Source organism: Clostridioides sp. ZZV14-6150 (genome assembly GCF_020657875.1).
Lineage (GTDB): Bacteria > Bacillota > Clostridia > Peptostreptococcales > Peptostreptococcaceae > Clostridioides.
Map to the genome: position 1 here is coordinate 1 of NZ_JAGWDA010000016.1, position 57,671 is coordinate 57,671.

Consider the following 57,671-nt stretch of genomic DNA (forward strand, 5'->3'; position numbering starts at 1 on the left):
TCTAGCGCTGATGGTACTTGGTGGGAAACTGCCTGGGAGAGTAGGACGTAGCCACGTAATTTTTTTTATTTTTTGTTAAAAAAAACAAAAAAATTATGTATTTCTTTTTTCATTTTGGGAAAACTAAACACAGGAATTATGGATTAACATAAAAATTTAATTCTTAAGGAGTGATATAAATGAAAAAAGTTGCTTTAGTTTTAGCTATAATCGGTGCACTTAACTGGGGAGCAATTGGTATCCTAGGAACAGATTTAATAGGTAGCATTTTCGGTGGAACATATGAAATGATAAGTAGAATAATATACTTTGTTGTGGGTCTAGCTGGATTGTATTTAATACCAAGTTTAATGTCTGATGACAGGGAATAATTTAATTTTTACTTTTTTATATTAGACACCTCATTCTAAATATTTAGAATGAGGTGTTTTATTTTATAAAAAGATTAATTTGTATCTTTTTTAATGGTAAAATAGATAGGAATCAAAGTTTTCAAATAAGTAGTAATAATAGGGAAAAAGGAGTAATCTATGTTTATAATTAATGAACTAAGTGAGATTGTAAATAAAGAAGTAATATCTTTTCATATGCCTGGACATAAAAAAGGAAAAATATATGAGAAATTAGGATATGTAAATGTATTAGAAAATTTGTATAAAATGGATACGACTGAAATAATAGGGACAGATAATCTACATTCCCCAGAAGGAATTATAAAAGCCTCTCAAGAAAATACTGCAAAGGTATTTAAAAGTGATTATACATATTATTTAGTAAATGGAAGCAGTTGTGGAATACAATCTGCAATAATGTCAGTATGTAATCCTAAGAGTAAAATAATTGTAAATAGAGACTGTCACCAATCTGTTATAAATGGATGTATTTTGGGTGATGTAGATATAAAATATATTCCTTGCGAAATAAGCAAAGATACCAATATTTTAAAAGGTGTGAATGTAATAAATGTAATTGATATAATAGATAAAAACTTAGATGCAAAAGCAATATTGCTTACATATCCTACATACTATGGAATGACATATGATTTAGAATATATCTGTAATTATGCACATAGCAAAAATATGGTAGTAATAGTAGATGAAGCACATGGTGCACATTTAGGACTTAGTGAGAAACTTCCTAAAACAGCTCTTGAGCAAGGTGCAGATGTAGTTATACAAAGTACTCATAAAACACTTCCATCTTTTACTCAATCATCAATGATACATGTAAAGGAAGATAGAGTTGACTTAAATAAAATTTCAAACATGTTAAGAATTACTGAGTCTTCAAGTCCTTCCTATTTATTATTATCTTCACTGGAATTAGCAGTAGATATATATGAAAATAAAGGGAAAAAATTAATGGAAGAGCTTTTAAATAATATCTACATTTTCAAAAATAATGTTAATGAAAATTTTGAAATATATAGTACAAATGATAAAACAAAAATATTTATATCTGCTAAAAATATAGGATTAACAGGATATGAATTAGAAAATATCTTAAGAAAAAAATATAATATACAGGTAGAGTTATCTAATTATTATGGTGTTCTATTAATCTGTACAATAGGAAATAGTACTCAAGATTTCATTAGTTTAGAAACGGCATTAAATGATATTGTAGTAAAAGAATTTAAATCTACAAAACTAGATAATATAAAATATCCTGTTGATATTCCACAGAAAATATTAACACCTAGAGAAGCATTTTATAAAACTAAAAAAAGTGTTAAAATATATGACAGCATAGGTAAAATATGTGGTGAATCTATAGTACCATATCCACCAGGGATAAATATAATATCTCCTGGCGAAATAATAAGTAAAGAAATAATAGATTATTTAAAGTTTTGTAGTTCTAAAGGTATGGTTATAAGTGGACTTAAAGATATAACTTTAAATTTTATAGAAATAATAGATTTAGAACATATATAAAAAGTAGGATTACTATAAAGAATCTATAGAATATTTATATATAAATTCATTTAAGTAATATACTAAAATAGGTAAAATGTTTAGATGGAGGATATTAAAATGAGAGGTAAGTTAATAATTATAGAGAGTGGTTCAGATGCGAGTGGAAAGGCAACTCAAACAAAAAAATTATATGAAAGACTAAAAAAAGAAGGCTATATGATTAAGAAGGTAGAATATCCAAATTATGAGTCTCAATCATCTGCTTTGGTAAAAATGTATTTGAGAGGGGATTTCGGTAAAAATGCTTCAGATGTAGACCCATATATAGCATCAACTTTTTTTACAGCAGATAGATATGCATCATTTAAAACCGATTGGGAGGAATTTTATAATAAAGGTGGAATAATTATCGCTGATAGATATACAACCTCTAATATGGTGCACCAAGCTTCTAAAATGGACATTGGTGATAGAGAGAAATATCTTAACTGGTTGGCTGATTATGAATTTAATTTATTTAAAATACCTCAACCTGATTGTGTTGTATTTTTAGATGTTCCTATTGAGTTTAGTGAAAAACTTATGGAGAATAGAAAAAACAAAATTACAGGAGAAAAAGAGAAAGATATTCATGAAAGTGATATAGAGTATTTAGAGAAATCTTATAATAATGCTCTATATATAGCTGATAAGTATGATTGGAAGAAAATAAATTGTGTTTCAGATAATAAATTAAGAAGTATTGAAAGTATACATAATGAAGTTTATGAAATAGTTCTTGATTCAATAAAATCTATGGAGAGATAAATATGTATTTTGAAAATATTATAGGACAAGATTTTGCAAAAAAGTATTTAATAAATTCTATAAATAAAAATAAACTTAATAATGCGTATATGTTTGAAGGAATAGATGGAATAGGAAAAAAGAAATTTGCTGATGAGCTATCAAAATTGTTACTTGACTATGTAAATCTAGAAAATAGTCCAGACTATGTACTTATAAATCCAGATGGAAATAGTATAAAAATAGCTCAAATTAGAAACTTACAATCAGATATAGTAGTACGACCTCATAAGGACTATAAAATATATATAATAAATAATGCTGAAAAGATGACTGTAGAAGCTCAAAATGCCCTTTTAAAGACATTAGAGGAGCCTCCAAGTTATGCTATAATAATTTTAGTCACAAATAATAAAGAATCACTATTAGAAACGATAAAATCTAGATGTGACATAATAAAGTTTTCGCCTATACCAATAGCAGATTTAAAAACCTATTTAATAAATAAAGGCATAGAAGAAGAAAGGGCTCAAATATTGGCTACTTTTTCAAGAGGGAGTATTGAAAATGCTTTAGATTTATCTCAGTCGGCTGAGTTTTCAGTAATGAGGGACGATATACAACAATATATCCAAATAATGCTAGATAAAAATATAGTAGAGATTCTAAATATACCAAATAACATGGAGAAATATAGAAATCAGATTATAAGTTTATTGGATATTATGATAAACTATTTTAGAGACATTATCTTATTAAAAGAGAATGTAAATAGAGATATGTTAATAAATATAGATAAACTAGTTTTTATCCAAAATATGAGTGGAAAAATTAGTTATTCTCAATTATCCAAAATTATTGATATAATAGAAGGTACAAAGACTAAAATTAAAAGTAATTGTAATTTCAATATAAGCATACAAGTTATGTCTTTAAATATATACGAGGTGATTAAATGATAAAAATAGTAGGAATTAGGTTTAAAAGTGCGGGGAAAATATATTATTTTGACCCTGTTGATTTTAATATAGAGCAAGATATGGATGTAGTTGTAGAAACTGCAAGAGGTTTAGAGTATGGTAAAGTAGTGGTTGGGCCAAAAGAAATGGACGAGAGCGAATTAGTTTCTCCTTTAAAGCCAATTATAAGAATAGCTACAGAAGAAGATAAGAAAATATATTTAGAAAATAAGGAAAAAGCAAAAGAGACTTTTGAATTATGCCAACAAAAGATAAAAGAACATGAGTTAACAATGTTTTTAATAGATTGCGAATATACATTTGATAGAAATAAATTGATTTTTTACTTTACAGCAGAAGGTAGAATAGATTTTAGAGAATTAGTAAAAGATTTAGCGGCTATATTTAAGACTAGAATAGAACTTAGACAAATCGGTGTTAGAGATGAGGCAAAGTCTATAGGAGGTCTAGGACCTTGTGGTAGAAAGCTTTGCTGTTCTTCTTGGTTAGGTGATTTTCAACCAGTTTCAATAAAAATGGCAAAAGACCAAAGCTTATCTTTAAATCCAACAAAGATATCTGGTATATGTGGAAGACTATTCTGTTGCTTAAAATATGAACATGATGTATATAGTGAAGCAATAGAAAAAATGCCTGTTGTAGGTGCATTAGTGCAATCAGATGATGGAAAAGGAAAAGTTGTAGAGGTGAATCCTCTGTTAGAACAAATCAAAGTGGAGTTCCAAGATAAAACAGTAAAAATATATACGAGAGAAGATATAAAAATACTTAAAGAGCCTAAAAAATGTGAGGGCTGTGGAGGTAAATGCAAGGGTAATGATGGATTAGATGAAGCTACACTAAAGGAGTTAAAGAAATTAGAAGATTAAATTTAAGGTAGGACTTCTCCTACCTTTTTTAAAGCAATTAATGCTTAGAGCTACTAATATTTGAGGAGAGTTATATATGGATATACAATTAAAAGATTCAGAGAGAATCGACGATTTACAATTAAAAGGTCTTAAAATTATACAAGATACTAATGGGTTTTGTTTTGGTATAGACGCTGTTTTATTAGCTAATTTTGCAAAAGTAAAAAAAGATGCTAAAGTTGTTGATTTAGGCACTGGTACAGGAATTATACCAGTTCTAATTGCAGGCAAAAGTGAAGCTAAAAAAATTATTGGTGTAGAAATACAAGATGATGTATATGAAATGGCAACTCGTTCTATAAAATTAAACAATTTGGAAGAAAGAGTTGAGATTATAAATGGAGATATAAAGTCAATAGACAAGGTTTTGGAAGTTAATGGCTATCATGTAGTTACATCAAATCCTCCATATATGCATATTGATGGTATAAAAAATCCAAATGATAAAAAAGCAATATCAAGACATGAAGTAAAGTGTAATCTAGAGGATGTAATAAAGACTGCATCCAGATTAGTTATGCCTAGAGGTAAATTTTTCATGATACATAGACCAACAAGATTGGTTGATATAATAACTTTAGGGAGAAAATACAGATTAGAACCAAAAGTTATTCAGTTTGTTCATCCAAGACCTAAAAAAGCGCCTAATTTAGTTTTGGTTCAATTTGTAAAAGATGGCAGACCAGAGCTTAAGATATTAGACCCACTATATGTCTATGGAGAAGATGGTAATTATACAGAAGAATTAAAATCAATATATAATAATGAAGATATAGGAGAGTTATAGATGAGTGGAAAATTGTACATATGTCCAACACCAATAGGAAATCTAGAGGATATAACGTATAGGACTTTAAGAATATTAAAAGAAGTAGATTTAATTGCAGCAGAAGATACAAGACACAGTATAAAGCTTTTAAATCATTTTGAAATCTCAAAACCTTTGACTAGTTATCATGAGCACAATAAAGATTCAAAAGGCGATTATTTAATCAATAAATTAATTGATGGAGAAAACATAGCTTTGATAAGTGATGCAGGTATGCCTGGTATATCTGACCCAGGAGAAGAAATAATAAGACAGGCTATACAAAATAATATAGGAATAGAAGTGTTACCAGGAGCAACAGCATTTGTAACAGCTTTGGTTGGTTCTGGTATGGATACACATAAATTTGTTTTTGAAGGTTTTTTGGATAGGGATAAAAAAGTTAGAAGAGAGCAACTAGAAGAAATAAAAGAGGAGAGCAGAACTATAATTTTTTATGAATCACCACATAGATTGAAGGATACACTAAAAGATATGCTTAAAGTTCTTGGAAATAGAAAAATTTCTGTAAATAGAGAGCTCACAAAAAAATATCAAGAGATAATAAGAGAAGATATAGAAACTGTCATAAAAATATTTGAGGAAAAGGAAGTAAGAGGAGAGTTTGTATTAATAGTAGAAGGTTTTTATGGTGAAAAATCAGAAAAAAGAGATTATGATGGTCTTACAGATAGAGAATATGTTTTAAAGTTAATTGAAAGTGGTATGAACAAAAAAGATGCAATAAAAATAGTTTGTAAAGATAGAAAATTAAAAAAGGATGTTGTTTATAAACAAGTTCTGGATTTATAAAACCTGAATCTGAGGTGATTTTATGAAAATAGGAAAAATTATAATAGAGAGTTTAAAAAGGAAAGATACACATAAAACGTTTATAGAGTTGGATAAAAAGAATGAACTAGAAAAAGTAATCCCTAAAGTAAAAGCAATGAAATCTGTAGGAGAATGTAAATATCATGTTGTTAACTGCTTTGAACATTCTATAAATGCATTAAAAGAATTAGAAGTAGTGCTAAATGACAAAGAATTTTTTCCAAATCATTTGAGAGAGCATGTGTCAAATTATTTGAATTTATATATTGAGGATGAAATAAATAAGTCACAAGCACTAAAGTTAGGAATATTTTTACATGATATAGGAAAGCCAGATAGTTTAACTTTAGATGAAACAGGTAGAGTTCATTTTACAAATCATGAAAAAATAGGTGCACAAATAGTAAATAATATGGGTACAAATTTAGAATTATCAACACAGACATATAAACTTATAAGTAAATATGTAAGATATCATATGATACTTTTATCTTTATATAAGAAAAATGATTTGAGTAAAAAAGAGTTAGCTAATGTATTTAATTTAGTAGACGAAGACACTATAGGTATAATATTACTTGGATATGCAGATATAGTATCTACTATAAAACTATTAGACAAGAACGAAGAAGTAGGAGTATTAAAGACCTATATGGAATATATTCTAACAAATTACTTATATAAGAGTAATTATACAAATGCATAAAGTTATTTAATATAATTTAAGGTTTAGACAGTTAATTTAAATTTAAAATATACAAACTTCAAAAACCTAAAAGAAGTTGTCTTTAATAAAAGACAACTTTTTTTACATCAAAACTTAAAATTTTATTAGAAATATCTAGTGGTGTATTAGCGAATAAGCCATTGATGTTCAATTTATCTTACAATATTGATTTTGCTTGTATCGGTGTTGATAATATAACAGAGGTCTTGGTAGAACCTATTTTCTTTATAGTATCAATCACGTTTTCTAATTCATACATATCTTTTACAATAACTTTTAAAAGTAAGCAATCATCACCTGTTATGTGGTGACATTCTACAATTCTAGGGTCATTTCCAGCAGACTCAATGAATTCTGTATATCCATTACTTGGAAGAGATATGTGAATAAACGCTTTTATAACTCTACCTAATGAATCTGGATTAACAATTGCTTTATATCCTTCTATAACACCAGATTCTTCTAATCTCTTGACTCTTTCTGAAACTGCAGGAGAAGTTAAACCAACTATTTTTCCTAAGTCCTTCATAGAAATTCTCCCATCATCCTGTAAAATTTCTATGATTCTGTAATCTGTAACATCCATAAATAAACAGTCCCCCTTAAATAAAAATAATTAATGCCTATAAAACTTTTTTAGAATCTATCATTTTTGTTTTTAAATACCAAAGATCTCTAGATAAATCAACCTTGTAAATGTGTGGATTCGAAAGTCTTTTGTATTGTTCCCAGATAGTACTTAATTCATATTGTACATGATTTCTTATTTCAAGAACAGCTTTTTTATTATATTTACATACACCTTTCATGTACAATGGCTTAAGAAGTTCTTTAACTTTGTAATTTGTAAAGACCTTTGTTTTCCAAGTATAAGTAGGATGGAAGATTTCTAAAGGTTTAGATTCATCTATAATTTCATCATGTAACATAATTAAATCTGCTTCTGCTTTATTGTCTTCGTTATATATTCTTATAACTTTCTTGTAACCAGGATTATTTATTTTTTCTGGATTCTCAGAAATTTTTATCTTAGGTTCAAGAGTACCTTCTTTACAAGATGCAGCTAATTTGTAAACGCCTCCAAGAGAAGGTGAATCGAAAGAAGTAATAAGCTTTGTACCTACTCCCCATGAATTTATAGTAGCTCCTTCTGCCTTAAGTGATGCTATAGTATATTCATCAAGGTCATTAGATGCAGTTATACTAATATCTGAAAAACCAGCACTATCTAGTTGTTTCTTTGCTTCTTTAGATAGATAAGCTAAGTCTCCAGAATCTAGTCTTATACCCATAGGTTTGTATCCTTTTTCAGAAATATTTTTGAAGACTTTTATTGCATTAGGTACACCACTATTTAATACATCATAAGTATCCACAAGTAGTAGGCATTTATCTGGATAAACATCAGCATATGCTTGGAATGCTTCAAGCTCAGTATCAAATTTTTGTACCCAACTATGAGCGTGAGTACCAATTATAGGAACATCAAACATCTTTCCAGCTAATACGTTTGCAGTTCCAGAACAGCCACCAATTACAGCAGCTCTAGCACCGTATATGCCCGCATCTGGACCTTGTGCACGACGTAATCCAAATTCAAGTACAGTGTCTCCTTGAGCTGCAAAGCAAACTCTAGATGCTTTCGTAGCAATAAGAGATTGAAAATTAACTATTGTCAACAATGCTGTTTCAATAAGTTGAGCTTGATACAGGGGTGCTTTAACAGTAATCAATGGCTCATTAGGAAACATTATAGTCCCTTCTTCAACAGCATAAATATCTCCTGTAAACTTAAACTCTTTCAAAAACTTTAAAAACTTATCAGAAAATAAATTTAAGCTTTTTAAGTACTCCAAATCTTCATCTGAAAAATGAAGGTTATCTATGTATTCAACAACCTGATCAATACCACAAACTATAGTATACCCTCCATCACAAGCGTTTTTTCTAAAAAACATATCGAATACAACAATGTCTTCGTGAATATTTTTTTCAAAATAGCCATTTAACATAGTAAGCTGATATAAATCAGTAAGAAGTGTTAGATTTCTCATTATTTCTCTCCTTAATTATTATTAAATATTAAAAATTATAAAAACTCCCACACTTATACTAAAACATAATATAGTACAACTTTCAAGTATAAAGTATTACCTAACTATCATAAAATTATTTAAAGAGGAGGTTGATTATAATAGGAAAAATATGGTTTTACATGGTATCAATAGGAATAATAGGAAGTTTGATTTCTAAAAATATGGGAGAATTAAATAAAGTTATATTGAGTGAAACATCAAAAGGTATAGAATTTGCAATAAGTCTAGCTGGCATTATGGCACTCTGGATGGGTATAATGAATATTGCAAAAGAGTCGGGCTTGATTGAAAAAATAGGTCAGAAATTAAATCCTATAATGAGAAGATTGTTTCCTTCTATTCCAAAAGGTCACAAAGCAATGTCTTATATAGTTATGAATATTGCCTTGAACATGTTGGGTGCTGGGAATGGTGCAACAGCATTTGGTTTAAAAGCAATGAGTGAGCTTCAGACCCTAAACAACAAAAAAGATACAGCTACTAATGATATGATTATGTTTATGGTAATAAACATATCATCTATACAGATAATTCCATTTACTATAATTAAATTAAGAATGGATATGGGAGCTCAAAACCCAAGTGAAATAATTTTTACAACTTTATTTGCAACCATAATATCTACAGCAATAGCAATAATAACATGTAAACTTTTTCAAAGAAGATATAGATAAAGGGGATGTAGATGTATGGAAGTATTTTCAAACTTACTTATACCAGTAATAATTTTGTACATAGTAGTTTATGGTAAATATAAAAAAATAGATGTATATGATAGTTTTGTAAAAGGAGCAATTGATGGTTTAAAGGCTGCATGGGATATTTTACCTTATATAATAGGTATATTTTTAGCAATAGGAATATTTAAAACTGGCAAAGGTCTTGATATGTTAGAATGGCTATTTACACCAATAGCAAATATGATGAGTATACCAAAAGAATTAATAGGTTTAATAAGTGTAAAACCTTTATCTGGAAGTGGTGCTTTGGGAATGTATAGCGAACTTGCAAATAGAGTTGGAATAGGCAGTTTAGTAGAAAAAATGGGAGCTACAATTGTAGGTTCTTCTGAGACTATTTTTTATACAATGGCAATCTATTATGGGAGTTTAAAGATAAAAAATACTAGACATACATTATCATGCGCTATGATTAGTCATGTTGCAGGAGTTATAGCAGCAGTTTTTATTTGCTATGTAATATTTGTATAATTTGTTGACAATGTGGGAAAAATTTTATAATATAGTGATTATATAGAAATAAATTGTAATATGAATTATAAGCTATGAAAAGAAGAGTAGATAAGGATTTTTTCTATCAGAGAGCTAGGTTAGGTGAAAGCTAGTGTAAAAAGATTTATTGAAGATGGTCTTGGAGCTTTTTATCTGAGCATATATGCTAGGGTAAAACGGTTGGGCACGTTATAGTCTGTTAAGATATCTATAAAGTTAATTTCTACATTTCATGTGAAACATAATCGTTATAGATGAATTAGGGTGGTACCGTGAATAATCTCGCCCCTATGATAAATCATAGGAGGCGATTTTTTATTATTTTAAATGAAATATTTATATGACTACGAACGATAAAAAATTAGGAGGTAAATAATATGAGCAAACCGAGTTTTTATGTAACAACACCAATATACTATCCAAGTGGAGGATTACACATAGGTCATACTTACTCAACAGTAGCTGCAGATACAATAGCTAGATTTAAACGTTTCTGTGGATATGATGTAAAGTTTTTGACAGGAACAGATGAACATGGTGAAAAGATACAAAAGAAAGCGATAGAACAAGGAATGTCAGAAATAGAATACCTTGACGGAATGATAAAAGATATAAAGGCATTATGGAATACTATGGATATATCTTATGACGATTTTATAAGAACAACAGAAAAAAGACATACAGATATAATACAAAAAATATTTACTAAATTATATGAACAAGGTGATATATACAAAGGGGAATATGAAGGTAGATACTGTACTCCTTGTGAGAGTTTTTGGACAGAATCACAGTTATTAGAAGGAAACAAATGTCCTGATTGTGGAAGAGAAACATACTTAGTAAAAGAAGAATCTTATTTCTTTAGACTATCTAAATATGAAGATAGATTAAAAGAGTTATTTAAAGACGATAGTTTCTGTTTCCCAGCTGCTAGAAAAAATGAAATGGTGGCAAATTTCTTAGATAAAGGGCTAGAAGATTTAAGTGTAACAAGAACAACTTTTGACTGGGGAATAAAAGTTCCTTTTGATGAAAAGCATGTAATTTATGTATGGGTGGATGCTCTATGTAACTATATAACAGCATTAGGATATATGACAGATAATGATGAAGAATTTAAAAAATATTGGCCTGCAAATGTTCAAATAGTAGGTAAAGAAATAGTGAGATTCCATACAATAATATGGCCAGCACTTTTAATGGCTTTAGGTTTAGAAGTTCCAAAACAAGTATTTGGTCATGGATGGATATTGTTTGCTGATGATAAAATGAGTAAATCAAAAGGTAATGTTGTTTATCCAGAGCCTATAATAGAAAGATATGGAATAGATACTCTTAAATACTTCTTATTAAGAGAGTTTGCATTTGGTCAAGATGGAAGTTATACTCATAGAAATTTTGTAACAAGAATAAATTATGACTTAGCAAATGATTTAGGAAACTTAGTAAGTAGAACTGTAGCAATGGTTGAAAAATACAACGGTGGTATAATACCAACAGTAAAAACTTCAACTGATTTTGATGCTGATTTAAAAGAGCAAGCTGTATCAACTAGAGAAAATTTTGAGGCTGAAATGGATAAAATGCAATTCCATGAAGCATTAGAGAGTGTATGGAAACTAGTTAGAAGAACTAATAAATATATAGATGAGACTATGCCTTGGGTTCTTGCTAAAGATGAAACTAAAAAAGATGAATTAGATACAGTTTTATATAATTTATGTGAATCTATAAGAATAATTGCAACACTAATAAATCCTATAATGAATGAAACTGCTAATAAAATATATGCACATATAGGAATAAAAGGTCAAGATGATATAACTACATGGGAAAGCACAAAGACATTTGGTCTTATTGGAGAAAATGTAAAAGTGTTTAAAGGTGAATCTTTATTCCCAAGATTAGATGTAGAAAAAGAAATAGAAGAATTAACTAAAATGTTTTCTGGGAAACCTCCAGTAGAAGAAAAAACTTTAGAGCATAAAGAAGAAATTACTATTGATGATTTGGATAAAATAGAGCTTAGAGTAGGAAAAATAATAAGCTGTGAAAAGCATCCAAAAGCAAATAAATTATTAGTATCACAAGTTAAAATTGGACCAGAAACAAGACAAATAGTATCTGGAATAGCTGAATACTATAAACCAGAAGATTTAGTTGGTAAAGAGGTTACAGTGGTATGTAACTTAAAACCAGTTAAGTTAAGAGGTGTAGAATCTCAAGGTATGATATTAGCAGCAGGAGATGATGGTGACCCTTATGTTCTACCATTTACACAAGGTGCTAAGGATGGATGCGAGGTTCGCTAATAGGCAATTAAATAGTAAGGAGATAAAAAATGTTATTTGACTCACATGCACATTTAAATGATGAAAGTTTTGATGAAGATAGAGATGAACTTATTAGTTCATTAAAAGAAAAAGGTGTAGAGTTGGTTGTAAATCCAGGAGCAGATATAGAAACGTCTATAACAGCAATTGAACTATCAAAAAAATATGACTTTATATATTCAGCAGTTGGAGTACATCCACATGATGTATCAAAACTAGATGATACAGCAATAGACACTCTAAGAAGACTTGCAACTGAAAATGAAAAGGTTGTGGCTATAGGAGAGATTGGGTTAGATTATTATTATGATTATTCTCCAAGAGAAGAGCAAAAAGAGTGGTTTAAGAAACAAATTGAGCTAGCTAATGAGTTAAAGCTTCCAATAATAATACATGATAGAGATGCACATGGGGATACTTTTGAGATAATAAAAAACACTAAGAGTCCTGAAATAGGTTGTGTGCTTCATTGTTATAGTGGTAATGTGGAATTAGCTAGAGAGTATGTTAAAATGGGATGTTATATATCAATTCCAGGAACAGTTACTTTTAAAAACAATAAAAAAACTAGAGAAGTTGTAAGAGAGATACCTCTAGAAAGACTGTTTATAGAAACGGATTCACCATATATGTCACCAGAACCACATAGAGGAAAGAGAAATAATCCTTCTCAAGTAGCTTTTGTTGCAGATAAGATATCTCAAGAAAAAGGAATATCTTATGAGGAAGTGTGTAAAGTTACTAAAGAGAATGCGAAGAAGTTTTTTAATATAAAATAGGTAAATTAAAAATAAAATTTACAATTATTACAATTATATAAAAATAATAGTTATAAATATAGAGAAAGTATACCATTCAATTTGAGTGGTATGCTTTTTTTATTTGTAATATTATAATTTTTTAGTAGTCTTACAATATATTTCTTAACATTGTTAAAAAAGAATTTACAAGATATTCATTAGAATTAACTCAAACGTAATATCTATTTAACTTAGATTGTATATTATATTCTTAGAAATAAGTAAATAGAGGAAAGATTAAGGAGGCAAAATCTTGCATACAGTTGATAGTACTAAGATATTGATAAATATGAACTATGAGAAATTGGAGCAAATATATTTAATGATAAAAAATACATCAAGCATTTCTATAATTAAAGGCCCTAGCTTAGCTACAGTGATGGTAAGAGCTAACGAAAGTGTAAAAAATACTACATTTAATTTAGGAGAAATATTAGTTACAGAGTGTAGTGTTAAGGTAGATGAAAGCTTAGGTTATGGTATAGTTGCAGAAAATAATGAAAAAAAAGCTATTTGTCTGGCAACTATAGATGCAGTTTTACATAGCAATAATAATAAATTTGATGAATTAAAGAATTACATAAATAAAAGTATCTATGAAGAAAGCTTAAGATATGAGCAAGAACTTATTAATGAATTTAGTTTAATTAATAAAACAAAAGTCCAATTCAATACTATGGATTAAGTAGGAGGAGAATCATGGTAAGTTACATGCAAGAAATATATAGAAAGTTGCTAGATAGTGCTTCATTTCCTGGGAAATTAAATAACATCAATAATATAACTATAGAAAATAATACAAAATTATCAAATGGAGCAATTGGTATAGCAATTACTTTATTAGACCAAGAAGTTACCTTCTATATAGAAAACTGTACTAAAGAAGATATAAAAAATATAAGAGCACTGACAATGTCAAGCCAAGTAAATTACAATAAATCAGACTACATGTTTTTAGATATTAATTCAGAATTAGATATACTACAAATTAAAATAGGTTCTTTTGAATATCCTGATGAAAGTACAACTATAATACATCAAGTAAACGAACTATCAACAGATTATAAAGATAAATTCATAAGACTTTATTTAAGTGGTTCTGGTATAAAATCTAAAAAGAATTTATATATAGATGGAATTAAACAAGAATTCTTAGAAAAATTACTTATGATAAATAAAGACTATCCTACAGGGGCAGATTTGATTTTAATAGATACCAAAGGAGAAGTTGCATTTATACCAAGGTCATCAAAATTAAGTTGGGAGGTATTATAATAATGGCTTATGTGGCAGTTAAAGGTGGAGAAGAAGCTATATTACAGGCTAGAAATATACTTGAATTTTATAGAATAAAAGGAGAAAGCCTACCAATAGATGTAAAACAAATTAAAGAGCAAATGTCTTATGCTGTGGATAAAGTGATTTCTGAGGGAAGTCTATACAACAAGGAATTATCTGCATTAGCTATAAAACAGGCTCAAGGTGATATATTAGAAGCATCCTTCTATATAAGAGCATTAAGGTCAACAATGCCTAGAGTAACTTATTCAGAACCTATAAATACAGAACAAATGAGAATAGGTAGAAGAATCTCAGCTACATTTAAAGATATACCAGGAGGGCAGTATCTTGGAGCAACTAGAGATTATGAAAATAGAATACTAAATATAGAGTTGATTAAAGAAGATGAAGAAAAAAATAGAGATTTTAAAGCTAACTATATAAATGACTTAGAACGAGTGAATGAAATACCTAAATTCACAAAGGTATCTAATATATTTAGAAACGAGAATTTGTTGGAAGAGGATACTTATGAAGATAAATTAGAAGAAGAAGTAATAGATGATATTACAAGAAATAGTCTAAGATTTCCAGTTTCTAGGTCAGCAAAATTGCAGGCACTTACTAGAGGTGAAAGTGGAGCAGTATCAGGGTTTGCTTATTCTATTGTAAGAGGTTTTGGTGATGAGCATCCATATATAAGTGAGCTTAGAACAGGAGATGTATATATAAAAATAAAACATCCTATTTATGAAGATGAGCAAATAACAATAGGAGAAATGTTGGTTACTGAGTGTGAAATAGTATCAAAAGCATCACAAAATAAGTCTGAAAATTCTAAAAATAAATCGGCAGATATAAATAAAATGTCTTTAGGATATGGTCTTTGTATGGGAAATAATGAAAATAAGGCTATATCTATGGCTATACTAGATAAATCTTTGGAACCAAATAGTGAAAAATTAGCCCAAGATGAAGAATTTGTATTACTTCATATAGATGGTATAGATTCATTAGGGTTTATATCTCACTTTAAGCTTCCTCACTATGTAGATTTTAAAGCAGATATAGAAAGAATAAAATAGGATATGGAGGGAAATTAAGTGATATATAACTATGGTTTTTTAGATGAAAATACAAAAAAAGAAATCCGAAGAAAAATACTAAAAGCAGTATCAATACCTGGTTATCAAGTACCTTTTGGTTCAAGAGAATTACCTATTGCCAAAGGATGGGGGACTGGAGGACTACAATTAACACTATCATTGCTTGGTGAAAGTGATGTAGTAAAAGTGATTGACCAGGGTAGTGACGATTCTACAAATGCTTGTAATATAAGAAATTTTATTTCAAGTGTAAGTAATGTAGAAACTACAAAAGATACATTAAAAGCTACATTGATTCAAACAAGACATAGAATACCAGAAGAAAAATTAAAGTCTAATCAAATAATGATATTCCAAGTGCCAATACCAGAGACACTTAGAATAGTAGAACCTAGTGAAGTAGAGACAAGGAGGATGCATTCAGAAGAAGATTATAGCAGGATGTGGGTATATCTGTATGAAGATATAGTTAAATTTGATGATATATCAATAGCAGCAGAGTATCCATGTAAAGTAAATGATAGATATTTAATGAATCCATCACCAATACCAAGATTTGATATAAAGAAATTAAATATGTCAGATAACTTATTTTTATTTGGTGCAGGTAGAGAAAAGAGAATATACGCCATACCTCCATACACAAAGGTAGAACCCTTAGAATTTGATGACTATAAATTTGAAGAGGAAAAATTTGAAGGAAAACATTGTAGTTTATGTAAAAGTTCAAACACATTTTTAGATGAAGTATATGACAGTGATACTAATGAAAAGTACTATAGTTGTTCTGATACAAGTTATTGTGAAAAAGTTAGGTTAAGAAATGATGGCGTAGATGTGGCAATTGGAGGTGCTTGGAATGAGTAGTGCAAAACTAGGAGAAGACAAAAAAATAGAAAATATAGATAAACGAGTATTAATAGGAAAACATATCAATCTTATTTATGGAGAGGGATGTGAAAAGTGTTTTGAGAGTACAGGATATGAAAGTAATAATATATGTAAATATTGTGGTTCTATAGTTGCATGTAATAATGTAAATCTTGAACTTTATGAAGGAGAAGTTCTTGGTATTGTTGGAGAATCTGGCTCAGGAAAAAGTACATTGTTAAAGATTTTGTTTTTTCAAGAAAATGCAAATAGTGGAGAAGTGTACATATCAAATTATAACGAGTTCGAAAATATATTAGAACTCTCAGACCAAAAAAAGAGGTACATAAAGAATCATTTTATGGGTATTGTATATCAAAATCCCCATCTTGGTTTAAATTTGAATTTTAGTAGTGGTGGAAATATAGCAGAGAAATTATTAATGGCAAATATATATAATGTTGAGAAAATAAGAGATAGAGCTAAAGAACTTCTAGTAAAGACTAATATACCTGTAGAGAGAATAGACCATAAACCAAAATATTTTAGTGGAGGAATGCAACAAAGAGTTCAGATAGCAAAAGCACTTTCTAATAATCCTCCAATACTTTTATTAGATGAAGTTACAACAGGACTGGATGTTTCTGTACAAGCTGAGGTATTAGATTTAATAAGGGAAATACAAAGAGAACTTAAAATTTCTATGATAGTAGTATCTCATGACTTTGATGTTATAAAAATGCTTGCTGATAGGACAATTGTGATGAAAAATGGAAGTGTAATTGAATCTGGTTTAACAGACCAGATAATGGAAGACCCACAGCATCCATATACTCAGCAACTTATAAATTCACTACTATAAATAATATTTGTAATAAGTAAAATGGGGGTTTTAAATAAAATGGAAGAAATTATACTTGAAGTAAATAATTTTAGCAAAGATTTTGAATTACATGCATTAAACAAAACTATAAAAGCGTGTAGTGAAATAAATTTTACAATTTCTAAAGGTGAATTTTTAGGAATAATAGGAAAATCTGGAGCGGGAAAGTCTACTATATTAAAAAGTATTTATAAAACCTATATCCCAGCGACTGGAGAAATAATATTCAACTCAGAAATATATGGAAAGATAGATTTATCTACAATTGGCGATAGAGAAATGATAAATCTTAGAAAAAAGGAAATAGGATATGTATCACAGTTTTTAAAAACACTTCCACGAATAACTGCTATTGAGCTAGTAGTACATTCTCTAATTGAGAGTGGATTTGAAAAAGATTGTGCATATGATATGGCGAAAGATATACTGACTCAGTTTGAAATAAAGGAAAACTTGTGGGATTCCTATCCGAATAATTTTTCTGGTGGAGAAAAGTTAAGGTTAAATCTAGCACAAGCTATGGTAAAAAAACCTAGACTTTTATTGCTTGATGAACCAACTGCATCACTTGATAATCAATCTAAAATATACGTAAAAGAAAAAATGTTGGAACTTAAAAATCAAGGAACTACAATGATAGGGATATTTCATGATATAGAATTTATGGAGACAGTTATAGATAAAACCTTTACTATGACAAAAGGCACTATAAGTGAAAGCGGGGTAGCTTAGATGGTAAAATTAATTCATAATGCAAATATTGTATTGGAAGATAAAATATTAGAAAATGGCCATTTAATTATAGAAGGAGATACAATAAAGAAAGTCTCAAATGATAAGATTGACTACTTACTAGATTTCAACGAGATAGATGAAATAATAGATGCAAAAAATTTATATGTTATACCTGGTATCATAGATATTCATAGTGATGCTATTGAAAAGGAAATAGAGCCAAGACCAAGTACATTATTACCATTTAATATGGCATTTTATGAGCTAGATAAAAAACTACCTGCAAATGGAATAACAACAGTTTATCATTCTATATCTCTAGGTGATGGAGTAGGAGTTAGAAGTATTGATAATTCTTTAAAAATGATTGAAAATATCGATTCGTACAAAAATATAAATAGTAAGAGTATAAATCATAAAGTTCATCTAAGGTATGAAGTGTTGTACCATGAAGGCTTAGATAAGGTATCAGAGTTATTAGACAAAGATAAAATAGACTATTTATCTATAATGGACCATTCTCCAGGACAAGGTCAATATACAAATCCGAAGTTCTATAGAGAATATGCTACTAAAGTATGGGGAGTAACAGAAAATTATGTAGATACATGGTTAGATGAATTAGTAGATTTACATGATAATTTAGATTGGAATAAAATAGCTAGTGTCATAGGAAGGGCAAAAACTAAAAATATAAATGTTGCATCACATGATGATGATACATTAGAAAAAATGGATTTTATAAAAAATATAGGAGTTAATGTATCTGAATTTCCTATAACTCTTGAAGTTGCAAAATATTCAAAGAAACTGGGTGTTTTAACTTGTCTAGGTGCCCCAAATATTGTAAGAGGGAAATCTCATAATAACAACTTAAAGGCAATGGATGCTATATTGGAAGATTGTTGTGATATTGTTTGTTCAGACTATCTTCCATCAGCAATGATAAAGTCCATGTGCATAGTTGCACAAGGAACTAACAGTCTAAATAAAGCAGTTAACCTATTTACTTCAAATCCAGCTAAAGCAGTTGGTATATATGATGAAAGAGGTAGCATAAAAGAAAATAAAAAAGCAGATTTAGTTTTATTGGATATTGATAGTGAGTATCCAAGAGTTGTAAATACTATTGTAAATGGAAAAACAGTTTATAAAAGGGAGGTATAAAGATTGTTAACAGATTTACATTGTCATACAAGCATATCAGATAACAACTTCACTACAGAAGAAATAATTAAGATAGCATTAGAAAAGAATATAAGTGTTTTAGCAATAACAAATCATGATACATTGTCTGGGCTAGATGAAGCTATCGTATTGGGAGAAAATTATGGAATAACTATAATACCAGGTATAGAAATATCAGCATACGATTATAAAAACAGAAAAAGAGTTCATATCTTGGGCTATAATATAGATTTAAATAGTCAAGAAATAAAAAATTTATGTAATCCAATGGTTTGCGATAGGCATAAAGCATCTGTTAAGATGGTAAATAAAATTATAGATTTAGGATATAAAATATCTCTAGAAGATGTAAAGAAATATTCATCAAAGACTGGAATATTTAAACAACATATAATGAAAGCACTTATAGATAAAGGGTACACAGATAAAATATATTCAAGTTTATATAAAGAGTTGTTTCATAGAGGAAATGGTAAGGCGTATGTATCTTTAAAATATGTAGATTATAAAGATGCAATAAGAGCTATAAAAAGCTCTGGTGGAATTTGTGTACTAGCTCATCCTGGCCAAATGGACAATTTTAATGCTATTGAAGATATGGTGAATGTTGGATTAGATGGGATAGAAGTGTATCATCCATCTCACAATAAAGATTTAGAAAAAGAGTCACTTTCTTATGCTAAGAAATACAACTTAGTTGTTACAGGAGGCTCAGATTATCATGGGCTTTACTCTCAGCATGAGTGTGACCTAGGAAGTAAAAGCTTAAATAGAGAAGATTTATTTAAGTTTAGGTTAGCCTTAGGAGGGGTTTTATAAATGTCTTTTTTACAAGTTAAAGATGTAAGTAAAAGTTATGGACAAGCTAAAGTGCTAAAAGATATATATATTGATATTGAAAAAGGAGAGTTTATTTGTTTATTGGGACCAAGTGGTTGTGGGAAAAGTACATTGCTTAGAATAATTGCAGGTCTTGAAGACAAACATGATGGAAAAATAATAATGAATGATAAGGATATGACGAACTTACCACCTGAAAGTAGAAATTTTGGTATAGTTTTTCAGTCATATGCACTATTTCCAAACATGACTGTTTACAAAAACATAGCTTTTGGCTTAGAAAATAAAAATATAAATAAATCTAATATTGATAAGAAAATTAAAGAAGTTTTAGAAGTTGTCGAACTAAATGGATATGAGAAAAAGTATCCATCGCAATTATCAGGAGGACAGCAACAGAGAGTCGCGCTAGCTCGTGCAATTGCTTTAGAGCCAGATTTTTTACTTCTTGATGAACCATTATCTGCATTGGATGCAAAAGTAAGGTTGAAACTTAGGGAACAGATTAGAAGTTTACATAGAAAGCTTGGAATTACCACTATAATGGTAACTCATGACCAAGAAGAGGCACTTTGCCTAGCAGATAAAATGGTTGTTATGAATAGTGGAGAAATAATACAGGTTGGGACTCCAAAAGAAGTATATAAAAATCCAGAGACACCTTTTGTAGCTGACTTTATAGGAACAATAAACTTTATAGATGATGGTATTAATAAGATAGCTATCAGACCAGAAGATATAAAGGTAGAATTTAATAGAGATTCTAAAGACAATGACATTAAAGTTGGAGAGATTTTAGATATTGAATTTAGAGGATTTAACTATAGAATTACAGTTGAATATTGTTCTAAGAAAATAAAATTAGACATAGTTTCAAAAGTTGCAGAACAAATGAAACTGTGTATAGGGTCTAAAATAAATTTCAAAATTCCCAAAGAGGGAATTGTAGAATATAAATCAGAGGGATGTGCTTAAATAGCTAGGGGTGAATAAATGATAACAACAAAAAACAAAAGAAGGATAAGTGATAGCACAATACAAAAATGTTTTCTGATTTTTTCGCTAATTGTACTAATAGTATTTATTTTGTTTCCTTTAGTATCATTATTAAAAAATGCATTTTTAGATACAAGTGGAAACTTCATAGGTATTTCAAATTTTAGTAAATATGCTGAAAATCCAAGTCTTATAGCATCATTTAAAAATTCAATTTTTGTATCCACAGTTTCATCTTTAATATCGCTGTGTTTAGCATTTATCTATTCATATGCAATAACGAGAACAAATATAAAATTTAAGAATTTTTTCAAAACTATGGGAATGTTTCCTCTTTTTGCACCAACTATGTTATATGGTATTTCACTTATATACCTTTTTGGAAATAAAGGAATATTTACAACAATGGGATTTGAGATACCGTTATATGGACCATTAGGAATAATTGTCTCTCAAATACTGTTTACATTCCCACAAGCTTTTTTAATACTATCTGTTGCGCTTTCTATGGCAGATTATAGACTTTATGAAGCCGCAGATAGCTTAGGGGCTAGTGATTTTAAAAAGTTTTTTAAAATTACAATTCCAGGCATAAAGTACTCACTAGTAAGTTCTTTCTTTGTATCCTTTATACTTGCATTTACAGACTTTGGAGCAGCAAAGGTAGTTGGAGGAAACTATAATGTATTAGCTACGGATATATATAAGCAAGTAGTAGGGCAGTTTAATATACCAATGGGGGCAACTGTTTCTATGGTAATGTTAATTCCTGTACTAATAGCTTTTACATTAGACAAGGTGGCAAGTAAAAAACAAGGAATGACTATAACAGCAAAATCTATGCCTTATAAAATTAAAGAAAATAAATTTAGAGATAGAGTATTTTTAATAGCGTGTAGTTTTATAACTTTACTAATCTTCATTTTGATATTCGTTTCAGTTATAGGTTCAGTTATAAAATTATGGCCATATAACCTAAGTTTTACGATGGAACATTATACATTTAAAGGTATTTTAGGAAGCGGATTAAAAACTTATTTAAGCAGTTTAAAAATATCAACACTAACAGCTATATTTGGAACTATATTTGTGTTTTTTAGTGCATACATGATAGAAAAAGTGGATAAATTTCCACGATTAAGACAAACAGCTTACTTCTTATCTATGATACCAATGGCATTACCAGGTCTAGTACTAGGAATATCATATATAACTTTTTTTAACTCAGCAAGTAATCCACTAAATTTCCTATATGGTGGTACAGTCATACTTGTCATAGTAAACATAGTACATTTTTATTCTGTTTGTTTTATAACTTCAAACTCATCACTAAAAATGTTGGATAGAGAGTATGAATTAGTCGCAAAATCTATAAATATTCCATTTTATAAAGTGTTTTTTAACATCACAGTACCAATGTCTATAACATCAATACTTGAGATAGTGGTATATTATTTTGTAAATTCAATGGTTACTGTTTCAGCATTAATATTTTTGTATACCCCTCAGACTCAGACTGCATCAATTTCCATATTGAAGTTAGATGAGATAGGATATATAGGGCCATCAGCAGCTATGGCAGTATTAGTACTTTTAACAAATATAATAGTAAGACTTTGCTATGAATTCGTAACAAAAAAATTAAAAAACCATACACAAAAATGGCAACAAAAAGATGTTGCATAGGGGAGGTAAAGATGAAATTTAAGAAGCTAGTTTCTTTAGGAGTATTATCAACACTTTTATTGAGTGTAATAACAGGATGTAGCACTGCCTCATCAGGTGGAGATTCAAAGTCTGATAGTAAAACAAAAGGAGAATTAACAGTTTATACAGCAATCGAAGAAGACAGTATAGACCCATATTTAGCTACATTTAAAGAAAAATATCCAGATATTAAATTAAATGTTGTTAGAGCATCGACAGGAGATATAACAGCGAGATTATTAGCAGAAAAAGATAATCCACAAGCAGATGTTGTATGGGGGATTGCTGCCACAAGTTTGTTAGTTGCAGATGACCAAGGAATGCTAGAACCATACGCTCCAGAAGGGTCTGATAAGATAGACACTGCATTTAAAGATGATAAAGAAGTGCCTTCATGGGTTGGTATAGATGCTTGGATGACAGGTATAACTGTAAATACTAAAGAATTAAAAGATAAAAATATACCAGTTCCTAGTTCTTATGAAGATTTGATAAAGCCAGAATATAAGGGGCTTATATCTATGCCAAATCCATCTTCTTCTGGAACAGGATATTTAACAGTGTCAGCGCTTATACAAATTATGGGAGAAGAAAAGGCATGGCAATATATGGATAAGTTACATGAAAATATTGGTGTATATACTCAATCTGGTTCAGCTCCAGCTACATCATCAGCTTCAGGAGAATACCCTATAGGGATATCTTTTGGATACAGAGGCATAAAATTAAAAGAAGAAGGTTATCCAGTAGAAGTAGTGTTTCCAAAAGAAGGTTCTGGATGGGATATAGAAGCAAATGCTCTTGTAAAAAAAGAGAATATAAAAGAAGCTTCTAAGGTATTTTTAGATTGGGCGATAAGTAAAGATGCAATGAATGAGTATTCTAAGAACTATGCAGTTACTACAGTTGATACAGGAAATCCAATCCCAGAAGGATTCCCTAAAAAGCCATTAGAGCAAATGATAGATAATGATTTAAAATCAGCAGCAAAAAATAGAGAAACTATATTAAATAAATGGATATCAAAATATGATGGAAAGACAGAAAAGGAAAGTTAAATTCATTAATAAAATCCAACAAAAGAGAACCTAGAATATAAATTTTATATCTAGGTTTTTTTAATATATATTTTATATTTGTCATGAGACCCACATATTTTTTCTATAAATCATTGATATTAAAAAAGAAAATTGTATGGATGATATAATATTAATATAGGTAATGCTACAGGGGATTTATTGTTGCTTATAAGTGATTCAATAGAATATAATAGTGAATATATTTATCTAGTAGAAATAAATTTTTTTTAAACTATAGATTTCTAAATAAAAATAAATAGGTTAGTGCCTTGATTAAATCAAATAAAAACCTTAAAATAAAGAGATGTAAACAAAAACTAAAAACAAATAAAAGGTGAATTTATATGATAAAAGAGATAATAGTAGTAGAGGGAAGAGACGATGTTACAGCAGTTAAGAGAGCGATAGATGCAGAACTTATAACCACAGGTGGATTTGGATTTCCAAAAGGAGTAATGGAGCGTATAAAATCAGCTAATGAAAGACGTGGAGTTATAATATTTACAGACCCAGACTTTGCAGGTGAAAAAATAAGAAAAAAAATAGCATCAGAAGTCCCAGGATGTAAACATGCGTTTTTACCAAGAGAAGAAGCTAAAAAGGATGGAGATATAGGAATAGAAAATGCTACTCCAAAAAGTATAATAGCAGCTTTAAATAAAGTTAGAACTGAAAGTACAGAAAAAAGAGATGAATTTAAACAAGTTGATTTGATTAGAAATGGTCTTATAGGAAATGAAGATGCATCATCTAGGAGAGATGCACTTGGTAAAATACTTGGAATTGGCTATGGAAATGCAAAGCAATTTTTAAATAGATTAAATAATTATGGTGTTGAAAGAGAAGAATTTGTAAGTGCATTAAAACAAATTTAAATGTAAGCATGTATGATATGAAAAAAATATAAAAAATAAATATAAAATTACAGAGTAATTTAAAATAAATTGTCTTTAATAACTATTTTGCTTTGAATACATGTAAATAAGTATAATTAATAGGATAAAATCTTAAAATAAGTTAAAAAGGAGTAAACGATGGATAGACTATCTTCACATAGCGCAACAAAAGAAGTAGTACAAAAACATAATTTTAAATTTTCAAAGTCTTTAGGTCAGAATTTTTTAATAGATAGTAATATAATAGATAAAATATTGGATGGAGCTAGAGTGGCAGAAGGAGATAATATAATAGAAGTAGGACCTGGTATAGGTACACTAACTCGTGAAATGGGTAAGGTAGCAGAAAAAGTGGTAGCTATAGAAATTGATAAAAACTTAATTCCTATATTGAAAGATACCTTATCAGATTTAGAGAACATAGAAGTTATAAATCAAGACATATTAAAAGTAGATATACAAGAGCTAATAAAAGATAAATTAAATGGTGGACCAGTTAAGCTTGTAGCAAATCTTCCATATTATATAACTACACCAATAGTTATGAAGTTTTTAGAAGAGGATATACCTGTAACAGATATAGTGGTTATGGTTCAAAAAGAAGTTGCAGATAGAATGAATGCTGTTCCAAGTACGAAGGATTATGGAGCATTGTCTATAGCTGTTCAGTACTATTGTGAAACAGAAATTGTAGCAAAGGCTCCAAGACATATGTTTATACCACAGCCTAATGTAGATTCAACAGTTATAGGTTTACATGTTAGAGCTGAAAAGAAATATGATGTTCATAATGAAGAAATATTTTTCAAGACAATAAAAGCATCTTTTGGACAAAGAAGGAAGACTCTACTTAATTCATTGGGAGGCCTTGGTTTTCTTAATAAGGACGAAATAAGAGAAATATTAAAAGAAGCTAATATAGATGAAAAAAGACGCGGTGAAACTCTTAGTATAGAAGAGTTTGCAGTTCTTTCAAATATAGTAAATACAAAAGTATCTTCTAAATAGGAGGTACTTTTTTTTATTTTATTAACATATATTGTTTAGAGAAACTGTGTTAAGGGGGGATTGCAGTGGGTTCTAAAAGAAAGTTTAAAAGAGACTATATAATACTAGAAGCTAAAGACATAAACTTTAGATACAAAGAACGAGTACTGCCAAAAGCTTTTGCAAAAGTCGAAGTAAATGATGAAAAATCAATCATTGCATTATATGTAGAAAATCTAAAATATGTTAAAGATGGGTATAAAGCAGTAGCAATAAAAGGTGACCATGGATTAATAGACTTAGGAAATATAATTTTAAATGAACAAGGAAGAGGTGAATTTGTTTTAGATTTAGAGGATTATGATGAAGAGATAAAAGGAATTGCCTTATTGTATGAAAGAAATATTCCTTTAGTTGGCTTTAAGGGAAATAAGATTGAAAATTATGAGGACATATTATTCCAAGATGTAGAAGATGAAGAATTAGCTGAAAGTGAAGAAGAGTATTTAGAAGACGATATAGATGATGCAAGTGAAGAATATAGAGAAGATGATGATGACAATGAAGAAAATAGTGATAGTGACGAAGAATATATCATAGAAGAATATGATGAAGATGAAGATGAATATGACGATTATTGGGAAGATGATGAAAGTGAAGAGGTAGAATTAAAGGCAAGAGCAGATATAGAAGATTCTAGTGATGGTGAAATTGAAGAATTTAATAACTATAAAGAAATAGAAAATTATAACAAGGGTAAAGAAAATGAATGCTATGACGATATAGAAGATGATGAGGAATATGATGAGGATGAAGAAGACTTTGAAATAAGACATGAAGAAAAGATAGTTGCTTCTCCAAAAACTACTAAGTCAAAGAAAGCTCAAAAAGAACAAAATAATATTGAAAAAGTAAAAAGAGCTAATGGGATAAGTCAAGTAGATAGTGGAAATAAGCAAGCTGGAACATTACTTATGCCTAGACAAATAAAAAAAGGGCTAAAACTATTCAGAGAAGTTAAGCCTTTTGCAGCAGATTATATAGACAATACAAGATGGTGGAAAATAGAGGTAAATCCTACAACATTGTGTGGATATTCAATGCCTTATTTAGGATATTTAAATGTATTGAATTATACAATGTATAGTGATGCAGTTTTACATTCATATAAATATAGACATTACTTATTTGGAGTACAATATGATGAATATAATAAGAGAAAGCATTATATTTATGCTATTCCAGGGAATAGAAATGAACAACCAGATAATGGAAGCACAGGATTTTTAAAATATCAAGTTTGTGACCATAGAACCAATAGTTTAGGCTACTGGTTATGCTTTATAGATTCTAGACAGAGAAATATAGTTAGATAAAACAATAAGAATGAAAGAATTTAACTTTAACTTTCATTTTAGTAAAGAAAATTAATGAAAATGATATAAAAGTTTAAAAACTATTGATAATATTTAAATATTACACTACAATATATGTTGAAATACCTATTATATTATGGAGGAAGATTATGATAAACGAGCAAAGAATTTTAAATGAGTTCCTTGAATTAATACAGATAGACAGTTTATCTTTAAAAGAGGGGAATGTAGCTAAAGTATTAGTTGAAAAGTTAGAAGAAATAGGTTGTTCAGTTGTAGTAGATAATGCTGGTGAAAAAGCAAATGGAGAAACAGGCAATATAATAGCTACTTTAAAAGGAAATAAAGAAGGAAAGAAAATATTATTTAGTTCACATATGGATACAGTAACTCCAGGAATAGGGGTAAAACCTATAGTGGATGAAGTAAATGGAATAATAAAAAGTGATGGTACTACAATATTAGGCTCTGATGATAAAGCAGGTATAGTAGCTATATTAGAGGGATTAAGACAGGTAAAAGAAAACAATATAGAACATACTGATATTCAAGTTGTATTCTCTATATGTGAAGAATGTGGATTAGTTGGAGCTAAAAATTTAGACTATGCAAAAATAGATTCTAAATATGCCTTTGTATTAGATAGTGGTGGTTCTCCTGGAGAGATAATAGTAAAAGCTCCTGCACAAGATGTAATAAATGTTAAGATATTAGGAAAGACAGCTCATGCAGGTCTTGAGCCTGAAGCTGGTATAAGTGCTATAATGGTAGCTGCTAGAGCAATAGATAATATGAATTTACTTAGAATAGATGAAGAAACAACTGCTAACATAGGAATTATAAATGGTGGAACAGCTACAAATATAGTAACAGGAGAAGTTAACATAGTTGCAGAAGCTAGAAGCCTAAAAGAAGATAAATTAGATGTTCAAACTAAACATATGGTAGAAACTTTTGAAAAAGCCGCTAAGGATTTTGGAGCTAAAATTGAAATAGATGTAAATAGAGCATATACTCCAATAGATGTTAATGAAGATTCAGAAATAATACAACTTGCAAAAAAAGCATTTTCAAATTTAGGAATAGAAGGTCATACTGAATCTACAGGAGGAGGTAGCGATACTAATATATTAAGTAAAAATGGTATTGAAGCTATAACTCTAGGAATAGGTATGAAAAATGCTCATACATTAGATGAACATATAGCTATAAAGGATTTATATGATTCTGCCAAAATGGTAATAGAGATAATAAAAGAAGCATAAATTTAAATAATAGTGTATAATATATATATCGCCTAGCTCAAGCTAGGTGATTTTTCATTTTATAGAAGATTGATAATCTCTATTGAAAGTAAAAGATATACATTTGAATATAATAATAACTTTAATTTATGTTTAAATATATGTTTTTAATAATATTTAGATTTGGTTTATGAGGAGGAATAACAATGGAAACAAGGTACGAGGAAGCAAATAAAATAACAATACAATCAATAATCTGGAATATAGTCTTAACAATAATTAAGGTGATAGCTGGTATTATTGGTAATTCTAGTGCTATGATTGCAGATGGATTACATTCCGCTTCAGATATTATAAGTTCTGTAGGTGTGCTGATAGGTAATTATGTATCTTCTAGACCAGGAGATAAGGAACATAATTATGGTCACGAAAAGGCAGAGACATTGGTATCATTCGTATTATCAATATTACTTATATTTGTTTCTATCACAATAGGTATAGGGGCTATTAAATCCTTATTTAACTTAGATGCATTGAGTGTTCCATCAATACTTCCATTAATAGTGTCAGTCATTTCAATTTTGATAAAAGAGTATCAATATAGAATAACAATAAAAGTTGCTAAAAAGATAAATTCACCCGCTTTAAAAGCAGATGCTTGGCATCATAGGTCAGATGCTCTATCTTCAGTGGCTGCATTTATAGGTATAGGAGGTTCTATTTTAGGATTTAAACCATTAGACCCAATTGCATCAGTTGTAGTAGCAGTATTTGTAGCTAAGGTAGGAATTGATATACTTATAAGTTCTGTAAATGAATTGATGGATGTTTCAGTTGAAGAAGAAGAAAGACAAGAATTAAAGTTTATTGTAGCAGATACAGAGGGCGTTAAAAATCTAGGAGATATAAAGACTAGAAAACATGGAGCTATGGCATATGTGGACTTGACTATATGTGTTGATGAAAATCTAACAGTAAAACAGGGGCATGATATTGCTACTAAGTTGGAAAAACATATAATAAAACATATGGAATTTGTAAAAGGGATAACAGTTCATGTTGAACCATGTACTAATTGCCAAGGAAATAAGTGTATAAAATAATTATGGCTTAAAAAAAAGTGTAAAAAGTTATATAATTGTTTTATGACTATAAACTCTAGGGGTGGTTAAATGAGTAAGAAAAGAAAACTAAAGAAAAAAGCTGCAATATTAATAGGAGTAGTTGTTTTCTTTATAATATACTTTATATCTTTTAAAATAGGTCTAAACATGGAAAAGGATAAGAGTGAGGTTCCAAAGAAAGTAGAAACAGAGACAGAAGATAATAGGTCTTTAATGACTCAAATAAAAGAGAAGAAGAAAATTTATGTATCAGATAAAAATGTAGAAAACATAAAAATCGAAGAAGATATGTGGAACGAGATAAAGTTCTTTTTCTCAGAATTTAAGAAAGTGAGAAATACTACTTCTTATGAAGCAATTTATGAAGGGTATTCTGATGATGGAATTAAATTTTCTACAGACCTTAATTTTTTTAGAGTCTATACTGTAAATAAAGAGGAATATTATAAAGTTCCAATTGATTCCAAGAATTCTTTTAAGAAGCTTTTAGATGAGAGCATATATACTTCATTTGACCTTTTGAGTCACTATAAAGACTGGAAAGAGGTCACTATAACTTATGGAAAAGAAACTAAGAAGATTCATAAATGGAAGTTTGATGATTTAGCACATAAGATGATTTCAAAAAGAGTTGTAGGAAAGGTTCAGCCAGAAAAAAGTAAGGAAAGAAGTGATTATAATTTCAGTATAAATATAAAAGGTGAAAATTTTGCGGTGAAAGTGGATACAATGGGCAAGGATTATGTAAAAGTTACTTCTAAGAAAACTGTCTCTTACTACGAGGTTCATACAAGTTTATTTGATTATCTTAAAAATGAAATATTTGAGATTGGAAAGAAATAAAATATTAAGAAGGCTATCAAGTGATTATATCATTTGATAGCCTAAATTAATTTTTATATGTTATTTTTAGTTACATACTATTTTTCAACTAGTAAGTCTGCAACCTTATATATTGGACCAGCACCAGCAGTTATTACTAAATCATTATCATTAACATTTTCACGTAAATATTTTACTATATCTTCAAATTCTTTTATGTAGATAGCATCTACATTGTTTTGATATAATTTTTCAACTAAGTCTTTAGAGTGTATATCTCCTGGGTCATCTTCTCTTGCAGCATATATATCTGTTATTATAACTTTATCAGCTGCATAGAAAGCTTCTGAAAATTCACCTAAAAGAGATTTTGTTCTAGTGTAAGTATGCGGTTGGAAGATGCACCATAAAGTTGATTTTTTTAACTTTTTAGCAGCAGCTAAAGTAGCCTTTAGCTCAGTTGGATGATGTGCATAATCATCTATTACTAAGGCATTTTTGTAATATCCCTTAGATTCAAATCTTCTTCCTACGCCTTTATATATTTTTATATTTTTTCTTATAGTCTCTAAATCAATACCAGAAACAAGAGCTGCCATTATAGCAGAAGAAGCATTGTATATGTTATGAAGGCCATATACAGAAAGTTCAAATTCTCCTAAATCTTTTCCTTGGTACTCTATTTTAAATATTCCGTGACCACCATTGTCAAAATGTATATCTTTTATAACAGCATCATTGTCAGAATCTCTACCATATTTTATAATAGTAGCTTTAACATCGTACAATATGTCATCAACATTTTCATCATCACCATTTATTATGAAATATCCATCTGGAGGTAAAAGTTTACCAAATTTGTTAAACGAAGCTTTGATTTCATCTATACCAGAGAAATAATCAAGATGGTCTTCCTCAACATTTAAAACTATAGATATCTTAGGATTAAAATTGAGGAAACTATCTACATATTCACATGCTTCAGTTATAAAGTGGTTAGAATTACCTATCTTAACATTACCGCCTATCATACTTAAGTTACCACCAACCAATATAGTAGGGTCTAAGTCTGCATATTCAAAAATTGTAGACAGCATAGATGTTGTAGAAGTTTTTCCATGTGTCCCAGAAACTGCTATAGAGTTTTTATACTCCCTCATAATCTGACCTAAAAAAGTAGCTCTGTTCATTATTAATTTATTTTTTTCTCGAGCAGCTATAAGTTCTTCATTGTCTGGGTGAACTGCTGCAGTATAAACAACCATATTTACATCATCTGATATATTTTCTTTTTTTTGACCGATATAGATAGTTGCCCCTTGATCCCTAAGTTTGTCTAATAGGTATGATTCGTTTGAATCCGAACCTGAAACCTGATAACCCTTATTGATACATATTTCGGCTAATGCACTCATGCTGATACCGCCAATTCCTATAAAGTGTATATTCATAATAAAACCACCTTTCTTTTTAATTAAGTCCTACAATATGAACTATTTTTGTGGTATAATAATATAATGTTCAATATTTTATAATTAATATGCATATAATATTATATGTATTTTATTTTTGAATATAATAAAACATAAGTAATATTATACCACAATACGAATTGTTATGCATTAGTTAGTTTAACGTTATATAAAGGTACTTGTAGGAGGAAATAGTAATGAAATTTAAAAGAACAGAGAGAATTGGAGCAATAGTTAAAATACTATCTGATAATCCAAATAAAATATATACATTAAGTTATTTTACAAATCAATTTAATGCAGCAAAATCAACAATAAGTGAAGATTTATTAGTTGTAAAAAATGTATTTGAAAAACTACACTTAGGTAAAGTTATAACTATCTCAGGAGCAGCAGGAGGAGTAAAATATATACCTAAAACTTCTATAGCAGAAAATGCAGAGTTTTTAATGGAATTGTGCGAGAAAATATGTGACACATCTAGAATACTATCTGGCGGTTTTTTATACTTAATTGATTTAATTTATGACCCTACAATAGCTGCTAAGATAGGAAAAATATTTGCTTCAAACATTGAATATGTAGACGCAGATTATGTTGTAACAATGGAAACAAAAGGTATACCTATGGCACTTATGACTGCAAAGGCTATGAATTTACCTCTAGTTATAATAAGAAAAGATATAAAAGTATCAGAAGGTCCTACCCTTAGTATGACATATGTAAGTGGAAATAATTCGAAGGTTGAGAGTATGAGTTTACCAAGAAAGGCTCTTAAACCAGATAGTAAAGTTATAATTATAGATGATTTCATGAGGGGTGGAGGTACTATAAAAGGAATGGTAGACCTTATGAATGAATTTGGAGCAGAGGTTATAGGTACTGGAGTATTCATATCTACAACAAATCCTTCAGAAAAAATGGTAAAAGATTATATATCACTAATTCAGTTAGATGTTACTGGAGATAAAATAGTAGTTGAACCAAACTTAAAAACTTTTAAATATGAATATAGAAATGAAGACTTAGATGGGGAAAATGATTCAGAATTTGAATTTGAGATAGATGAAGATTAATAAAAAAATATTTAGAAAAATATGTAAAAATAAAAAGAGGATATCCCTAGTTGTCCATAGAATTACTTAAAAAACAGTTTATATTAATTTATTCCAACAATAATAATTTTAATATAAATTAATTTCTGTCAAAATCAAAGGGGGATATATTGGTATGAAGATAACTGACGTAAGAGTAAGAAAATTAACAGAAGAAGGTAAAATGAAATGTATAGTGTCAATAACTTTTGATAATTTGTTTGTAGTACATGATATAAAAGTTATAGAAGGCCACAATGGGTTATTTATAGCAATGCCTAGCAGAAAAGTAGGCGAAGGAAATTTCAGAGACATAGCTCATCCAATAAATGCAGAAATGAGACAAGTTTTAGAAGATGCAGTTTTACAAGCGTATCATGAAGCATTAGTTCAATGGGAAGTAGCTGCTGAATAACAATAAATATAAAAATGGAGAGAGCCCGAACATTTAGGCTCTTTTTAAATGTAGAATTTGCATTAAAATATGTACTTTTTAGTAAAAAAGTGCTATATTATTAGTGATAATGTATATGTTGTATACAAATTGTTAAATAAATGTATTATAATGTATATTGATTGAGATAATAATACGAATAAAATTAAATTAGATTGAATGGAGTGTATCAATGAACTTTAAAGCTATAATCCTTGCCGCTGGCAAAGGAACAAGAATGAAGTCTAAATACCCAAAAGTTATACATAAAGTATGTGGAAAAGAAATGGTCAACCATATTATAGATGTTTCAAAAAAATCAGGCGTAAAGGATACTGTTGTAATTTTGGGGCATGAAGCAGATGTAGTAAAAGAAAAACTTGCAGAAGAAACTATGATAGCTATGCAAACAGAACAGCTTGGAACAGGACATGCTGTAAAAATGGCTAAAGAATATATAAATGATGAAGATGTAATAGTTGTACTTTGTGGAGACACTCCACTTATAAAGGAAGAAACATTAAAGAAATTATTTGATTTCCATATAGAAAATAAATATCATGCCACAGTTCTTACAACAAAAGTTGGAAATCCAACAGGTTATGGTAGAATAATAAGAGATAAGAAGGGGGACCTTCTTAAAATAGTGGAGCAAAAAGATGCAAATTCAGAAGAAAAAATGATAAGTGAAATAAATTCTGGGATATACTGTTTTAATGGAAAGAGTCTTAGAGAAGCATTAGATTTGTTAAATAATAACAATGCACAAGGTGAATATTATTTAACTGATACTGCTAAAATAATGAGAGACAAAGGCTTAAAAGTTGGTGCATTTGCAGGTTCAACTATTGAAGAACTTATGGGTGTTAACTCAAGAGTGGAATTATCAAAGGCAGAAGAAATTATGAGAAAAAGAATAAATGAATCTCATATGGTAAATGGAGTGACTATAATAGACACTAACTCTACCTATATAGAATCTGATGTTGAGATAGGTAATGATACTATAATATATCCAGGTGTTATGTTACAAGGTAAAACAAAGATAGGTTCAGATTGTATAATTGGAATGAACTCATCTATAACAAACTCAGAAATAGGAACTGGAACAGAAATAAAAAATTCAACTATACTTGATAGTAAAGTTGGAGATAATACTACTGTTGGACCATATGCATATCTAAGACCAAAAACTAACTTAGGAAACAATGTAAAAATAGGTGATTTTGTAGAGGTAAAAAATGCTGTTATAGAAGATGGTTCAAAAGCATCTCATCTTTCTTATATAGGAGATGCACATGTTGGTAAAAATGTAAATATTGGATGTGGAGTAGTATTTGTAAACTATGATGGTAAAAATAAATTTAAGTCAATAGTAAAAGACGATGCGTTTATAGGTTCAAATTCTAATTTAGTTGCACCAGTAGTTGTAGAGGAAAAAGGATATATAGCTACAGGTTCAACAATAACACATGATGTCCCAGATGGAGCTTTAGCAATAGCAAGACAAAGACAAGTTGTTAAAGAAGGATGGGTAGAAAAGAAGAATCAAAAAGATAACCAAAGTAAATAGTTATTTAGTTTATTATTTTGGCTAATAAAATTAGCTCGAAATTATTATAAATTATATTCATTAGGATTTTAAAATTTTCAGGAGGGTTACATAAATGAATACTAGCGGAAGCGAGATTAAAATTATTGCAGGTAATTCATCGAAAGAGTTAGCACAAAAAATAGCTGACTATATAGGTGTATCAGTGCTAGACTGTGAAGTAGGTACGTTTAGTGATGGTGAAATATGTGTAAACATGAATGAGACAGTAAGAGGTTGTGATGTGTTTGTAGTACAATCTACTAATAGTCCAGTAAATGATAACTTAATGGAGTTATTAATCTTAATTGATGCATTAAAGAGAGCATCAGCAGGAAGAATAACAGCAGTTATTCCTTACTATGGATATGCAAGACAAGACAGAAAGGCTAAGGCAAGAGATCCAATCACTGCTAAATTAGTTGCAAACTTAATAACTGCTGCTGGAGCAGATAGAGTATTAACAATGGATTTACATGCTGCTCAAATACAAGGATACTTTGATATACCATTAGACCACTTACTAGGTGGAACAATATTAGCAAATTACTTCAATGAAAAGAAAATAGAAGATTTAGTAGTAGTATCTCCAGACTTAGGAAGTGTTACTAGATCAAGAAAATTTGCTAATACTTTAAATGGAGAAGTTCCAATAGCTATAATAGATAAGAGAAGACCAAAAGCTAATGTATGTGAAGTTATGAACTTAATAGGTGATGTTAAAGGTAAAAATGTTATACTATTAGATGACATGATAGATACAGCAGGAACAATAGTTAATGCTGCAAATGCACTTAAAGAGTTTGGGGCAAAAGATGTTTATGCTTGTTGTACTCATGGTGTATTATCAGGACCAGCTATTGAAAGAATTTCTAATTCAGAAATAAGTGAGTTAATAGTTCTTGATACTATACAACTTCCTGAAGAAAAAAGAATAGATAAGATAAAAATAAAAACAGTAGCTCCTTTATTTGGAGATGCTATAAGAATGATATTCTCTAATGAATCAGTAAGTAAATTATTTTAATTAATTAGATTTATAAGAGTTGCTTAAAAAAGATATAAGTTTTTTAAGCAACTCTTTTTTGATATCTAATTTATGTATTATTATAATTTATTGGAGCTGTATGTGTGTATGTAAAAGTAAATGTTTCTTGTAAAACATGTAGATGAGTAATTAAAAACTAAATTTAATAAAAAATATAAAATTATGAATTTTATGAATATAAAAAATATTTAGAAAAAGTATTGAAAAAAATTGAATTATGTAGTATTATGTAAATATAAATTAAAGAAAGAGGTGTTTCCAATGGGAAGGAATGAAGATGAACCCCTAATAATTAAGTGATTTAGTCACAATCTAAAGTAAATATAAAAATCTATTGAAAGTTTATTTATAAGAATTGAAAATAGTATCTATTCTATATCTTTAGTGTTTGTGATAGGGTTCTGGATTATATAAAGTTACTGTAAAGAAAGTAATTTTGCACAATAAGCATACCTGTAAATGAAGAGTTTCATTTATATAGTGATTGTGACTGAATCATAACTGCAAGAATATAGAATGTTTATATATAGATGTTTTTAATAAAATACTATATTGTAATAGCTTTTAGCTTTCAAATAAATATTAGCAAAGGATGGAAATGACAATGATAAAACTAAATGATAATTTATAAATATCTCCTTACGATATATGATAATTGTAGGGAGATGTTTCTTTTTTTGTATAGTATAGTTACTTTAAGAAATTATGTTTGAACATGTGAAAATTTGGTATATATAAATAATATAAACTGTATTGCTAAAATGTGGTAACTATTATATAATATAAGTGGATATGTATCTCTATTATGAGTTATATATCATTCTAAATTTAATAAAATAGAAACGTTGATGTATGTTCTGTAATGTGGGCACCTTGGAACATATTGAGTTAGTGGTGCAACCGGCTATGAAATTGTATTTATGATACTTTTATTTTCATAGCTTTTTTTGTTCAAAAAAATGGTTATATGCTAGAAATAAATCTGGTTAGTACGTGTAAATAATTTTACTTAGATTTTTAACCAGATATATTATAAGTAAGTATTAATTTAAAAATTGAGGGGGAATAAAAATGAAGTTAAGAAAGAATAAAAAAGGTTTCACTTTAGTGGAATTATTGGTAGTAATTGCAATTATAGGAATATTAGCAGTGGTAGCAGTTCCAGCTTTATTTAGTAATATAAACAAGGCTAAGGTAGCAAGTGTTGAGTCTGATTATAGTTCAGTTAAGAGTGCAGCATTATCTTATTATTCAGATACAAATAAGATACCTACTGGAACTTTAACTACTTTAGAGAGCTATATGGAATCTCTTCCTGATAAAGCTGATATAGGTGGAAAATATTCACTGATTAAAGTTGGTAATAGATTAGTATTACAGATAGGTGAAGATGGTGATGGAGTTACATTAACAGAAGCACAATCAGCAAAATTATTGAGTGATATAGGCAAAAAGAAAATATATACAGGTGTTACAGGAGATAATTTTGGGGACGAATTAACAAGTAATACAAAAATAAATAATAAAGTTCTATATATGGTACTTATAGATAATACTGTTATGGATTCAACAAAATAATTAAATCTATTTTTTTATAAAAAATATTATAAACTTAATGAAAAATATAATATAAAAAACAGGAAGAAAATCTTCCTGTTTTTTTATACTATTTTATTTAATACCAAATCATAAATGGTGGTATAATTAAAATAGTAAAGGAGTGAAATCTGTGGCTAAAAAAGTTAGAATAGGAGACAAACTGGTTGAAAAAGGATACATAACAGAAGACCAGCTTAAATGGGCATTATCAGAGCAAAAAAATAGTGGAAAAAGACTAGGAGAATTTCTAGTACAAGAAGAACTTATAGATAGTAACTTATTAATAAGTGTATTAAAAGAACTTTTAGATATAGAAAGTGTATTTTTAGAAGGAACAGAAATAGATACATTAGCTACAAAGATGGTTCCAGAAAATATATGCAAAAGATATACTGTATTTCCATTCAAAATCGATGGAAATAAAATATGTTTAGCCATGTCAGACCCACAAGATAGAGAAGCAGTTCAAGATGTAAGACGTATGTCAGGTAAAGATGTCGAAATATTTATATCAAGTGCAGAAGATATAAACAAAGCAATAGGTCATGCCTATGCACATTCAGAAATAAATAAAGCAATGACTGAATACAACAAAAACAAGACTGGTGGAATTAGAGAAACAGTAATCCTTGAAGAGGATGTAAATGCTGCTCCAATAGTAAGGCTAGTAAATAATATACTAGAAAATGCTGTTAGGATGGAAGCAAGTGATATACATATAGAACAAAGTGAAAATTACATGCGTGTTAGATTTAGGATAGATGGAATGTTAAGAGAATATATGAGGATGAACTCTGCGCCATACAAGGCAGTAATAAGTCGTATAAAAATAATGTCAGATATAAATATATCTGAAAAGAGGATTCCACAAGATGGTAGAATATATTTAAAAGTAGATAATAAACCGATAGATTTTAGGGTTTCTACAATGCCAACCAATAGGGATGAAAAGATAGCCATGAGGGTACTTGATAAGAGTAATTTTATGGTAAGTAAAGAAGTACTAGGAATAGATGAACATGGCTCTAAGATATATGACGAGTTAATAAATACCCCTTATGGGCTTATATTAGTTGTTGGACCTACTGGAAGTGGAAAAACTACTACATTATATTCAATGCTAAATCAATTGAATACAGAAAATAGAAATTTATTGACAATAGAAGACCCTATAGAGTATGAATTACCTGGTGTAAATCAATCTCAAATAAATGAAAAGGCAGGACTTACTTTTGCTAGTGGGCTTAGAGCTTTTATGCGTCAAGACCCAGATATAATAATGGTTGGAGAGATAAGAGATACAGAAACTGCCGAAATAGCAATTAGAGCCTCTCTTACAGGACATTTAGTTTTAAGCACATTACATGCAAATACAGCAGTTGGAGCAATTTCACGTCTTTTGGATATGGATGTGGAAAGTTTTTTGATAACTTCATCTCTTTTAGGGGTAATATCTCAAAGACTGACACGAAAAATATGTGAGCATTGTAGAGTTTCATATGAGGCAGATACTGGAGAAAAAAAGGCTCTTGGTATTGATATAAACGAATCAGTAACTATCTATAAAGGGCAGGGCTGTGAAAGATGTAATAATACTGGATATAAGGGACGTCTAGGTATATTTGAAATGCTTGAAATTACACCAGAAATAAAAGAGCTAATAGATTCCTCTGCAAATCAAAGAGAAATTTTAAAGTTAGCTAAAAAACAAGGTATGGTTAGTCTAAAAGAGGATATAGTTAAAAAGGTTTTAGGTGGAAAGACAACAGTAGAAGAAATGATTAGAATAATTTTGATGACTGATTAAAGGATGATATTATGAAAAGTTTTAAGTATACAATAATAAAAGAGGATGGGAAAAAGCAAACTGATGTGATTGAAGCTAATGATTTTAATGAAGCTAAAAGTCTTCTTAGAAAAAGAAATCTTAGAGTTCTTGAAATCAAAGAAAGTAAAAGTAAAAATATAAATATATCTTCTAGAAAGAGAAGAAAAGACTTAGGGGCTGACCAGATAAGCCACTTTTGCAGACAGTTTGCTATTATAGTGTCTTCTGGTATAAATAGTATTTCTGGATTAGAAACATTAGCAGGAAGGTCAACTAATGTTACATTAAGAGAAGAAATAAATCGTATAGTAGCAGAGATAAAAGTAGGTTCTACTATTGCTGATTCAATGCTTGCACCAAAGTCGAAGTTTCCAAAGTTACTTGGTGCCATGGTAGCTACAGGTGAAGCTACAGGTAAACTAGATGAAGTATTAAAAAGTATGGCTTCATTTTATTCCAGTGAGCATAGAGTTAAGCAAAAACTTAGAAATGCGGCTACATATCCATTAATAGTTTTGATTTCTTCATTTATAATGATTTTTATATTTACAGCATTTATGGTACCTAAGATGATTAATTCAATTACAACAGTAGGTGCTACTCTTCCACTTATAACAAGGATTGTTATGGGATTTGGTACGTTTATGAAGACATTTTGGCCAATAGTACTTTTAGCTATTATATTGTCTATTTACCAATTTAAGAAGTATCTAAAAACACCAGTTGGTAGAGCTCAAAAGGATAGAGTTATAAATAAAATTCCTGTTTTGGGAAAAGGGATAAACTGCATGGTGGCTACACGATTTTCAAGAGCATTGTATCTATTTGTATCAACAGGATATCCATTAGTACAAGGGCTTGATTATATCATAGATAGTGTAAATAATACTATGGCAGAAAAGATTTTAACATCAGCAAAAGATGGAATAACAAGAGGTGAAGGTCTAGCAGAAAACTTACAAAGATATACGTATTTTGATTCAGTTTTAGTGCAGATGATAGCAATAGGGGAGCAGACAGGGGAATTAGAGAACATAAGTAGACAGATGGCTGAATTCTATGAATATGAATCCGAAATTTATCTAAATAGAATGGCATCAATGATAGAACCTGTTTTAATAATAGCAGTTGGTATTATAGTTGCGGTACTGGTTGTATCAATATTCATGCCAATGCTTAGTATATATGATGCTATGTAGGAGGGAAAACAACAAATGAATAAGGTTTATGTATCATATTATGGTGATTCTATATCCATAGTTGAAGGCAGATACAAACATGATAAAGATACGTTTTATATAAAAAACTTTAATGTATTTTCAATAGAGGATATTGCTCAAGATTTTTCTAAAGAAAAGTATGCTCTATTGAGATATGCATTAGAAAATGTAAAGTTAAAATCAAAACACATAGTGTTTTGTTTGAATACGAGAGATGTAATTCTAAAACCTCAAAAGTTGCCTAAGATGGATAAAAAAGATTTAGATGGATTTATGAAGTTAGAAATGGATGAAATGATGGCTTTAGAATCGGATGAGTATGTATTTTCATATGAAGTATCTAGTGAGATATCTGATAGGTCAGAAGGTGAAGAGGCTAGTTTAAATCTGATTATTGGAGCTATAAAAAAAGAAGAAATAAATGCAATTGTAGATATAATACATGAATTTGATTTGGTATTGGATAGAATAGATACATTATCAACTGCCTATTTAAGAATTCTCAAGAACTTAGATTACAATGATATAATGGTGACAAATATAAGCGATAATAGCACAATTATAAACATATATAAAAAAGATACTTTATTCATTAGTGATAATATACCGATAAGAATAACTGCTAAAGATATGGAAATACAATTATTAAATGTGGTCGAAGAGTCAAAAGGACTTATGAATTACTATTCGTCAAGAAACTTTGGTAAGGTAACAGATACTATATTGATATTGGGGAAAAGGTACTCTAATAAATTAATTTATGAGGCTTTTAGTTCTGCATTTTCAAACTATGTTTCTCAAGGTCTTACAGAGATAATGGATATAGCTGATATGGTATCTGGTGATATAGATGAAGATGATATAAATTCAATTGTAGAACTTTTAGGTTGTATGATAGAGCCTAAAGGAAAAAAAGATTTTGAAAATATAAATTTTCTACCAATGGATATACTCAGAAAACAAATGAAAGCTAAACAAATAAAAAGTGTAATGAAGATAGCACCCGTATTTATTTTAGTGGTTTCTATTCCATATTTATGTTTAATTTTTTCAAACAGTTTAGCTAATAAAGAACTTGAAAATGTAAATGATGAAATAAGGAATATTGAATCTGCTTACTATCAAATTGGAAATATAGAAAAAATGATACAAAGTAAAACAGAAGAAATAAAGGTATATGATATGTTAATTGGGAAAAAGGTTAAATGGGAAAATCTATTGGATGATATAGATAAAAATACTCCAAGTAGGGTTGAACTGACAAGCTTATCAACAACATATCAAGAAGTAGGAACAACTAATAAAACTGAAAGCTCAGACAACAGTAAAACTAATACAAATAAATCAAATAATGATGAAGCTAAAACAAGTACAAATACAAAAAGTAATAATAATGAAAGTAAAAATAGTAATGACTTAAATGAAGATAAAACTGTAAATGTGGCAGAGGCGTTAAATGGTAATGAGGAGTCTGATAGTAATACAGAAGCAGATGATAAGACTCCATTATATGATAAGATACCAAATGTTTTGAATATAGAGGGAAATGCTAAGGATTCTTCTTATGTAGGGCAATTTTTATATAAATTAAAGGGATTGTATTATTTTGAGGATGTTAAACTGCATAGTATAAAAAGCAATGGAGAGGATTCCAACTATACATTTAATATGACATTATACCTGAAAGAAGGTGTATTAACTAATGAATAAGGACATATTTAAAAAAGATATAAAAGATATATTTAAAATGGAAGTTAGTCTAAAGGGAATTCTTATAAAAGTTGTAATTTTACTTGCTATTTTATCCTATGGATATTTTGGACTTTATCCACAATATGAGAAATATGTTTCTACAAAAAATTCTGTAAAACAAGCTACACAAAAATTAAATATATATAAAGAGAAAACAGCTCTTATGCCAAAATATGAAAAACAACTTAAAAATATTGAGAATGAATTAAATGAAAAAAGTAAAAATCTATTATATGATATGCAAGATGGTCTGTTTCTAATTGGTTTAGACAAGAAAATGAAAACATATAATATTGACTTAACTAGCTATGATGTTGGAAACATTAGAGAATATGAACATTTTTATGGAATATCAACAACAATAAGTGTTAGAGGGGACTATAGAAATGTTAAAAAATTGATGGCTTATTTAGAAGAACAAAAAAATGTTACTCAGATATTAGACTATACTATGACTTCATATATAGAACCAGAAAAAGAAGAGCAAGAGACAACAAGTAATAAAGATCTAATAAAAAATGTGAACATAAATAAAGATACAAAAATATATTGGGTAGAAGGCGAAGATAAATGGCATTTATATAATGACTGTCCATTGATAAAAGAGGGAGAAATTCTTAAGAATGACAAACTTTTAGATAGGTCAACAAGTTATCTATGTAATACATGTGTACTTAGAGCTGCAACAGAAAAAGAAACAAAAAAAGAAGTAGCGACTCCAGAAGCAGAAGGTGTAGTAGAGGCTACGTTTAAATTTATAATGTATACGAAAGAAAATACTACAATGGTACTTGATACAGATAATCCATCTTCATGGAGACCAGGAAAATATAATCCATTTAAATCTAGTGCAAAATAAAACCAAAGAGGTTTTAAAGATAGGTGATGAACTTGTACAAAAACAATGAAAAAGGTCTTACTTTATTAGAAATAATAGTGGCTGTATTTATATTGACTATAGTTTTAAGCATTTCTTATAAAGTATTTAATGGTATAACATCAGCAGTAAAAAAACAACAAATCATTACAGATGCTCAGGTAAATATTAATTTAATTAATAAATATTTAAATAGAGACTTAGAAAACTGTAAGGATGTAATAAAGAACAGTTCAGGTAGTGGCTATGAATATAATATAGAAACTCCAGAGAATACAGTGAAGTATGAAGTATCTATAGAGACCAAAAACAATACAGGAGTATACTCTGTAACAAGAATTCAAGAAAATACTACTAATACTGAAGATGGGCTTAGAGAAGAAATAATCTCTAAGCAACCATTAGTTCAAAACAATAAAGAAATGAAGGAAACACCATTTAAAATAGAAAAACAAGCTGATAAATCTATTTATACGGTAAGTGTATATTATAATGAATCAGCTCAAGAAGGCCAGAAAAGCAGTAACTTAAATAATAAGACTTATACATTTGATGTTATGTCAAGAATTGGGTAAATGGGAATTTATTTAAAAAATAAGTAGGTTGATAAAATATGGATAAAAAGAGTAATGAAAAAGGATTTTCTTTAATTGAAGTATTAGTAGCTATGGCGATTATGGGAATTATATTATTTGCATTTTTTAATATTATCAATACTAATGAAAAGGCCAACACTAAAAATGAAGCAGATATAAGTTCCTTAAATTATGTTCAAAGTGAAATAGAGAATTTAAGAGAGAAAATAAAAAGTGGGACATTTGATTTTGACAGTCTAGATAAGCGAGAAGATGGAACGGTGGAATATGAAAAATTAATAGATAAATCAAATAAAGTTGTATATGATAAAGTACTTAACAAGGATGATGTGAGCTTGTATGATACTCCATATAAAGAGATTACAACAATAGAAGATAAAGATGGCAATATAATTGACAAGGAAAGTATTACAAACAAAGTAAAGGTTATTGTAGAGGATAAAAGTGGTCAAATATACAAAATAACTGCAACAGGGAAAAGCATGAATGACTATTCAAGTAAAAAAGAAGTTAAAATTGTAACTGAAATATTTAAAGATAAATAATTTTACTTGGGGGTGAGATTTTGAGGAAGTGGAATAAGATAAAAAACGAAAGAGGAGCGGCGTTAGTTTTAGTTTTGGTTGTAGTAGCATTGCTTTCTATTGTTGGGGTGACATTTTCAAATCAAATAGCTAATAGAATAAAGTCTACAAAGACTACTAATGAGGTGATACAGGCCAAGTATTTAGCAGAGACCTGTGTGGAAAATAGTGTTGATAAAGCATATGAAAAATTGTATGATGAGCTTGAAAAAATAGACAATGAGTTTAAAAAAGATAACAATAAGGAAAATAAGGTAACTTCAAGAACAGTAGCAAATGAGGATAAAGAGGAAAATCTTGAAGAAATACAACTTAATTATATGAATAATATAAAATATTATCTAGCTACAGCTTGTAAAGAGTTAGAGAAAGCAAGAGATGAACTAATAGAAGTAGAAAAATTAGGTATTATGCAAGATGGTGATGCGAATATGGTTTACTCTTCTATTGATTCAAATAAAAAATTTATATTAGCGTTGGGTGAGAAATACAATACTGGTGATATTTCTAATATAACACGACAAAAATTAGAATCAGATATTGATAATATGGTTAATTATGAATCAAAGCTTTTAGGAAATGATATGATGTTTAAATTCTTTTTAGAAGATGGTAATGTTGAAAAAGATGAACATATTGATAATGCGTTTATACACACATATAAAGCTTTGGATAAAATTTCTTTAGCTATACAAAATATGAATGAATATAGGCATACGATATTTCATCGTAATTCGTCAAAAGTAGAAGTTTTAGATGAAATTCCAAATCAAACACAATATTTAGAATTGATACAAAGGGATTTGATTGATAGAAATTGGAGTAAATGTTGGGATGAATTGAATAAATATATAGAAGAAATTCCAAATAGAAGCAAAGAATTAAATGATTTGAGAACTAAATTATTTGATAATGTACAAAAGTTTGAAGTTCTAAGTTTAAATATATCTAAAGGAGAAAAAAATACATCAGAAAATTATGTACAATACAAGAATCTATTATATGAAATTATAGAGCAGTTTAATAAAATCAAAATTGGAATGTACAGAGAGCTACCTTCAAATTTTGATGCATTTGGATTAAGTGAAACTTTGAAACAACTTCAAAGAGAAACACTGACAGAGATAAAATGTAGAATAAAAGAACTAAAACCTCAAGAGGTGGCTAAAACAGAAGATATATCTTTAAAAATACCTTTTTATAAAGCTGAATATGATGCGACAAAAGAAGATTGGTTAAATCTAATTGAGAATGGATATAGCACAGAGATGAAATTTACAGTTACTGGAGATAAAAATGGAATAACTGAGATAGAACCAGAGAAAATCGAAAAAATTATTCCTGGATTAGGTGAGGAAGTAAATTCAAATTCAAAATATAAAGTTCAGGCAACTGTAAACTTTAAAATCAAGAAAAATGAGTCAGATAACGATAATATAAAAGATATAATTTCAATTAGTCATGACATAAGTTCATATAAAAAAATAAACTAGATACAAATAAAAGATAATTTAGTGTAAATTAAGTAATAAAATAACCTTATGTATTTATTACTAAAAAAGTAAGTAAACTAATAGAAGATATGGAGAATAAATATTATGTATATTTATGATTTATTAGAACAAGGTATAAGATTGAACGCATCAGATATACACATAACAGTTGGTACAAATCCTGTAGCTAGAGTCAAAGGAGGATTTGTAAAGCTAAGTGAACAAATCTTGACACCAGAGATAACAATGCAAATGGCCAAAGACATAGCTGGGGAATCTATGTTTAAAGTAATAGAAGAACATGGAGAAGCTGACTTTTCAGCTTCTCTAAAAACTGGAGAAAGATTTAGGGTAAATTCCTATAGACAAAAAGGAAATTATGCAATAGCAATAAGAACTATAACAGCAGAAATACCAACTTTTGAGAAACTAGGACTTCCAGAAAACATAAAATCCTTTACTGAAAGACATAAAGGATTAGTTTTAGTTACAGGGCCTACAGGAAGTGGTAAAAGTACAACACTTGCAAGTATGATAAATATAATAAATGAAACACAACAAAAACATATAATTACACTAGAAGACCCAATAGAGTATGTCCATCACCATAAACAAAGTTTAGTAAACCAAAGAGAAGTAGGAACTGATACAGAAAGTTTTCACTCAGCTCTTAGAGCTATTTTACGTCAAGACCCAGATGTAATTCTAATAGGGGAAATGAGAGACCCGGAGACTGTGTCAATAGCATTAACAGCCGCAGAAACAGGACATCTAGTATTTTCAACACTACATACAGTTGGTGCTGCTAAGACAATAGACAGAATAGTGGACATGTTCCAGCCAGCTCAACAACAACAAATAAAAACTCAATTGTCTACAGTTTGTGAAGGAGTAGTATCACAACAATTACTTCCTACATCAGATGGGAAAGGTAGGATAGCTGCAATTGAATTGATGTTTGCAACACCAGCAATAAAAAACCTAATAAGAGAAGGAAAAACATATCAAATTCCAAATATGATACAAACTGGAGTTAAAGCAGGTATGAAAACTATGGATCAAGATTTGATGGAACTTTATAAAAATGGAAAGATTACAAAAGATATGGCACTTAGTAGATGTACCGACCAAGAATTTATGACTAGAATGATAGGTGGCGTAAATTATAATGGAAATTATAGTCGTTAATTTATATGTATTTGTAATTGGTATAGTATTTGGAAGTTTTTTTAATGTTTGTATTTTTAGGATTCCAGAATGTATATCTATTTCTAGCCCCCCATCTCATTGTATGAGTTGCAATACTAGACTAAAACCTATGGACTTAATACCAGTTTTTAGCTATTTAATGAGTGGTAGAAAATGTAGGTATTGTGGTGAGAAAATTTCTAGCAGATATGCTATAGTAGAGTTAATTACAGGAATTTTATTTTTAACAGTGTTTATGGTTTATGGAATATCTATATCGACTATTTATTATTTGGTTCTTGTATCTTTATTAATTGTAATAGCATTTATAGATATTGACCACTTTATAATACCAGATAGGATACTAGTTTTTGGAGCTATATTTGCTATAATTTTTAATCTCCTACTAAAAGAAGTTTCAATTAAAGATTCTATTATAGGTGCTTTTGTATGTGGAGGAAGTGTTTGGCTTATAGTAGCTCTAATTGAATTTATAATAAAAAAAGAATGCATGGGTGGAGGAGATATTAAACTATTCGCAATGTTAGGCTTATATATGGGCACTAAAAATGGTCTTTTAACAGCTTTAGTGAGTGTTTATGTAGGAGCAGTATATGGAGTTTGTGTGATAGTTTTCAGTAAGATAAAGGGAAAGAAATACAACTCTGTTATACCTTATGGGCCATTTATATCAATTGGAGCATTGATAACAATTTTATTTGGAAGACAATTACTTGAATTTTACTTTTCTATACTTATGTAGATGATAGTTAAATTTAATGTAATTTTAATTTTTATAAAAGTGAATTAAAGTAATCAATAAGGACAATATTATTATTAACCCTACTACAGAGTACTGTAGACTATGGAGTATATAATAATAATTTCCTTATTTTTTGCATATTTGATAAATAAATCCTTATATATTTTTTGTGATGGAGTAAAGAAAAATTCGTATAATATGTTTTTTATTTACATAATAACTGTAGTTTTATCTGTATTAATATATCTAAAATTTGGGATTAGTGCAGAATGTGTACAATATATAGTATTAATTCCATTTTTAATAATTATATCTATTATAGACTACTACACAATATATGTATATGATATAACAATAGTTAGTGGTATAATAGTTCAAGGTGTAATTTTTTTAATCTTTTGCAATATAGTGCAAATTGACTATATAAGTCATATATTTGGACTGGCAATAGGTTTTATTATACCTTATATTATTGCTAAATTTACAAAAGGATTAGGCTATGGAGATGTAGGTCTCTATAGCTTATGTTGCTTTGCATTGGGAAATAATTATGGATTTTATGTGATAGTTTTATCATTTATTTTAGCATTTTTATTTTTTGTTATTTTATATGGAATTAAAATTTTTAAAAATATAAATATCAAAAAACAAATTCCTTTTACACCATTTATTTCTCTAGCGACAATTATAATAATATTTACAGAGTATAATATATTTGATTTTTATTATAGTTTGTTATATAAATTTCTATAACAGGAGGTAAAAAATGTACGTAGTAGTAGGGTTAGGAAATCCAGGAAAAAAATACGAAAAGACTAGACATAACGTTGGATTTGATGTCATAGATATTCTTGCAAAAGAATACAACATTAGTGTTACTAAAATAAAACACAAAGCTTTAATTGGCGAAGGCAGAGTAGGTACTGAAAAAGTATTACTAGTAAAACCACAAACTTATATGAATTTAAGTGGAGAAACATTAATAGATATATATAAATATTATAAGGTAGATTTAAATAATATAGTAGTAGTGTATGATGATATAGATTTAGATGTTGGAAAGATACGCATAAGAAAAAAAGGAAGTGGTGGTACTCATAATGGAATGAAATCTATAACGAAGTGTTTAGGTTCAAATGATTTCCCAAGAGTAAGAGTAGGTGTATCTAAGCCAGAAGTTGGCCAAGACTTAGCAGATTTTGTACTTTCTAGATTTAGAAAAGAAGAATCTGATAATATAAATGAAGCACTAGAAAAAGCGGCGTGTGCTGTTGACTCAATAATAAGAGAAAATATAGACATGTCTATGAACAAATACAATGGATAGTGAGAGGGAGATTTAAATGAATGATGTTTTTTTATATCCTTTGCAGAACTCAAAAGAGTATAAAGATATAATAAACTGCATAAAAAATACAAAAGGCTCATTATTGGTTAATGGACTTTTACCAGTACAAAAACCTCATATATCATATTCTATGTTTAATGATTTGTCACGACAAATGATTTTTATCACAAGTAGTGATTTGGAAGCAAAAAAAGTATATGAAGATTTAAATTTTTATGTTGGGGATAAGGTCGAATATTTAGGATTTCAAGATATTTACTTTTATCATTTAGATGCAAAGGACAGAAACGAAGAAGCAAAAAAATTAAAGGTATTGTTAAAACTAGCAAAGAAAGAAAAAATAATTTTAGTAACTTCTATTGAAGCAGTTTTAAGAAAATATATACCAAAACAAGTTTTACTTGATAGTGTATCTCATTACAAAGTGGGGGATAGTTTAGATTTAGAAAAATTAACTGAGAAGTTAGTTTCCTTAGGATATGAAAGAGTTTCAAAAATAGAGGGGTTTGGTCAATTTAGTATAAGAGGTGGAATTATTGACGTATTCTCACTTGAGTATACAAATCCGATTCGTATGGAATTATTTGATGATGAGATAGATTCCATACGAACTTTTGACGTATTTTCTCAAAAATCAATTGATAAGTTACAACAGTTCTCTATAACTCCTTCAAGAGAATTTATTTATCCAGAAAAAACTACAGATGCATTAGTTAGGTTAAAAAAAGAAACAACTAAAAATACTGATGAAGGAACCTTTCAAAATATAGAATATATATCAAGTAATACTTATTTTGAAGGTGTAGAAAACTATATAGATTATATCTATCCAGAAGAAAACAAAAGTATATTTACTTATCTAGCAGATGATGCAATAGTATTTATCAATGATATAACAAGACTTAAGGAAAGATGTGAAAATTACTTAAATGAGTTTAGAGAAAATTACAAACTAAACCTTGAAAGAGGTTTGGCTGTTAAAAATCAAGGAAAACTATTATACCATTATACAGATTTGGAGTACCTAGTAAAAGACAAGTCTGTAGTCTTAAATTCAATATTACCAAAGTCTATAAATAACTTTTCTGTAAAATCCATAATAAATTTTGAAAGTAGAGAAGTACCTACATTTAATGGAAAAGTAGACTTACTTGTAGAAGAATTAAATCGGCTGAAATACAATGGTTATAAAATAATTTTGGCTACAAATACATTGGAAAGAGCAAATAAATTAGGAAAAGATTTATTGGATAAAGGCTTAGAAACGACTGTTTCTAAAGATAGAGATATTGAAATTAAATCTTCTCAAATTGTAATTGTACCTGCACATATAAATAGTGGTTTTCAGTATAAATCTATAAAATTTGTTGTTATAACAGATAATGAAATGATAGGTGTTTATAAAAGAGCCTCTAAGACTAGTAATAAAAAAGCAAAAAAAGGAAAGAAGATAGAGTCATTTTTAGATTTAAGCGTTGGAGATTATGTAGTACATGAAAATAGTGGTGTAGGTAGATACACAGGAATTGAACAGATTACAGTTAATGCAATCAAAAAAGATTACATGAAAATAGTTTACCAAGGAGGAGATAATTTATATGTACCAATAGACCAGATGGATAAAGTACAAAAATATATTGGTGCAGAGGTAGAAAAAGTTAAGTTAAATAAGCTTGGAACCAATGAGTGGACAAAGGCAAAGGCAAAAGTCAAAAAAGAAATTGAAGATATGACAAAAGACTTAATTGAACTCTATGCAAAACGTGAAAAGATACAAGGGTATAAGTTTTCAAAAGATACACCATGGCAGGCAGAGTTTGAATCCTTGTTTCCATATCAAGAAACAGAAGACCAATTAAAAGCAATAGAGGAAACTAAAAAGGATATGGAATCAAGTAAAGTAATGGATAGACTTGTCTGTGGAGATGTTGGCTATGGAAAAACAGAAGTAGCAATTAGAAGTATTTTTAAGGCATGTATGGACCAAAAACAGGTTGCAGTATTAGTTCCAACAACAATACTGGCTCAACAGCATTACAATACATTTAAAGAAAGGTTTGAAAATTATCCTTTGAGAGTGGAAGTTTTAAGTAGATTCAAGACTCCAAAACAACAAAAGCAGATTATTGAAGATGCTAAAAAAGGGTTAGTAGATATTCTAATTGGTACTCATAGAATAATATCTAAAGATATAAATTTACCAAACTTGGGTCTTGTAGTTATTGATGAGGAGCAAAGATTTGGTGTAAAACACAAAGAAGCTTTAAAGAAAATTAAATCTACAGTAGATGTGCTTACACTTTCAGCAACTCCTATACCAAGAACTCTACATATGTCTTTAAGTGGGATAAGAGATATGAGTGTTATAGAAGAACCCCCACAAGAAAGACATCCTGTAATAACATATGTTACTGAGAGTAAGGAAAGCGTAATTCAAGATGAAATAGAAAGAGAATTAAGTAGAGGTGGACAGGTATTCTTTGTATACAATCGAGTTGAGCATATTGAAGAAATGGCAAGTATGATTCAAAAGCTTGTCCCAGATGCTAGAGTAGCTGTTGCACATGGAAGAATGACTTCTAAGTCACTAGAAAATATAATCTTAGGATTTTTAAATAAAGACTATGATGTGCTAGTGTGTACTACAATAATAGAAACAGGTATGGATATATCCAATGCAAACACCATGATTATATACGATGCAGATAAAATGGGATTAGCTCAGTTATATCAGTTAAGAGGTAGAGTTGGAAGAAGTTCCAGACAAGGATATGCCTATCTCATGTATGAAAAAGATAAAACTTTAAGTGAAATAGCAGAAAAAAGATTAAAGGCTATTAGGGAATTTACAGAATTTGGCTCAGGTTTTAAAATAGCGATGAGAGACCTTGAAATCAGAGGAGCTGGAAATATTTTAGGTTCTCAACAACATGGTCATATGGCAGTTATAGGTTATGATTTATATGTCAAAATGCTTAATGATGCAATTAAAAAGGTTAAAGGTGAGCCTATTGTTGAAGAAATTGATGTTGAAATAGATTTAAGTGTAAATGCATATATTCCAGACAATTATATTAAGGATGAATTGATTAAGATTGAAATGTATAAGAAAATTGCTTCTATTGAAAATAGGGAAGATATGTTGGATATACAAGAAGAACTTGAAGATAGATTCTCTGATATACCTAAACCAGTACAAACACTACTTACAATAGCTTATATAAAATCGTTGTGTAAGATATTAAAAATAGAAAAAATTAGACAAGTAAAAGATGAAATATTATTAGTTCCAATAACAAAGTATAGAACTAAACAAAAAATAGGTTATAATATAGTTACAGAATTAGAAGAACTGTTAGAAAAAATGTGCAAGGTCAAATAACTTGTAAATTTAAGAAGGGATGTTTTAAATTTGAAAAAAGTAATAACGTTAGTAATAGCTATGATAGTTGTAGTATCAATAACAGCTTGTAGCGCAAGCACAGATGGAACTGTAGCAACAGTAAATGGTACAAAAATATCATCAGATGAATTTAAAAAAACTATAGCTCTTTACAAAGATTCTATGGAACAAACTTATGGAAAAGACATCTGGGACAAAGAAGTTGAAAAAGGAGTAAAGTATAAGGACAAGTTTAAAGACTTAATTCTTGAACAACTTATAACTACAGAAGTTATATATTCACAAGCTAAAAAAGATAACTTACTTCCTAAAAAAGAAGATGTTGAAAAAAGTTTTAAAGATTTAAAAGATGCTATGAGTAAAGATGAAAATTATAAAAAACAACTTGAAAAATTAGGTATAGATGATACATTTTTAAAAGACCAACAAGAAAAAGATTTAGCTATGCAAAACTATCAAGCTAATTTTACTAAAGAAACTAAAATATCAGATGAAGAAATGAAAAAATACTATGATGCACATAAAGATGAATTCAAAAAAGATGAGGTAGAAGCTTCTCATATTTTATTAAAAACAGTAGATGACAACAATAAACCACTTTCAGAAGAGAAAAAGGCAGAAGCTAAGAAAAAAGCTGAAGAAGCCCTTAAAGAAGTTAAATCAGGTGAAGATTTTGCAAAGGTTGCAAAGAAATATTCACAAGATGCTTCAGCAAGTGATGGTGGTAAATTAGGATTCTTCTCAAGAGGTCAAATGGTCGCTGAATTTGAAGAAGCAGCATTTTCTATGAAAAAGGGTGAAATATCTAACTTAGTTGAAACTCAATATGGATACCATATAATCAAAGTAACAGACAAAGTAAATGAACAAACCCCATTTGAAGATTCTAAAGAAACTATAAAAGATCAATTATTAAAAAACAAATATCAAGAGAAAATAGAAAAATTAACTAAAGAAGCTAAAGTAGAAAAAGATGAAAAAGTAATAAATACAATCACAATCTAAAAACTAAAAAAATAGTAATATGCTTAAAAAAGCTATATCTGGAGAAGATATAGCTTTTTTTGTATATTTTTCTTAACAATGGTAAAAATAAACTTAAAGTAATTTATGGAGGGATTAAAAAATATGAAAGCAACAGGTATAGTTAGAAGAATAGATGATCTTGGAAGGGTAGTTATCCCAAAGGAGATAAGAAAGACATTAAGAATTAGAGAAGGAGATCCTTTAGAGATATTCACAGCAAAAGATGGAGAAGTCATACTTAAAAAATACTCTCCAATAGGAGAATTAAATGAATTCTCCCAAGAATATGCTGAAACATTAGCAGAAGTATTAGGATATGGTGTATTAATAACCGATTTAGATTCTATAATAGCTGTATCTAAACTTCCTAAAAAAGATTATAAAGAAAAAAGTATAAGTGATGAGTTAGAAGCAATAATAAGTGAAAGAACAGTAAAATACTCAAAAGATAAAAATATTTTACCTTTATTTAAAGAAGACCAAAAGGAATATATTAGTCAAGTTATTATGCCTATAATTAGTGCATCTGGTGATTGTATAGGTTCGATTGTAGTTGTTTCAAAAGATAAAGATACAATTGCAGAAAGTGAAGAAAAATCTTTAAAAATAGCTGCTAACTTTTTAGGAAAACAAGTTCAATAATTTTATCATAAAGACCTTTTACGTGAAGGTCTTTTGAAGTTTTTGTTTAAAATATTGAATATAGCATTAAAAATATGGTATATTAAAGTTTGTTATATAAACAGTATGGAGGTTATGTTATGAACAATAACAAAAACAAAGACTCCTTTTTAAAAGGAGCCCTTATACTTGGGCTAGCAGGTGTAATCGTAAAAATAATGGGTGGATTTTTTAGAATTCCCCTTGGGAACATGATTGGTTCAGAAGGAATGGGATACTATCAGGCTGCTTATCCTGTGTACACTCTATTTTTAACATTAGCTACTGCTGGATTCCCAACAGCTGTGGCAAAATTGGTTTCGGAAAAAGTTGCTATTGGAAATTATAAAGGTGCAAATAAGATATTTAAAGTATCGCATACAGTTTTATTTATAACTGGTATAATATCATTTTGTATATTGTTTTTTGGGGCCGACTACATAGTAACAAACATAATGAAAAATCCTGGTGCATTGTACTCTATGAAAGCTATTGCTCCAGCTTTATTATTTGTTCCAGCGATGTCAGCATATAGAGGATATTTTCAAGGTAGACAAGACATGACTAAGATTGCTGTGTCTCAAGTTGCAGAGCAATTTTTTAGAGTTGTATTAGGTCTTACTTTGGCCTACCTACTTATGAAAAGTTTTGGGCAAACTTTAGGAGCAGCAGGTGCTATATCAGGAGCTACAATAGGTTCAGTAGCATCTATGGTTTATCTGATGTTTGCTTATATGTTAGGAAGAAGAGAACGTAGAGCTGAGATAGATGCGAGTCAAAGGTTCAAGGATGAACAAGTTTCTTATATCTTTAAAAAGCTTTTAACAGTTGCTATTCCGATAACAATAGGTGCATCAGTAATGCCACTTGTAAATATGATAGATAATGTTATTGTAATAAGAAGACTTATGGAAGCAGGCTTTACATATAAAGTAGCAAATTCAATGTTTGGTCAATTGACAGGTATGGCAATGGCAACAATAAATTTACCAGCCGTTATAACAACTGCAATGAGTATGAGCTTAGTTCCAGCTATTTCTAAAGCATATGCATTAGGTAATAAATCAAAGGCTAGAAAAGATACTAAAAATGCTGTTAAGGTGACTTTGCTTATAGTATTACCTTGTGCGTTTGGTATGGCATCATTAGCGATACCAATAATGGGTCTTTTATTTCCACATGAGCCATCATCTGTAGGAACTATCTTGTTTACTCTTACTCCATGTGTACTGTTCCTAGGATTAATACAAACATTAACAGGTATAATTCAAGGAATGGGAAAACCAATAGTTCCCGTAATTGCTCTATGTGTGGGTATGTTATGTAAGATTGTTATAAGTTACACATTGACAGGTATACCAGATATCAATGTATTAGGTTCAGCTTTTGGAACAGTTACAGCATACTTTGTGGCAGCTATGATTAACTTATTATATGTTAAAAAATATATGAATGTAAAATTTCCTAAGAAGGAATTTATAATAAAACCATTTATAACAGTTATGACAATGTTTATAATGGTTAAGTTGAGTTATGGTGCTTTAGTTGGATTATTGGGCAATAGTCTGTCTACAATAATCGCAATAGGTGTTGGTGGGATTGTATATGTAGTAGTTATTCTTGGAATAGGCGGAATTAAAAAAGAAGAGATATTAACTATGCCAAAAGGTGATAAATTATATAAATTGTTAAAAAAAGTTAAACTTATAAGATAATATAGGAATATATATGCAAATAAAGGAAATACTATACAAATAGTAAAGCTCCTTATTTGTATAATAATACAAAAATAAAGTGAAATTTGCTAATGGGAGTGATGTTATGGGTAAGATAAGTATTGTAGGGCTTGGACCAGGAGACTATTCTCTTATAAGCCAAGGTGTACTGGAATCTTTAAAAAATAGCCCTAGAGTCTTTTTTAGAACAGAGAAACATCCAATAATTGATAAACTTAAAGAAACTATACAATACACTTCTTTAGATTACTTTTATGAAAATGAGGAAAACTTTGAGAGTGTTTACTTAAAAATATCTGAATTTATTATAGAAGAATCTATAAAAGGTGATTTAGTATATGCGGTTCCTGGTCATCCAAGGGTCGCAGAAAAGACTGTAAGTATAATAGAGAGACTTGCCGATGAAAAGCACATAAAAGTGGAGATAGTACCTTCTATGAGCTTTGTAGACGCTATGTTTAACTATTTAGCTATAGACCCATCTGATGGATTTAAATTGATAGATGCTTTTGAGATAGAAAACTCATACATAGATTTAGATACAAGTATGATAATAACTCAAGTGTATGATAAATTTATAGCATCAAATGTAAAGTTAAAACTTATGGAATATTATGACTATAATCAAGAAATATGTATAGTAAATGGAGCAGGTGTCAAAGATTTAGAAAGTAAAAAGTTTATAAAATTATGTGAATTAGACAGAAATGAAAACTTTTTTGACTATTTAACTAGCTTATATATACCCAAAAGTTCTAAAAAGATGTATAATACAGTACATGACTTAGAAATAATAGTTAATACATTAAGAAGTCCATCTGGATGTGAATGGGATAAAAAACAAACACATCAATCATTAAAAAATTCTGTTATAGAGGAAGCATATGAACTTTGTAATGCAATTGATAATAATGATATAGATGAAATGGTAGAAGAATTAGGAGATGTTCTTTTACAAGTTATATTCCATTGTCAGATAGGTAATGAGGAAGGCTACTTTGATTTAAAAGAAGTGGTAAATGGTATATGCAAAAAATTAATTCATAGACATCCTCATATATTTAATGGTGTAAAACTAGATATGTCTAAGTTTGAAAAAACTTGGGAAGAGTTAAAGCAAGAAGAAAAAGGCGAAAGCACTGTAACAGATGGCCTTAGAAGAATACCAAAACATTTACCAGCTCTTATGAAGGCTAGTAAAGTTCAACATAAAGCAGCTCTTGTTGGCTTTGATTGGGACAATGTAGAAGATGTATTTAAAAAAATTGAAGAAGAATATCAGGAATTACTTGACGAACACAGGGTCGGGAATATAAAATACATAAAGGAAGAACTAGGCGATTTATTATTTTCGATAGTAAATCTAGCTAGATTTTTAGACATAGACTCAGGAG

General features: G+C 29.0%; 53 protein-coding genes, 1 riboswitch and 1 other annotated feature (1 of these 55 running past the window's edge). Of the genes, 50 read left to right on the plus strand and 3 right to left on the minus strand.

Going from position 1 to position 57,671, the window contains the following annotated elements; genetic code table 11:
• The first annotated feature begins 179 nt into the window (after positions 1–179).
• The 8 genes from KGF41_RS16420 (at position 180) to KGF41_RS16455 (ending at position 6,947) form a co-directional block, all read left to right on the plus strand.
• Positions 180–371, plus strand: a complete 192-nt coding sequence (locus tag KGF41_RS16420) for a DUF378 domain-containing protein (protein ID WP_227436395.1) — start codon at positions 180–182, stop codon at positions 369–371.
• 159 nt (positions 372–530) lie between these two features.
• On the plus strand, positions 531–1,940 hold the full coding sequence (locus tag KGF41_RS16425; protein WP_227829141.1) for an aminotransferase class I/II-fold pyridoxal phosphate-dependent enzyme: 1,410 nt from the start codon (positions 531–533) through the stop codon (positions 1,938–1,940).
• Between the two features lie 99 nt (positions 1,941–2,039).
• On the plus strand, positions 2,040–2,729 hold the full coding sequence (locus KGF41_RS16430) for a dTMP kinase (RefSeq protein WP_227829140.1): 690 nt from the start codon (positions 2,040–2,042) through the stop codon (positions 2,727–2,729).
• 2 nt (positions 2,730–2,731) lie between these two features.
• Positions 2,732–3,667 (plus strand): ATP-binding protein, encoded by a 936-nt coding sequence (locus KGF41_RS16435; RefSeq protein ID WP_227436388.1) that lies wholly within the window; start codon positions 2,732–2,734, stop codon positions 3,665–3,667.
• A complete protein-coding gene (locus KGF41_RS16440; protein ID WP_227436386.1) occupies positions 3,664–4,557 on the plus strand; it encodes a stage 0 sporulation family protein in 894 nt (297 codons plus the stop codon). The genes KGF41_RS16435 and KGF41_RS16440 overlap by 4 nt, the downstream gene beginning before the upstream one ends.
• A gap of 76 nt (positions 4,558–4,633) precedes the next feature.
• Positions 4,634–5,386, plus strand: coding sequence for a tRNA1(Val) (adenine(37)-N6)-methyltransferase (locus tag KGF41_RS16445; protein ID WP_227829139.1), 753 nt, complete (start codon positions 4,634–4,636; stop codon positions 5,384–5,386).
• Positions 5,387–6,220 carry a 16S rRNA (cytidine(1402)-2'-O)-methyltransferase gene (gene rsmI / locus KGF41_RS16450; protein WP_227829138.1) on the plus strand — a complete coding sequence of 278 codons (834 nt, stop codon included), beginning with the start codon at positions 5,387–5,389 and terminating at the stop codon, positions 6,218–6,220.
• 22 nt (positions 6,221–6,242) lie between these two features.
• A complete protein-coding gene (locus tag KGF41_RS16455; protein ID WP_227856987.1) occupies positions 6,243–6,947 on the plus strand; it encodes an HDIG domain-containing metalloprotein in 705 nt (234 codons plus the stop codon).
• 178 nt (positions 6,948–7,125) lie between these two features.
• On the opposite strand, the gene KGF41_RS16460 is transcribed toward KGF41_RS16455, so the two are convergent.
• Both KGF41_RS16460 and KGF41_RS16465 read right to left on the minus strand, forming a co-directional pair.
• Complete coding sequence (locus tag KGF41_RS16460; protein ID WP_227829136.1) at positions 7,126–7,554, minus strand: Lrp/AsnC family transcriptional regulator; 429 nt, start codon at positions 7,552–7,554, stop codon at positions 7,126–7,128.
• Positions 7,555–7,591: 37 nt separating this feature from the next.
• Positions 7,592–9,022: a nicotinate phosphoribosyltransferase gene (locus KGF41_RS16465; RefSeq protein ID WP_227829135.1), complete on the minus strand. Its 1,431-nt coding sequence runs from the start codon at positions 9,020–9,022 to the stop codon at positions 7,592–7,594.
• Positions 9,023–9,153: 131 nt separating this feature from the next.
• On the opposite strand from KGF41_RS16465, the gene KGF41_RS16470 reads away from it, so the two are divergent.
• From KGF41_RS16470 to KGF41_RS16570, 21 genes are all read left to right on the plus strand, one after another.
• Complete coding sequence (locus KGF41_RS16470) at positions 9,154–9,738, plus strand: nucleoside recognition domain-containing protein (RefSeq protein ID WP_227829134.1); 585 nt, start codon at positions 9,154–9,156, stop codon at positions 9,736–9,738.
• 15 nt (positions 9,739–9,753) lie between these two features.
• Positions 9,754–10,275 (plus strand): nucleoside recognition domain-containing protein, encoded by a 522-nt coding sequence (locus KGF41_RS16475; RefSeq protein WP_227829133.1) that lies wholly within the window; start codon positions 9,754–9,756, stop codon positions 10,273–10,275.
• Positions 10,276–10,340: 65 nt separating this feature from the next.
• Positions 10,341–10,589: a binding site (T-box leader), on the plus strand.
• 84 nt (positions 10,590–10,673) lie between these two features.
• Positions 10,674–12,611: a methionine--tRNA ligase gene (metG, locus tag KGF41_RS16480; protein WP_227829132.1), complete on the plus strand. Its 1,938-nt coding sequence runs from the start codon at positions 10,674–10,676 to the stop codon at positions 12,609–12,611.
• A gap of 29 nt (positions 12,612–12,640) precedes the next feature.
• Positions 12,641–13,411 (plus strand): TatD family hydrolase, encoded by a 771-nt coding sequence (locus tag KGF41_RS16485; protein ID WP_227829131.1) that lies wholly within the window; start codon positions 12,641–12,643, stop codon positions 13,409–13,411.
• 274 nt (positions 13,412–13,685) lie between these two features.
• Positions 13,686–14,117, plus strand: coding sequence for a phosphonate C-P lyase system protein PhnG (phnG, locus tag KGF41_RS16490; RefSeq protein ID WP_227829130.1), 432 nt, complete (start codon positions 13,686–13,688; stop codon positions 14,115–14,117).
• Positions 14,118–14,131: 14 nt separating this feature from the next.
• On the plus strand, positions 14,132–14,707 hold the full coding sequence (phnH, locus tag KGF41_RS16495) for a phosphonate C-P lyase system protein PhnH (protein WP_227829129.1): 576 nt from the start codon (positions 14,132–14,134) through the stop codon (positions 14,705–14,707).
• 2 nt (positions 14,708–14,709) lie between these two features.
• Positions 14,710–15,798 carry a carbon-phosphorus lyase complex subunit PhnI gene (locus KGF41_RS16500; protein WP_227856988.1) on the plus strand — a complete coding sequence of 363 codons (1,089 nt, stop codon included), beginning with the start codon at positions 14,710–14,712 and terminating at the stop codon, positions 15,796–15,798.
• Between the two features lie 18 nt (positions 15,799–15,816).
• The gene (locus tag KGF41_RS16505) at positions 15,817–16,686 is read left to right on the plus strand and encodes an alpha-D-ribose 1-methylphosphonate 5-phosphate C-P-lyase PhnJ (RefSeq protein WP_227829127.1); all 870 of its coding nucleotides are present in this window, start codon (positions 15,817–15,819) and stop codon (positions 16,684–16,686) included.
• Entirely contained in the window at positions 16,679–17,551 is an 873-nt protein-coding gene (locus KGF41_RS16510; RefSeq protein WP_227829126.1) for an ATP-binding cassette domain-containing protein, read from the plus strand. The genes KGF41_RS16505 and KGF41_RS16510 overlap by 8 nt, the downstream gene beginning before the upstream one ends.
• 39 nt (positions 17,552–17,590) lie before the next feature.
• Entirely contained in the window at positions 17,591–18,304 is a 714-nt protein-coding gene (locus KGF41_RS16515; protein WP_227829125.1) for a phosphonate C-P lyase system protein PhnL, read from the plus strand.
• Entirely contained in the window at positions 18,305–19,474 is a 1,170-nt protein-coding gene (locus KGF41_RS16520) for an alpha-D-ribose 1-methylphosphonate 5-triphosphate diphosphatase (protein ID WP_227829124.1), read from the plus strand.
• Between the two features lie 3 nt (positions 19,475–19,477).
• Positions 19,478–20,314 (plus strand): PHP domain-containing protein, encoded by an 837-nt coding sequence (locus tag KGF41_RS16525; protein WP_227850632.1) that lies wholly within the window; start codon positions 19,478–19,480, stop codon positions 20,312–20,314.
• The gene (locus tag KGF41_RS16530) at positions 20,315–21,310 is read left to right on the plus strand and encodes an ABC transporter ATP-binding protein (protein ID WP_227850631.1); all 996 of its coding nucleotides are present in this window, start codon (positions 20,315–20,317) and stop codon (positions 21,308–21,310) included.
• Positions 21,311–21,328: 18 nt separating this feature from the next.
• Positions 21,329–23,017, plus strand: a complete 1,689-nt coding sequence (locus KGF41_RS16535) for a putative 2-aminoethylphosphonate ABC transporter permease subunit (RefSeq protein ID WP_227856989.1) — start codon at positions 21,329–21,331, stop codon at positions 23,015–23,017.
• Between the two features lie 11 nt (positions 23,018–23,028).
• The gene (locus KGF41_RS16540; RefSeq protein WP_227829120.1) at positions 23,029–24,096 is read left to right on the plus strand and encodes a putative 2-aminoethylphosphonate ABC transporter substrate-binding protein; all 1,068 of its coding nucleotides are present in this window, start codon (positions 23,029–23,031) and stop codon (positions 24,094–24,096) included.
• 365 nt (positions 24,097–24,461) lie between these two features.
• Positions 24,462–24,992: a ribonuclease M5 gene (gene rnmV, locus KGF41_RS16545; protein ID WP_227829119.1), complete on the plus strand. Its 531-nt coding sequence runs from the start codon at positions 24,462–24,464 to the stop codon at positions 24,990–24,992.
• Positions 24,993–25,151: 159 nt separating this feature from the next.
• Complete coding sequence (rsmA, locus tag KGF41_RS16550) at positions 25,152–26,021, plus strand: 16S rRNA (adenine(1518)-N(6)/adenine(1519)-N(6))-dimethyltransferase RsmA (protein ID WP_227856990.1); 870 nt, start codon at positions 25,152–25,154, stop codon at positions 26,019–26,021.
• A 65-nt stretch (positions 26,022–26,086) separates the two neighbouring features.
• Entirely contained in the window at positions 26,087–27,376 is a 1,290-nt protein-coding gene (locus KGF41_RS16555) for a hypothetical protein (RefSeq protein WP_227856991.1), read from the plus strand.
• Positions 27,377–27,525: 149 nt separating this feature from the next.
• Positions 27,526–28,641 carry a M20/M25/M40 family metallo-hydrolase gene (locus KGF41_RS16560; protein WP_227856992.1) on the plus strand — a complete coding sequence of 372 codons (1,116 nt, stop codon included), beginning with the start codon at positions 27,526–27,528 and terminating at the stop codon, positions 28,639–28,641.
• A 185-nt stretch (positions 28,642–28,826) separates the two neighbouring features.
• A complete protein-coding gene (locus tag KGF41_RS16565; RefSeq protein ID WP_227829116.1) occupies positions 28,827–29,723 on the plus strand; it encodes a cation diffusion facilitator family transporter in 897 nt (298 codons plus the stop codon).
• A 69-nt stretch (positions 29,724–29,792) separates the two neighbouring features.
• Positions 29,793–30,587 carry a hypothetical protein gene (locus KGF41_RS16570; protein WP_227829115.1) on the plus strand — a complete coding sequence of 265 codons (795 nt, stop codon included), beginning with the start codon at positions 29,793–29,795 and terminating at the stop codon, positions 30,585–30,587.
• A gap of 77 nt (positions 30,588–30,664) precedes the next feature.
• Here the strand turns inward: KGF41_RS16570 and murC are convergent, their stop codons facing one another.
• Positions 30,665–32,017, minus strand: coding sequence for a UDP-N-acetylmuramate--L-alanine ligase (gene murC / locus KGF41_RS16575; RefSeq protein ID WP_227829114.1), 1,353 nt, complete (start codon positions 32,015–32,017; stop codon positions 30,665–30,667).
• A gap of 218 nt (positions 32,018–32,235) precedes the next feature.
• Here murC and purR point away from each other — a divergent pair, with 218 nt between their 5' ends.
• From purR to mazG, 21 genes are all read left to right on the plus strand, one after another.
• Positions 32,236–33,114, plus strand: a complete 879-nt coding sequence (purR, locus tag KGF41_RS16580) for a pur operon repressor (RefSeq protein WP_227829113.1) — start codon at positions 32,236–32,238, stop codon at positions 33,112–33,114.
• 154 nt (positions 33,115–33,268) lie between these two features.
• A complete protein-coding gene (gene spoVG, locus KGF41_RS16585) occupies positions 33,269–33,547 on the plus strand; it encodes a septation regulator SpoVG (RefSeq protein WP_003421453.1) in 279 nt (92 codons plus the stop codon).
• 211 nt (positions 33,548–33,758) lie between these two features.
• Positions 33,759–35,138 (plus strand): bifunctional UDP-N-acetylglucosamine diphosphorylase/glucosamine-1-phosphate N-acetyltransferase GlmU, encoded by a 1,380-nt coding sequence (glmU, locus tag KGF41_RS16590; protein WP_227829112.1) that lies wholly within the window; start codon positions 33,759–33,761, stop codon positions 35,136–35,138.
• Positions 35,139–35,232: 94 nt separating this feature from the next.
• Complete coding sequence (locus KGF41_RS16595; protein ID WP_227839010.1) at positions 35,233–36,183, plus strand: ribose-phosphate pyrophosphokinase; 951 nt, start codon at positions 35,233–35,235, stop codon at positions 36,181–36,183.
• An 850-nt stretch (positions 36,184–37,033) separates the two neighbouring features.
• Positions 37,034–37,119, plus strand: a riboswitch (cyclic di-GMP riboswitch).
• Between the two features lie 156 nt (positions 37,120–37,275).
• Positions 37,276–37,782 (plus strand): type II secretion system protein, encoded by a 507-nt coding sequence (locus KGF41_RS16600; RefSeq protein ID WP_227829110.1) that lies wholly within the window; start codon positions 37,276–37,278, stop codon positions 37,780–37,782.
• 151 nt (positions 37,783–37,933) lie between these two features.
• The gene (locus KGF41_RS16605; protein ID WP_227829109.1) at positions 37,934–39,610 is read left to right on the plus strand and encodes a GspE/PulE family protein; all 1,677 of its coding nucleotides are present in this window, start codon (positions 37,934–37,936) and stop codon (positions 39,608–39,610) included.
• 11 nt (positions 39,611–39,621) lie between these two features.
• Entirely contained in the window at positions 39,622–40,830 is a 1,209-nt protein-coding gene (locus tag KGF41_RS16610) for a type II secretion system F family protein (RefSeq protein WP_227829108.1), read from the plus strand.
• A 15-nt stretch (positions 40,831–40,845) separates the two neighbouring features.
• Positions 40,846–42,561: a PilN domain-containing protein gene (locus KGF41_RS16615; RefSeq protein WP_227856993.1), complete on the plus strand. Its 1,716-nt coding sequence runs from the start codon at positions 40,846–40,848 to the stop codon at positions 42,559–42,561.
• Positions 42,554–43,462, plus strand: a complete 909-nt coding sequence (gene pilO / locus KGF41_RS16620; RefSeq protein WP_227856994.1) for a type 4a pilus biogenesis protein PilO — start codon at positions 42,554–42,556, stop codon at positions 43,460–43,462. The genes KGF41_RS16615 and pilO overlap by 8 nt, the downstream gene beginning before the upstream one ends.
• Before the next feature lie 26 nt (positions 43,463–43,488).
• Positions 43,489–44,055, plus strand: a complete 567-nt coding sequence (locus KGF41_RS16625) for a prepilin-type N-terminal cleavage/methylation domain-containing protein (protein WP_227856995.1) — start codon at positions 43,489–43,491, stop codon at positions 44,053–44,055.
• A 38-nt stretch (positions 44,056–44,093) separates the two neighbouring features.
• Complete coding sequence (locus KGF41_RS16630; RefSeq protein ID WP_227829104.1) at positions 44,094–44,621, plus strand: prepilin-type N-terminal cleavage/methylation domain-containing protein; 528 nt, start codon at positions 44,094–44,096, stop codon at positions 44,619–44,621.
• Between the two features lie 20 nt (positions 44,622–44,641).
• A complete protein-coding gene (locus KGF41_RS16635) occupies positions 44,642–46,153 on the plus strand; it encodes a hypothetical protein (RefSeq protein WP_227856996.1) in 1,512 nt (503 codons plus the stop codon).
• A 105-nt stretch (positions 46,154–46,258) separates the two neighbouring features.
• Positions 46,259–47,341 carry a type IV pilus twitching motility protein PilT gene (locus KGF41_RS16640; protein WP_227829102.1) on the plus strand — a complete coding sequence of 361 codons (1,083 nt, stop codon included), beginning with the start codon at positions 46,259–46,261 and terminating at the stop codon, positions 47,339–47,341.
• Complete coding sequence (locus KGF41_RS16645) at positions 47,322–48,104, plus strand: A24 family peptidase (RefSeq protein ID WP_227856997.1); 783 nt, start codon at positions 47,322–47,324, stop codon at positions 48,102–48,104. Before KGF41_RS16640 ends, KGF41_RS16645 begins: the two co-directional genes overlap by 20 nt.
• A gap of 198 nt (positions 48,105–48,302) precedes the next feature.
• Positions 48,303–48,857 (plus strand): prepilin peptidase, encoded by a 555-nt coding sequence (locus KGF41_RS16650; protein WP_227829100.1) that lies wholly within the window; start codon positions 48,303–48,305, stop codon positions 48,855–48,857.
• Between the two features lie 13 nt (positions 48,858–48,870).
• Positions 48,871–49,431: an aminoacyl-tRNA hydrolase gene (gene pth, locus KGF41_RS16655; protein ID WP_227436306.1), complete on the plus strand. Its 561-nt coding sequence runs from the start codon at positions 48,871–48,873 to the stop codon at positions 49,429–49,431.
• A gap of 16 nt (positions 49,432–49,447) precedes the next feature.
• Positions 49,448–52,834, plus strand: coding sequence for a transcription-repair coupling factor (gene mfd, locus KGF41_RS16660; protein WP_227856998.1), 3,387 nt, complete (start codon positions 49,448–49,450; stop codon positions 52,832–52,834).
• A 30-nt stretch (positions 52,835–52,864) separates the two neighbouring features.
• Entirely contained in the window at positions 52,865–53,860 is a 996-nt protein-coding gene (locus KGF41_RS16665; protein ID WP_227829098.1) for a peptidylprolyl isomerase, read from the plus strand.
• A 123-nt stretch (positions 53,861–53,983) separates the two neighbouring features.
• Complete coding sequence (locus KGF41_RS16670) at positions 53,984–54,523, plus strand: stage V sporulation T C-terminal domain-containing protein (RefSeq protein WP_227436300.1); 540 nt, start codon at positions 53,984–53,986, stop codon at positions 54,521–54,523.
• A 119-nt stretch (positions 54,524–54,642) separates the two neighbouring features.
• The gene (locus KGF41_RS16675) at positions 54,643–56,256 is read left to right on the plus strand and encodes a polysaccharide biosynthesis protein (RefSeq protein ID WP_227829097.1); all 1,614 of its coding nucleotides are present in this window, start codon (positions 54,643–54,645) and stop codon (positions 56,254–56,256) included.
• Between the two features lie 106 nt (positions 56,257–56,362).
• On the plus strand, positions 56,363–57,671 hold the 5' portion of the coding sequence (gene mazG / locus KGF41_RS16680) for a nucleoside triphosphate pyrophosphohydrolase (RefSeq protein ID WP_227850623.1). 140 nt of this gene lie beyond the right edge of the window; only the first 1,309 of its 1,449 coding nucleotides appear in the window; it begins with the start codon at positions 56,363–56,365; its stop codon lies beyond the right edge, outside the window.

Bases quoted from the DNA above. Each gene is read 5' to 3' on its own strand.
- glmU (WP_227829112.1), top strand. From the start codon at position 33,759: ATGAACTTTAAAGCTATAATCCTTGCCGCTGGCAAAGGAACAAGAATG.
- KGF41_RS16535 (WP_227856989.1), top strand. From the start codon at position 21,329: ATGATAACAACAAAAAACAAAAGAAGGATAAGTGATAGCACAATACAA.
- KGF41_RS16625 (WP_227856995.1), top strand. From the start codon at position 43,489: ATGAACTTGTACAAAAACAATGAAAAAGGTCTTACTTTATTAGAAATA.
- KGF41_RS16565 (WP_227829116.1), top strand. From the start codon at position 28,827: ATGGAAACAAGGTACGAGGAAGCAAATAAAATAACAATACAATCAATA.
- KGF41_RS16435 (WP_227436388.1), top strand. From the start codon at position 2,732: ATGTATTTTGAAAATATTATAGGACAAGATTTTGCAAAAAAGTATTTA.
- pth (WP_227436306.1), top strand. From the start codon at position 48,871: ATGTACGTAGTAGTAGGGTTAGGAAATCCAGGAAAAAAATACGAAAAG.
- KGF41_RS16425 (WP_227829141.1), top strand. From the start codon at position 531: ATGTTTATAATTAATGAACTAAGTGAGATTGTAAATAAAGAAGTAATA.
- KGF41_RS16420 (WP_227436395.1), top strand. From the start codon at position 180: ATGAAAAAAGTTGCTTTAGTTTTAGCTATAATCGGTGCACTTAACTGG.
- KGF41_RS16445 (WP_227829139.1), top strand. From the start codon at position 4,634: ATGGATATACAATTAAAAGATTCAGAGAGAATCGACGATTTACAATTA.
- KGF41_RS16515 (WP_227829125.1), top strand. From the start codon at position 17,591: ATGGAAGAAATTATACTTGAAGTAAATAATTTTAGCAAAGATTTTGAA.
- KGF41_RS16645 (WP_227856997.1), top strand. From the start codon at position 47,322: ATGGAAATTATAGTCGTTAATTTATATGTATTTGTAATTGGTATAGTA.
- KGF41_RS16440 (WP_227436386.1), top strand. From the start codon at position 3,664: ATGATAAAAATAGTAGGAATTAGGTTTAAAAGTGCGGGGAAAATATAT.
- rnmV (WP_227829119.1), top strand. From the start codon at position 24,462: ATGATAAAAGAGATAATAGTAGTAGAGGGAAGAGACGATGTTACAGCA.
- KGF41_RS16540 (WP_227829120.1), top strand. From the start codon at position 23,029: ATGAAATTTAAGAAGCTAGTTTCTTTAGGAGTATTATCAACACTTTTA.
- KGF41_RS16650 (WP_227829100.1), top strand. From the start codon at position 48,303: ATGTTTTTTATTTACATAATAACTGTAGTTTTATCTGTATTAATATAT.
- KGF41_RS16475 (WP_227829133.1), top strand. From the start codon at position 9,754: ATGGAAGTATTTTCAAACTTACTTATACCAGTAATAATTTTGTACATA.
- KGF41_RS16670 (WP_227436300.1), top strand. From the start codon at position 53,984: ATGAAAGCAACAGGTATAGTTAGAAGAATAGATGATCTTGGAAGGGTA.
- KGF41_RS16570 (WP_227829115.1), top strand. From the start codon at position 29,793: ATGAGTAAGAAAAGAAAACTAAAGAAAAAAGCTGCAATATTAATAGGA.
- pilO (WP_227856994.1), top strand. From the start codon at position 42,554: ATGAATAAGGACATATTTAAAAAAGATATAAAAGATATATTTAAAATG.
- KGF41_RS16455 (WP_227856987.1), top strand. From the start codon at position 6,243: ATGAAAATAGGAAAAATTATAATAGAGAGTTTAAAAAGGAAAGATACA.
- KGF41_RS16510 (WP_227829126.1), top strand. From the start codon at position 16,679: ATGAGTAGTGCAAAACTAGGAGAAGACAAAAAAATAGAAAATATAGAT.
- KGF41_RS16595 (WP_227839010.1), top strand. From the start codon at position 35,233: ATGAATACTAGCGGAAGCGAGATTAAAATTATTGCAGGTAATTCATCG.
- phnH (WP_227829129.1), top strand. From the start codon at position 14,132: ATGGTAAGTTACATGCAAGAAATATATAGAAAGTTGCTAGATAGTGCT.
- rsmA (WP_227856990.1), top strand. From the start codon at position 25,152: ATGGATAGACTATCTTCACATAGCGCAACAAAAGAAGTAGTACAAAAA.
- KGF41_RS16675 (WP_227829097.1), top strand. From the start codon at position 54,643: ATGAACAATAACAAAAACAAAGACTCCTTTTTAAAAGGAGCCCTTATA.
- mfd (WP_227856998.1), top strand. From the start codon at position 49,448: ATGAATGATGTTTTTTTATATCCTTTGCAGAACTCAAAAGAGTATAAA.
- metG (WP_227829132.1), top strand. From the start codon at position 10,674: ATGAGCAAACCGAGTTTTTATGTAACAACACCAATATACTATCCAAGT.
- KGF41_RS16610 (WP_227829108.1), top strand. From the start codon at position 39,622: ATGAAAAGTTTTAAGTATACAATAATAAAAGAGGATGGGAAAAAGCAA.
- KGF41_RS16615 (WP_227856993.1), top strand. From the start codon at position 40,846: ATGAATAAGGTTTATGTATCATATTATGGTGATTCTATATCCATAGTT.
- spoVG (WP_003421453.1), top strand. From the start codon at position 33,269: ATGAAGATAACTGACGTAAGAGTAAGAAAATTAACAGAAGAAGGTAAA.
- KGF41_RS16640 (WP_227829102.1), top strand. From the start codon at position 46,259: ATGTATATTTATGATTTATTAGAACAAGGTATAAGATTGAACGCATCA.
- KGF41_RS16485 (WP_227829131.1), top strand. From the start codon at position 12,641: ATGTTATTTGACTCACATGCACATTTAAATGATGAAAGTTTTGATGAA.
- KGF41_RS16460 (WP_227829136.1), bottom strand. From the start codon at position 7,554: ATGGATGTTACAGATTACAGAATCATAGAAATTTTACAGGATGATGGG.
- murC (WP_227829114.1), bottom strand. From the start codon at position 32,017: ATGAATATACACTTTATAGGAATTGGCGGTATCAGCATGAGTGCATTA.
- purR (WP_227829113.1), top strand. From the start codon at position 32,236: ATGAAATTTAAAAGAACAGAGAGAATTGGAGCAATAGTTAAAATACTA.
- KGF41_RS16520 (WP_227829124.1), top strand. From the start codon at position 18,305: ATGGTAAAATTAATTCATAATGCAAATATTGTATTGGAAGATAAAATA.
- KGF41_RS16430 (WP_227829140.1), top strand. From the start codon at position 2,040: ATGAGAGGTAAGTTAATAATTATAGAGAGTGGTTCAGATGCGAGTGGA.
- KGF41_RS16530 (WP_227850631.1), top strand. From the start codon at position 20,315: ATGTCTTTTTTACAAGTTAAAGATGTAAGTAAAAGTTATGGACAAGCT.
- KGF41_RS16630 (WP_227829104.1), top strand. From the start codon at position 44,094: ATGGATAAAAAGAGTAATGAAAAAGGATTTTCTTTAATTGAAGTATTA.
- KGF41_RS16465 (WP_227829135.1), bottom strand. From the start codon at position 9,022: ATGAGAAATCTAACACTTCTTACTGATTTATATCAGCTTACTATGTTA.
- rsmI (WP_227829138.1), top strand. From the start codon at position 5,387: ATGAGTGGAAAATTGTACATATGTCCAACACCAATAGGAAATCTAGAG.
- KGF41_RS16600 (WP_227829110.1), top strand. From the start codon at position 37,276: ATGAAGTTAAGAAAGAATAAAAAAGGTTTCACTTTAGTGGAATTATTG.
- KGF41_RS16500 (WP_227856988.1), top strand. From the start codon at position 14,710: ATGGCTTATGTGGCAGTTAAAGGTGGAGAAGAAGCTATATTACAGGCT.
- KGF41_RS16560 (WP_227856992.1), top strand. From the start codon at position 27,526: ATGATAAACGAGCAAAGAATTTTAAATGAGTTCCTTGAATTAATACAG.